Here is a 55,193-nt window from a genome sequence, read left to right as displayed (position 1 = left end):
TTCGCCCTTGTAGAAGCGCTTGAAGCCCGCCAAGGCATCTTTGCCCGCCTGGTAGTTGGGCGCCATGAGATACATGTTCTTGTAGCCCAGCTTGGTGGCGATTTCGCCCGCGCCCTCGTGCAGCTGGTCGTTGTTCCACGAGGTGGAGAAGAAATACGGCGAGCATTCGGCGCCGGTCATGGGGGACGGGCCGGCGTTGGAGCCGATGAGGAAGACCTTGGCGTCGAGGATGGGCTTGCGGGCGGCCATCATCACGTTGGAATAGATGATGCCGGTAACGAAGTCGACCTTGTCGTTATTGACCATCTTGCGAGCGATCTGCACGCCCTGCTCGGGCTTCATCTGGTCGTCTTCGCTGATGACGGTGACGTCCTCCCCGCCCAGCTTGCCTCCATTCTGCTCGACCGCCAGCATGAAGCCGTCGAGCTGGTCCTGGCCCAGCGCCGCGCCGCCGCCGGACAGGGTGGTGATGAGACCGATCTTGATTTCGGCGTGCGCCGCCCCGCCCATGGCGGCCGCCCCCAAGGCAACGATCGACGCACTGATAAGCTTCTTGACGTGTAATGACATGACCCCTCCGTGATATGAGCATGTTGAGGTCATTCTAGTCACCGGAACCCCGCCCACGTATACGGGAAAACGCTTCTTCGGGTCGTTTGAAGGCTCGCTACGCCTCCAAACCGCACACATTTCCGCCTTGCGGAAATAGGCGTGCGGCGGCGCTTGCTCGGCACGCACTGCGCCGCCAGGCGGCTAGGGCGATTCCGCTACAGTTCGCCGTAAGAGTGCAGCCCCGACAGGAACATGTTCACTCCCAGGAAGGCGAAGCTGGTGATCAGCAGGCCCGCCAGCGCCCAGTAGGCCGCCATGGTGCCGCGCAGGCCTTTCATCAGCCGCATGTGCAGCCAGGCCGCGTAATTGAGCCAGACGATCAGGGCCCAGGTTTCTTTCGGATCCCATTGCCAGTAGGTGCCCCAGGCGTCGGCGGCCCACAGGGCCCCCAATATGGTGGCCACGGTGAAAAAGGCGAACCCCACCGCGATGGCGCGGTACATGATGTCGTCGAGGATCTCGAGCGAGGGCAGCTTGCGCGAGATGGGGCCGCGCATGGCCAGGATGGCGCCCACGATGATGGCGCCGATGCCGAAGTAAAGCATCCAGGTGGGCGACAGCTCGCGCGAGCCGAACATCATGGGCTCGGCGCACAGTATCGCCCCCAGCAGGAACAGCGGCATCAGCTTGCCCCACGAGCGGGTCTGCCCATGCTCTTTGACCAGATAGGCGAAACCCACCATCGCCGCCAGCGAGAACGTGCCGTAGCCGATGAAATTGGCCGGCACGTGTATCTTCATCCACCAGCTTTTCAGGGCCGGCACCAGCGGCTGGATCTGGAAGGCCTCGCGCGTGAACGAATACCAGAGCAGGAAGATGACCGACGAACTGACCACCAGCAGTACGAAGCCGCCCAGCGCCCGGGTGGCGTAGCGTCGCTCGTAGTACAGATAGAAAAGAGCCGTGATGAGGGCGAACAGCACGAATACTTCGTACAAGTTGCTGACCGGGATATGGCCGATGTCCGGGCCCAGCAGGTGTCCCTCGCGCCAGCGCACCAGCATGCCCGTGGTGCCGGCGTACACCGCGCCCCATGTCAACGCGGTGCCCAGCCAGGCGGCGGTCTTGCTGGCATAGCCCAGCCAATAACAGATCGTGGCCAGGAAGAACAGCGCGCACATCCACAAGATGGCCGACTGGGACGAAAACAGGTACTTGAGCAGGAATACGCTCTCGGAGCGCGTGATGTCGCCCTGGGACACGCCGCCGCCGTTGCTGTACAGCCAGATGGCGAACAGCGCCGATACGCCGCTGGCGATCATGAGCGCGCGAAGGGGCCGCCACAGCCAGCCCATCCACGAGAAGCCGACCACGGCCCCGCACAGAATGATTTTTTCGTAGTAATCCATATTGCCGCTGTATGCGTACAGGGCATAGGCTGCGCCCGCCGCCAGCAGCAGAAAGAACACGATGTCGGTCCAGTCGGGCTTGCCGCGCTGGCCCCGGGCGTCTCCGCTGGCGGTCATGGTGTCCTGCCACACAGGAGCGTTGTAGGTCGATTCGGACATGGGAAACCTCTTACGTGATCAAACGCCGGAATGCGTCGCGGAAACGTTCGAACTCCTGGTTGAAATCCAGATTGCGGCGCTGTGAAGTCATGGCGGCCTGCATGCGGCTGCCGCCGCCTTCGGGCGTGATCCACACCCAGATGCGGCGGTCGCGAATGTAGAACATCGAGAACACGCCTATGATCAGAAACAGGCAGCCCAGGTAAACCGTGTTCTTGCCGGGGCTGCGGGCGACCTGGAACACGCTGGCCGGTACTTCTTCGAAACTGTCCAGGGACATGAATAGGGGAGCCGGATAATCGGGCAGATTGGCCAGCGCCAGCAAGGAAAGCCTGAGCCAGTCGGCGCCTTCCTGGGTATGGCTGTTGGGCTCGAGCCCGCGGCGTTCACGATCCATATCGTACAACTCGGTGAGCGTAAGCTGGATCATCGGCACCGCAAAGCCCAGCACGCTTTCGCGCTCGCTCTCGGGCACGCGCTCGATGATGGCGTTGAACCCGCCCCGCGCGAATGCGTCGACGGCGCCCTGCGCCGCTCTCTGCAAAAGAGGCCGCTGGGTTTCGCTGCCCGCATTGTCCTGGGCGAAACGGTCGGCCGCCTGCTCGCGCAGCGAAGGATCTTGCAATGCCGCCCGCAAATGCATGAATTCAGCCACCGAACTGTCGGCGTCGGCCGGAATGCGGATGTAACGGTAATTCTCGGCCTCCGACTGCCTGACGCCGGCCAGGAACACGGGATGGCCGTCGAGGACAATGGGCAGCATGTAGTTATTATATTCGTGCGCCTGGCCGTCGCGGCCGATGACGCGGTACTGCACGCTGGGCCCCACGTTGCGCAGATGCTCGTTCGACGCGCCGGCGGCGCTGCCCGTCACGGACGCCACGTGGTCGATCATGGCCTTGGGCTGGGGCTCTGTGCCCGGCGCCATGTTTTCGACGTTGATCACGCGCAGTCCCGACATGTCGACCACTACTTTCCGGGGCGCGCCTTCGCCGCCGCTCAAAGTCAGTTCGCTGCTCTGCCCCACCGTGCCGTCGACGGAGAAGGGCTTGCTGCCGGCGCCCTGCAGCGGATAGGCGGTGAGCTTGAGCTTGCTGCCGCCGTCGTCCAGGCTCGATTGATATACCGTAACGCCCTTGTAGCGCAGCGGCTCGTTCACCTCGATCAGGCGTTCGAAGCTTTCGCCGGTGTCGGGGTCGTTCACTTCGACATAGCTCTTGAACGAACTGGGCATGCCGGTGGAGTAGTAGTCCACCTGGAATTTGTTCAGCTTGATGGAAAACGGCATGGGTTGCACCAGCACGCCGTCGCCCACGGCCACGATGCCGCTGGCGCTGCGGCTGCCTTCGGGCAGCAGCATATTGGCCCGGAAGCTGGGATTGGCCGCCGGCAGCCGCCCCGACTCGGGCACCTCGGAGATCAGCATGTTCTGCGTGATGGGCTGCTTGCCCCCCAGCCAGACCTGAAGGCGCACGGGCAGTTCGCTGTCCAGCAGGCCGCCCACCGCGATCACCACGATGGCCGCGTGCGCGAAAATGTAGCCAAGCCGGTTGGCCGCGCCCTTCTTGGCCGCCAGCATGATGGCGTCGCCGTCCTGGCGCACCTTGTAGCGATAGCCATGGGCCTGCAGCCAGGGGCCGATTTTCTGCAGCGCCTGGGCCGGCGCCTGAGACGTTTCGGCCTCGACGCGGTGATGAAACGCACGCAGGCTGCTGCCGCGCACATACTCGCGAAACGAGCGCATGTCGCGCACCATCTTGGGCGTGTTGCGCAGCAGGCAGATGCTGGTGGATACCACCAGAAAAGCCATGATCAGCAAAAACCACCAGCTGTTGTACACATGCCAGATGGCGAATTTGTCGAACAGTTCGAACCAGAAGGGGCCGAACTGGTCCACATAGCTGTTGGCCACCTGGTTTTGCTGAAGCACCGTGCCGATGATGCTGGCCACGCAGATGAACATCAGCAGGCTGACCGCGAACCGCATCGAGCCAAGCAGTTCGACCAGGTCCGCGCCAAAGCTTCGCAGGGAATAGGTTTGGTTCATAATCGAAAAAAAAAGGGAGCGCCGGCATCGGCTCCCCCTTTGACAGACCGGTCGGCGCGGTTTTGGTTCTGGCGCCGGACTGGTTTTACACTTTAGCGCAGACCCGCCGCGTAGTCAGCCACGGCTGCGATGTCGGAATCGGACATGCGGTCGGCGATGTCGTGCATGATTTCGTTGGCGCGATCGTTGCTGCGGAACAGCTTGAGCTGTGCTTCGATGTAGCTGGGGAACTGGCCGGACAAGCGGGGGAATTCGCCCGGAACACCCGCCCCGTTGGGCGAGTGGCAGCCCGCGCAGGCCGGCACGCGCCGGTCGGGGATGCCGCCGCGCCAGATCTGCTGGCCGCGCTGCATGGTGTCTTCGTTGCTGGCGGTGGCGGCCGTTTCCTGATTAAGCGGCTGCTGGCCCAGGTAATAAGCGATGTTCTGGATGTCTTCGTCGGTAAGGGGCTGAGCCATGGGCGTCATGGGCGAAGCCGCGCCGTCAGGACCATGGCGCTTGGGCGGCTTGTCGCCCTGGGGCTTGAAGTCGTGAAGCTGGCGGGCGATGTACTCGTGCGCCTGGCCGGCAAGGTTGGGGTTGATCGGAAGCGTGCTGTTGCCGCCGGGCCCATGACAGCTGGCACAGGCGATGATGCCGCGGGCCGCGTCGCCATTGGTGTACAGGGTCTCGCCTTTGGCCGCGTCGGGCTTGGCGGCGGTGCCTTGGGCATGACTGACGGAAATCACGGAACAGCCAAGCATCACGCCGCTGATAATTAATATTCTGGAAAGCACACGCTTCATGAAGACCTCGACGGATCGCTTATTCGATCTGGGTGCCGGCCTTTGCCGGCTATGACAATGTCAAATTTACGGGCCCCAAAAGGCCCGCGCATAATGACCGCAACAGTTTCAAATCCGAAATTATACAATAGCGGTTGAATCAAACTGATCAGGCCCTACATTGTCCATCCTGCACCGCGCTTCCTTCACGGTTTCGGCCGCCCGCCTCGACCAGTTGCCGCCCCCCACCACCTCCGAAGTCGCCTTCGTCGGGCGCTCCAATGCCGGCAAATCATCGGCCATCAACGTGCTGGCCAACCAGAAGCGGCTGGCTTTTTCCAGCAAGACGCCGGGGCGCACGCGCCTGATCAATCTGTTCGGCATTCCCGACCCGCTCGATCCCGGTCAGTCCCTGGGCTTCCTGGTGGACCTGCCCGGCTACGGCTACGCCTCGGTGGCTCGCGACGCGCGCGAAGAATGGGCCGAGGTGCTGGGCGGCTACCTGCGCCAGCGCGAATCGCTGGCCGGCGTCGTGCTGCTTCTGGACATCCGCCGCGGGGTCACCGAACTCGACCGCCGGCTCGCGCACTGGATAGCCCCCACGGGCACGCCCGTGCTGGCCCTGCTGACCAAGGCCGACAAGCTGCCCTACGGCCAAAGGCTCAAGGCTGTCGCCAGCGTGCGCAAAGAGCTTGCCGAACTGGGCACGCTGGCGGCGGTACCGTTTTCGGCCACCCACCGCATCGGGCTCGAAGAAGCCGCCGCCCACATCGAAAACTGGATTTCTCCCAAGGTCGTGCCATGACTCAATTTCTACCCTCCGTCGACTTCCCGTCCTCGCGCCCGCGCCGCAACCGGCGCGACGATTTCTCGCGCCGGCTGGTGCGCGAGAACACGCTCTGCGCCGACGACTTCATCTACCCGGTCTTCGTCACCGAAGGCAAGAATGTGCGCCAGCCGGTCCCCTCCATGCCCGACGTGCTGCGCTATTCGCCCGACACGCTGCTGCACGTGGCCGAAGAATGCGCCCAGCTGGGCATCCCCGTGCTGGCCCTGTTTCCGGCCATCGAGGCCGACCTCAAAACCCCCGACGGCATCGAGGCGGCCAACCCCGACGGGCTCATTCCCCGCACCGTGGCGGCGATCAAGCAGCGCTTTCCCGAACTGGGCGTGCTTACGGACGTGGCGCTGGACCCCTACACCAGCCACGGCCAGGACGGCGTCATCGACGACCAAGGCTATGTCCTGAACGAACCCACGGTCGAGATCCTGGTCAAGCAGGCGCTGGTGCAGGCCCAGGCCGGCGTCGACATCGTCGCCCCCAGCGACATGATGGACGGCCGCATCGGCGCAGTCCGCCGCGCCCTCGAAGCGCAGAACCACATCTACACCCGCATCATGGCCTATTCGGCCAAGTACGCCAGCGCCTTTTACGGCCCCTTCCGCGATGCGGTGGGTTCGGCGGCCAACCTGGGCAAGTCGAACAAGGCCACCTACCAGATGGACCCGGCCAATCGCGACGAGGCGCTGCGCGAAGTGGCGGCCGACATCCGCGAAGGCGCGGACATGGTCATGGTCAAGCCCGGCATGCCTTACCTGGACGTGCTGCGCGACGTCAAGCAGGCCTTCGGCATGCCCACTTTCGCCTATCAGGTCAGCGGCGAGTACGCCATGCTCAAGGCCGCCGCCGCCAACGGCTGGCTGGACCACGACAAAGTGGTGCTGGAATCGCTGTTGGCCTTCAAGCGGGCCGGCGGCGACGGCATCCTGACCTACTTCGCTATTCACGCTGCGAAGCTGCTCAAGGCGTAGGCTAAGTTTTTTACTTGCTTGTTTCGGTTTTTTTTTAGCCGGCCTTCTGCATGACTTCGTCCAGCACCGCGCCGAAGCGCGCGGCGTTCTGGAAGCCGACCACCCGCTGGTCCAGCTCGCGGCCCCGCCGGTCGAAGAAGATGATGCCGGGCGGCCCGAACAGGCTGAAGCGGCGCAGCAGCTCACGGTCGTCCGGGGTGTTCGCGGTGACGTCGGCCTGCAACAGCAGGAAGTTCGACATGCGCTCGGCCACCTGCGGCTCGCTGAATGTGAACCGCTCCATCTCGATGCACGAGACGCACCAGTCGGCATAGAAGTCCAGCATGACCGGCCGGTCCGATTCGGCCAAGAGGCGGTCCAGCTCGGCCACGGAGCCTACCCGCGTGAACTCCGGCGCCTCGCCCGCGGGCATGGAAGCGCCCGCACCGCCGCTGGAAGAACCGACGGCCGTTGCCGCAAACGGCGCCAGCGGCCTGAGCAGGTCGCGCGCGCCGCCGGCCAGCCCCACCAGCAGAAGCACCGACCAGACGGCCAGCAGCACGCCCACGGCGCGCAATACGCCGCGCCACAAGGCTCTGGCGCCCGACGGCGTCTCGGTCTTCGCGCCGCCGAAAACGCCCAGCAAAGCGGCTGAACACAGGCCGATGAAGGCCCACCCCAGCATGCCCAGCCAGGCGGGCGCCACGGGTTGCACCATCCACCAGGCCGTCGCCAACAACAGCATGCCGAAGAACTGCTTCACGCCGTCCATCCAGGGGCCGGAGCGGGGCATCAGCGCCCCCGACGTGGCTCCCAGAACCAGCAGCAGCAGGCCCTGGCCCCAAGCCATGGCAAACAAGGCGCTGCCGCCCAGGACCACGTCGCCGGTCTGCGAGATGAACAGCAGGACGCCGGCGAGCGGCGCAGCCACGCAAGGCCCGACGATCAGGGCCGACACCATGCCGATGAGGAAGGCGCCGCCCCAGCGTCCGCCGGGTATGCGGGCGGCACGCTCGCTGAGGCGGGCCTGCAGGCCGGCCGGCGCCTGGAAAGTGTAGACGTCGAACATCGCCAGGGCCAGCAGGGCGAGCAGCACGGCGAAGGTGGCCAGAACCCAGGGCGTCTGCAGCCATGCCGCCAGACTGGCCCCGACCAGCCCCGCCGCCACACCCAGCACCGTATAGACCACGGACATGCCCAGTACGTAGCAGGCCGCCAGGCCGAGGCCCCGCCAGCGGCTGCTGCGTCCGTCCCGGCCGGCATCGCCCGCCACCACCGCCAGCACGATGGGCACCATGGGCAGAACGCAGGGCGTGAAAGTAAGCAACACACCAAACAGCAGCGCAAGGCCCACCAGCTCGATCCAGCCTATGCCCGCCAGATAGGAAGCCAGCCCGGTATCGCCCAGACCCAGCACCCCGTTCAGGCCGCCGTTGCCCGCGGAGGACGCATCTTGCCCGGCTCGCCCCGCCTGACCAGGCACCTCGTCGCGCGGCGGCGGCACGCTTTGCAGCACCCCATCGCCCCGTACGGCGTAGCCTTGTTCCGCGGGTACCAGTTGCAGGGTGAAGGTCATGGGTGGATAGCACAGCCCCGCATCGGCGCAGCCCTGGCCGGTGATGCGCAGGGGCAGCGGCTGCGAAGCACCCGCTTGCAGGGGCAGGCGGATCGTCACTTGATCGTGATAGACCTCCATGTCTTCGTCGAACGTGGGGTCGTACTTGACGGTGCCGCGCGGAAATATCGGCTCGCCCGCCACGGGCGCGTCGGTCTCGAAGCCGAAGCGCTGGCGGTACATGTAGTAATCGGGCGCGATCCGGAAGTGAACGTGCAGCTCGGTGGGGTTTGCCATGGCCGCCGACATCACGAAGGCTTCGGCCGGATCGAGGAAATCCTCTTCCTGCGCCTTCGCGCTCGGCGACACGGCCGCCGACAGCATCGCCATGCCCAGACACGCCGCAAGCGCAAAACGCCCCGCGCCGAAAAGCCCCGCGCACATTGCGGCGCATAGGCGCACCCACACACTGCTGCGCCGGTTTCCAGCGCTCAGCCTAGACAACATTCGTAATTTCCTTATGCCCGGTTGCACCGCGGCTACGGCGCAGACGTTTGCCGACGCACCCAGTCCAGATAGGGTTCGGCCCCACCGGCCACCGGCAGGACCAGGATCTCGGGCACCTCGTAGGGGTGCAATTCGGTCAGTCGCTCGGTGAGGGCCGGCAGGGCCGCCTGGGTCGTCTTGATGACAAGGGGAATCTCTTCGGTGCCTTCGAGTTCGCCCTTCCACATGTACATGGACAGGACCGGACCGCCAAGGTTCACACAGGCCGCCAGGTGCTCTTCGACCAGCATGTGCGCAATGCGCTTGGCCAGCAGCAGATCGGGCGCATTGCTCAGCACCACCACCACGTCTTGCGTCATGGACGTCGCCCCCGAGAAGACTTGAAACCGCCCATTTTACCGGTTTGGCGGTTTGCCGCCGCAGCCGCCACGCGCGGAGCGGGCGCTCAGGCCTGGCGCACCATCTTCAGCACCGCTTCGCACAGCTCGCTTTGCGGATCGGCCAGTTCGCACAGCAGATTGAAGTGGTTGCACTGGGGCACCTGCACCCGGTTCACCTCCAGCCCGCCTGCGCGGCACGCCTCTTCGTAGGCCTCGGTCTGATTCTTGAAGCCGTCGGTTTCGAGCCCGCCCACCGCCAGGACCATGGGCAGGCCGGCGCGAGGCAGGTGGTGCAAGGGGCTGACGCGCGCGGTCTGGTCGGCATGCAGTTGCAGCCATTCATTGGGCGCAATCTCGCACAGCGGCGCCAATTCGTACAGGCCGCTGAGGCCGGCCACGCCCTTGACGACGTCCTCCGGCAAGCCATAGGAAGCGGTCCAGCCCCGCGCCGCCGCCATGGCGGCCAGGTGGGCGCCTGCCGAGCTGCCCCCCACATACAGGCGCTGCGGGTCCAGCCCGTAGGTGGAGCCGTTCCGGTACAGCCACGCCACGGCGCTGCGCACCTGGCGAACCACCTCGGCCAGCGTGGCCTCGGGCAGCAAGGTGTACTCCAGCGTGCACACGGCCACCCCTGCCCGGGTAAAGGCGTGGGCCATGATGGGAGCGTCCTCTTTGGCTTGCGAGCGCCAGTAGCCCCCATGGATGAAAACAAAGGCCGGCGCCGGCTGCGCGCCCAGCACGGTGGGAAAGATGTCGAGCCGCTCGGCCCGTGCCTGGCCGTACTGCAGATCGTAGACGCCCACGCATTCGCGGTTCACCTTGCGAGCCAGGCTCGCGTACTCGGCCACGCAGGCATCGAAATCGGCCACCGACCCGCGCGCATCGTATTGCCGTCCACGCTCTTTCAAATCAGGGAAATACAGGTCCACGCCCTTGGCGGCGCCCGCCCGCTGGACATCCAGCTCCGACACGGGCTTGCCGCTCATTGCATCCGGCATTAAAGCCTCCATTTCATTTCATCTGGCATTCAGCCGCGAAAGCATCGCGCTGCTTGCTCAATACCTTGGAAAGCACCTTGGGCATCAGATTGCCGTCGGCGTCACGCTCGATCTTGGTCAGATAATAATCCTGAATGGGATGATGGTTGGTGTCGAACGCAAAGTTGCCCCGCACGGACTTGAAGTCGGCTTTCTGCAAGGCGGCGCGGAAGTCGTCCGCACGGCTCAGGTCGCCGTCGACGGCCTTGAGCGCCGAAGCAATGAGACGGGCCGTGTCATAGGACAGAGCGGCATAATGGGTAGGAACCCGGCCATAAGCCTTCTTGAAATCTTCGACGAACTGCTTGCTTTCCGGCACGTCGAGCAACGGCGACCACAGCGCGGTGGAATATACGCCCTCGGCTGCGTCTCCCGTGGCCTGGATCATGCGCAGGTCCATCGAAAACACCGGCAGAAACATCGGAATCTGCTTGCTCAGCCCCGAATTGGCATACTGCTTGGCGAAGTTGATGCCGGCACCGCCGGGGTGGAACTGGTAAACGGCGTCGGGCGCCAGGTCGCGCAGCCTGGCCAATTCCACCGAGAAATCAGATTGGTCGAGCTTGGTGTAGATTTCGGCGGCCACCTTGCCCTCGTACAGTCGCTTGAAACCCTCGAGCGCATCTCGGCCCGCCTGGTAGCTGGGAGCCAGCAAGGCCACGTTCTTGAAGCCCTGCTCGGTGGCTGCCCGGCCGGCCGCCGCATGCAGCGACGTGTTTTCGAACGAGGCGACGAAATAATTCTTGTCGCAGCGCTTGCCCGCGAACTGCGAAGGCCCCGCGTTCAGGCTGACGTAGAAAGCGCCCTGCTTCAGTATGGTCGGCGCGGCAGCCATCAATACGTTGGAAAAGTTGATGCCGGTGAAAAGCTGTATGCCTTCCTGCAGCATTTTTTCGGCCGACTGCTTGCCCGTGGCCGGTTTGAGGCCGTCGTCCTCCAGCACCATTTGCACCGGCACCCCGCCGAGCTTGCCGCCTTCCTGGTCGATGGCCAGCTTGAACGCGTCGCGCTGGTCTTCCCCGATATAGCCGGCAGGGGTCGACAAGGTGGTGATGAAGCCGATGCGTACCGGCTCGGCGGCCGCCGCGGACTGCGCCAGGCCCAGGCCTATCGTGCCCAGGCATGCCAAAGCGATCTTGCGAAACATGATTCTCCGTCCTGTGGAAAAAGCGGCCCGAAGCTCACCTTGTTTGTCCAAGTATGCTCCAGCCAGATTTTATAAAAAAATTCTTATCGTCGAAATTCTATTTGCTTTTATAACAATGTACAAGACAAGGAAATGCATCGTGGAGATGCCGAGCTCAGTGACGGCATCATGAAATCCGGAGAAAACGATGAACCGGACAGGCGAAGGCAGAGGCAGGCTTGTATGCTAGATTTCCGCCATGACAACAGGGAAGGCATTCGCATGGACCCGCTGATTTCGTCCGCTGCGCGGGCGCTGTCCTCGGGCGCGCCTCTGGACGCCCTGAATCTCGTGGCTCTGCGCGACGACGCGCCCGCGCTGGCGCTGCGCGGCATCGCCCTGGCGCAACTCGGCGATCTTGCCCGGGCCAGGGCGCTGGTGCACCGCGCCGCGCGCGCCTTCGGGCCCCGCCGTCCCGCGGCGCGGGCGCGATGCATCGTTGCCGAAGCCGAAATTGCGCTCGTCTCGCGCGATGTGAAATGGCCCGGCAGGATGCTGGATGCGGCGCGCGCCACGCTGCAGGCGCAAGGCGACCATGTCAATGCCGAACATGCGCGATACATCTCCGCCCGCCGCCTGCTTCTATTGGGGCGGCTGGACGAAGCGCAGCGCCTGCTCGACGAAGCGCCCGCCGGAAGCCTCCCGGCCGCGCTGAACACCGCCCATGAGCTCACCGTCGCCGGCATCGCTGTGCGGCGCGGACGCGCCAATGCCGCGAGCGCCGCCCTTGGCCGGGCGCAAATAGCGGCTCGAAGGTCCGCCATCCCGGCCTTGATATCGGAGGTGCAGGACGCCGCGGACACCCTGAACGCGCCGGCTGCGCGCCTTTTTCTTCAAGGCCGGGAACGCACGCTTCGGCTGGCGGAGGTCGAGGCGCTGCACGCCTCGAAGATACTCGTCGTGGACGCCTGCCGGAATGTCCTGTGGCGATCGGGCATCGCCGTGCCGCTCGTCACGCGTCCTGTGCTGTTTTCGCTTGCGCGGATACTGGGCGAAGCGTGGCCCGAGGATGTGCCGCGGGACGTCCTCATCGAACGGGTCTTTCGCATGAAGGTCGCGGATGAAACCCATCGCGCCCGCTTGCGGGTCGAGATCGGCCGGCTTCGCGCACTGCTCGAACCTTTGGCCGACGTGCGCGCCACTCCTGAAGGCTTTGTGCTCGTCCCCCGCAACGCCGGCGAAGTCGCCGTGCTTGCACGGCTGGAAGACACACCGCACGGAGCCGTGCTGGCCCTGCTCGCGGACGGAGAATCCTGGCCCAGTTCGGCGCTCGCGCTGGCGCTTGGCACCAGCCAACGCAGCGTGCAGCGGGCTCTCGACTCGCTCGCCGCCTCGGGCCTGGCGCAATCCCAGGGGCGGGGCCGCGCGCGCCGCTGGATGGCTTCGCCCCTGCGCGGATTCACGACAAGCTTGTTACTCCCTCTCGCGCCGGCGGTCGATTAGCATGAAAGCGTGGTGACCACTCCTTCTTTTCTCTCTTTGAATGAACACAGGAGTCAGCATGAAAAAATCGACTGCTCACATCATCCATGAATACGGCCCTTTCCCTGAAACCAGCAGTGTCCATGGCGTTTCGTACGACGGCCGCCATATCTGGTTCGCCAACGGCGACAGGCTTCTCGCGCTCGATCCTTCGAGCGGCAAAACGCTGCGTTCCATAGAGGTACCCGCCAACGCGGGAACCGCCTTCGACGGGCGACACCTGTTCCAGGTCGACTCGGACCGCATCCAGAAGATCGATCCGGATACCGGCCGGGTGCTCGGCACGATTCCCCTGCCCGACAACGGCGGCACTTCGGGCCTTGCCTGGGGCGAAGGCATGCTTTGGGCCGGCGGCTACAAGGACCGCAAGATATATCAAATCGATCCCGACACCGGTGCGGTGCTTCGCGTTCTGGAATCCAATCGCTTCGTGACAGGCGTCAGCTGGACGGGCGACGAACTCTGGCACGGCACCTGGGAGAACGGTACGAGCGAATTGAGGCGCATCGATCCGGACACCGGCGAAGTCCTGGAGACCCTCGAAATGCCCCCGGATACCGGCGTGTCGGGCCTGGAATCGGATGGCGGCAACCTTCTCTTCTGCGGCGGCGGCGACAGCGGCAAGATCCGCGTCGTGCGCCGGGAATAAACGCCCAAAGACAAAGCGCCCCGGGCTTGGACATCGTCCGTGCCTGGGGCGCTTTGTTCGAAGATCCTGAGCCGCGCCGACGGTGAGCCGCCGGCGCGAGCGGTGTTACTCAGCCGCTTCGTCGGCGGTTTCTTCGACCTCGGGGCGATCGACCAGCTCGATGAAAGCCATGGGGGCGTTGTCGCCCTGACGGAAGCCCATCTTCAGCACACGGGTGTAGCCGCCGTTGCGCTCTTTGTAGCGCGGGCCGACCACGTCGAACAGCTTGGCCACCGCGTCGCGGTCGCGCAGGCGGGCGAAAGCCAGACGTTTGTTGGCGACGCTGGGTTCTTTGCCCAGGGTGATGAGGGGCTCGACGACGCGGCGCAGTTCTTTGGCCTTGGGCAGCGTGGTCTTGATGGCTTCGTGGGTAAGCAGCGAAACAGCCATGTTGCGGAACATAGCCAGGCGATGGCTGCTGGTGCGGTTGAGTTTACGCAAACCACTACGGTGACGCATGATGATTTCCTTTGAATCTATTGAAGCGAAATGGTTTTTCGCGGTTGGCCGGCTCTTCTATCAGACACGCTGCGGGCCGGATCAGGGGCAAAACTATACACGAAAAAACAGGGGGGAACTGCTTGCGGACCGGCGACTGCTTACAAACTGCCGGGCCCGCGGCGCAAGGCCGGCACGCAGCCGGCCTTGCTTACTGCTTAGGGGCGCTCCAGGCCCAGCGGAGGCCAGTTCTCGAGCTTCATGCCCAAGGTCAGGCCGCGCGCGGCAAGGACTTCCTTGATTTCGTTGAGCGACTTGCGACCCAGGTTGGGGGTCTTGAGCAGCTCGTTCTCGGTGCGCTGGATCAGGTCGCCGATGTAGTAAATGTTTTCGGCCTTCAGGCAGTTGGCCGAACGCACGGTGAGTTCGAGGTCGTCGACCGGACGCAGCAGCACGGGATCGATCTGCGGGGCGCCGCGCACCGGGGCCTCGTAGGAATCGCCCACGCCTTCAAGCGCGGCAAAGACCGAGATCTGGTCCATCAGGATGCGGGCCGACTGGCGCACGGCCTCTTCGGGCGAGATGACGCCGTTGGTCTCGATGTCGAGAATCAACTTGTCCAGGTCGGTGCGCTGCTCGACGCGGGCGCTTTCCACGGCGTAGCTGACGCGGCGCACAGGGCTGTACGAAGCGTCGAGCACGATGCGGCCGATGGTGTGCGAACGGTCGTCGGCCAGGGCGCGAACGTTGCCGGGCACGTAGCCGCGGCCTTGCTCGACCTTGATGTGCACTTCGAGCTTGCCGGCTTCGGTCAGGTTGGCGATGACGTGGTCGGGATTGATGATCTCGACGTCGTGCGGCAGCTCGATGTCGGCGGCCGTGACGATGCCCTGGCCTTCCTTGCGCAGCACCAGCGTGACGTCATCGCGGTTGTGCAGCTTGAATACCACGCCTTTCAGGTTCAGGAGGATGTCGACGACATCTTCGCGCACTCCGGCAATGGTGGAGTATTCGTGCACGACACCCGTGATCTGCACCTCGGTCGGGGCATAGCCGGTCATGGACGACAGCAGGATGCGGCGCAGCGCATTGCCCAGCGTATGGCCGTAGCCGCGCTCGAACGGCTCCATGATCACGCGCGCGTGATTCTTGCCTACGGGCTCGACTTCGATAGAACGGGGTTTCAGAAAACCTTGAGACGACATGTGTGTTCCTTTTCAATACCCTCGGCTCGTTACACCGATAAGGCTGACGGATAAACCGGTTGTCCGGCGGTAGCTGACACAGCCCAGCTTCCAGCGAATGACTGAAAACCGGGCTGTGGCTTGATGCTGCAGTGCGAATGCCGCTTTAGCGGGAATACAATTCGACGACCATCGATTCGTTCACGTCGCGGGCGACGTCGGAACGATCGGGAACCTGCTTATAGGTGCCGACGAGCTTGCTGGCGTCGACTTCGACCCACTGGGGGAAGCCCTGGCCGGAAGCCAGATCGAGCGACTCGCGGATGCGCAGCTGGCCCTTGGACTTCTCGCGAATGGAGATGATGTCGCCGGGCTTGACGTTGATCGACGCGATGTCGGCCGTTTTGCCGTTGAGTTCGACCGAGCGGTGGTTGACCAGCTGGCGAGCTTCGGCGCGCGTGGAGCCGAAGCCCATGCGGTAGACGACGTTGTCGAGGCGCGATTCCAGAAGCTGGATCAGCGTTTCGCCGGTGTTGCCGCGACGGCGCTCGGCTTCGGCAAAGTACTTGCGGAACTGCTTCTCGAGCACACCGTACATGCGCTTGAGCTTCTGCTTTTCGCGCAGCTGCAGGCCGAAGTCGGACGTGCGGGCGCCCGAGATGCGGCCGTGCTGGCCGGGCTTGGACTCGAGTTTGCACTTCGAGTCGAGCGAACGGCGGGCGCTCTTCAGAAAGAGGTCGGTACCCTCGCGGCGCGAGAGCTTGCATTTAGGTCCAATATAACGTGCCATGGTTTCCCCTTAGATGCGACGGCGCTTGGGCGGACGGCAGCCATTGTGCGGAATGGGCGTGATGTCCGAAATGCTGGAGATCTTGATGCCCAGCGCATTCAGGGCGCGCACCGAAGACTCGCGGCCGGGGCCGGGGCCCTTGATGCGGACTTCGAGCGTCTTGATGCCGTACTCTTGCGCAACGCGGCCGGCCGATTCGGCAGCCACCTGGGCGGCGAACGGCGTGGATTTGCGCGAGCCCTTGAAGCCGGCGCCGCCCGACGTCGCCCAGGACAACGCGTTGCCCTGGCGATCGGTGATCGTGATGATCGTGTTGTTGAAGGACGCGTGGACGTGCGCGATGCCGTCCGAAACGCTCTTCTTGATTTTCTTGCGCACGCGCGATGCGCCGGTATTAGCTTTCGCCATCTTCTAATCCTCGATTATTTCTTCAGGGAAGCCGCTGCACGACGCGGACCCTTGCGGGTGCGCGCATTGGTGCGCGTGCGCTGACCGCGGACAGGCAGGCCACGCTTGTGACGCATGCCGCGGTAGGTTCCCAGGTCGATCAGACGCTTGATCGAAAGTTGCACTTCGCGACGCAGGTCGCCTTCGACGGTGAACACGCCGACGTGTTCACGGATGCGCTCGAGCTCGGCGTCGGTCAGATCTTTCACTTTCTTGGAATACTCGATGCCCGACGCTTCGCAGATTTTGCGTGCGCGCGTGCGACCGATACCAAAAATAGCGGTAAGTCCGATTTCGGCGTGTTTATGCGGCGGAATGTTGATGCCAGCGATACGGGCCATGACTGTTCCTTGTTTAAATCTGTTGCGACGCGGCCATTAGCCTTGACGCTGCTTGTGACGCGGGTCGGTGCAGATGACGCGCACCACGCCGTGACGTTTGATGATCTTGCAGTTGCGGCAGATCCGCTTTACCGATGCCATTACCTTCATGGTTGACTCCTAGTTTCCTTTAGCCCGGCCGCCTATTTAGAGCGGAATACAATTCTGGCGCGCGACAGGTCATAGGGCGTGAGCTCCACTGTGACCTTGTCACCCGGCAGAATCCGGATGTAATGCATGCGCATCTTGCCTGAAATATGGCCCAGCACCACGTGGCCATTCTCCAACTTGACGCGAAAAGTAGCGTTGGGCAGGTTCTCGAGAACCTCTCCTTGCATTTGTATGACGTCGTCTTTTGCCATTGTGTTCTTCTTACCGCATTGGCAATCCCGCGCCCTTGAAGTTCGCCTTCTTGAGCAGCGAGTCGTACTGGTGAGACATCATGTAAGCTTGCGCTTGGGCCATGAAATCCATAGCCACCACTACAATAATTAACAAAGAGGTGCCACCAAAATAGAACGGCACGTTCCAGCGCATCTGCATGAACTCGGGCAACAGGCACACCAGCGTGATGTAGATGGCCCCGGCCAGCGTCAGGCGCATGAGAATCTTGTCGATGTAGCGCGAAGTTTGCTCGCCCGGACGGATGCCCGGAATGAAAGCGCCGCTCTTCTTCAGGTTGTCTGCGGTTTCACGGCTGTTGAACACCAGGGCCGTATAGAAGAAGCAGAAGAAAATGATCAGGGCCGAAAACAGCGTGACGTACAGCGGCTGATGCGGCGCCAGCGCGGCGGCCAGGTCACCCAGCCAGCGCATGTTGGGATTGCTGGAGAACCAGCTGGTCACCGTGGCGGGCAGCAAAATGATGGACGACGCGAAAATGGGCGGAATCACACCGGACATGTTCAGCTTGAGCGGCAGGTGCGAGCTTTGACCGCCATAGATCTTGTTGCCCACCTGGCGCTTGGCGTAGTTGACGGTGATGCGCCGCTGGCCGCGTTCGACGAACACGACGAAGTAGGTTACCGCCACCACCAGCACCAGGATGAACAGCGCCGACAGAATCGACATGGCATCGGTGCGCACCAGATCGAGCATGCCTGTCAATGCACTGGGCAGGCCCGCCACGATACCGGCGAAGATGATGATGGAAATGCCATTTCCGATGCCGCGCTCGGTGATCTGCTCGCCCAGCCACATGACGAACATGGTGCCGGTGACCAGCGAAACGATGGTCGTGAAGCGGAACAGCATGCCAGGGTCGATGACCAGCCCGGGCTGCGATTCGAGCGCAACGGAAATGCCCACCGCCTGGATCAGCGCCAGGAACACCGTGCCGTAGCGCGTGTACTGGGTGATCTTGCGACGGCCCGATTCGCCTTCTTTCTTGATGGCTTCGAGGGTAGGCACCACGACAGCCATGAGCTGCATGATGATGGCTGCCGAAATATACGGCATGATGCCCAGGGCGAACACCGAAAAGCGCGAGAGAGCGCCGCCCGAGAACATGTTGAACAAGCCTAGGATGCCGCCCTGGTTCTGCTGGAACATCTCGGCCAGCGCGTCCGGGTTGATGCCCGGCACGGGAATGTGCGTGCCAAGACGATAAACCACCAGGGCGAGCACCAGGAAGACAAGACGGCGCTTGAGGTCGCCGTACTTTGCCCCCGTCTTACTCTGTGCCTGAGCTTTAGCCACCCGCTACCCCTTAAGCCAGCGAACCGCCGGCAGCTTCGATTGCGGCGCGCGCACCGGCGGTGGCGCCCAGCCCCTTGAGCGAGACCTTGCGGGTCAGCTCGCCGGACTTGATGACCTTGGCGTAGCGCACGCTCTGGCCGATGACGCCGGCCTGCTTCAGGACCTGGACGTCGATTTCGTCGACGGGCAGGGCCTGAAGGTCGGACAGGCGCACTTCGGCACGCAGCTCCTGCGTGCGCGAGGTGAAGCCGCGCTTGGGCAGACGGCGATACAGCGGCATCTGGCCGCCTTCGAAGCCGACCTTGTGGAAGCCGCCGGAACGCGACTTCTGGCCCTTGTGGCCGCGACCCGCGGTCTTGCCGAGGCCGGAACCGATTCCACGGCCGACGCGGCGCTTGGGGTGCTTGCTGCCGGGGGCCGGCTGCAGTGTATTCAGTAGAGTTTCAGACATCCCGATTCCTTTCAGGCTTCCGAGACGGTGACGAGGTAATCCACTTTACGGATCATCCCACGCACCTCGGGCGTATCGACCAGCACGCGGCTGCTGTTCAGACCCCGCAGGCCCAGGCCGCGAACGGTGTCGCGATGGGATTGCTTGGTGCCGATGACAGAGCGCACGAGCGTTACTTTGATTTGCTTCTGTGTCGTCATGACTTACCCCAGAATATCTTCGACCGACTTGCCGCGCTTGGCTGCGACGTCGGCGGGCGTGGAGCAGGCCCGCAGACCGTTCAGCGTGGCGCGGACCATGTTGTACGGGTTGCTGGAACCGAGGCTCTTCGCCACGACGTTGCGCACGCCCATGACTTCGAAGATGGCGCGCATCGGGCCGCCGGCAATGACGCCGGTACCTTCGGCCGCGGGCGAGATCAGGACGGTGGATGCACCGTGCTTGCCCACTACCGTGTGATGCAGCGTGCCGTTCTTCAAAGGCACTTTGTACAGGCCGCGCCGAGCTTGTTCCATGGCTTTCTGGACTGCAACCGGCACTTCGCGGGCCTTGCCCTTGCCCATGCCGATGCGGCCGTCGCCATCACCCACCACGGTCAGCGCAGCAAAGCTCATGGTGCGACCACCCTTGACCACTTTGCTGACGCGGTTGACCGCGATCATTTTTTCACGCATGCCGTCGTCGTTCTCTTTCTCGGCGTGCTTACCTTGTGCTTTAGCCATTTGATAATCCTTCTTAGAACTTCAGACCGGCTTCACGCGCGGCATCGGCCAACGCCTTGACGCGGCCATGGTAACGGAAGCCCGAGCGGTCGAAGGCGACCTGCTCGATACCGGCAGCCTTGGCTTTTTCGGCCACGCGCTTGCCCACCAGGCCCGCCGCAGCGACGTTGCCGCCGTTGCTGTTCTGGCTTGCCAGCTCTTTGCGAACTTCGGGCTCGAGCGTCGAAGCGCTGACGAGCACACGATCGCCTTCCGGCGAGATGATGTTCGCGTAAATGTGCAGGTTCGAGCGGAATACCGACAGGCGATGTACGCGCAACTCGGTGATTTTCCGGCGGGTCGATACCGCACGACGCAAACGGGAGATTTTCTTGTCCATGATTCGTCCTTGCCTGCGCGCTTATTTCTTCTTGGTTTCTTTCATGATCACACGCTCGTCGGCATAGCGCACGCCCTTGCCCTTGTAGGGCTCGGGGCGGCGGTAGGCGCGGATCTCCGCAGCCACCTGACCAACGGCCTGCTTGTCGGAGCCCTTGACCACGACTTCGGTCGGGGTGGGGCATTCGATCTTGATGCCCTCGGGCATCTCGTGCAGGATGTCATGCGAGAAACCGAGTTGCAGTTTCAGCGCGTTGCCTTGCACCTGGGCGCGGAAACCCACGCCGACCAGGGTCAATTTACGCTCGAAGCCCTTGCTGACGCCGGTAACCATATTGTTGACCAGCGCGCGCAGCGTGCCCGACATGGCATGCGCATGGCGGGAATCGTTGGCGACGGCAAACGTCAGTTGATCGTTCTCGAGCTTGATGTCGACGTCGCCCGTGAGCGGCTGGGTCAATGTGCCCAGAGGGCCCTTGACGACGAGCTGATTGGCTTCGATCTTGGTTTCCACCCCTTTGGGCAGCGCGACCGGGTATTTTGCTATACGTGACATATGAATCTCCTTATGCAACGTAGCACAACACTTCGCCGCCCACGCCGGTGGCGCGTGCCTTGCGATCGGTCATCACGCCACGAGGCGTGGAAACGATGGCCACGCCTAGGCCGTTCATGACCTGAGGGATGGCCGTGCGGCCCTTGTAGATACGCAGGCCGGGGCGCGAGACGCGTTCGATGCGCTCGATGACCGGACGGCCGGCGTAGTACTTGAGGGTGATCTCGAGGACCGGCTTGGCCGAGTCGCCGACGACCTGGAAACTATCGATGTAGCCTTCGTCCTTCAGCACGGTAGCAATAGCTACCTTCAGCTTGGAGGAGGGCATGCTGACCGACGTCTTGTTGACTTGCTGCGCGTTGCGCACGCGGGTCAACATGTCGGCGATGGGATCGCTCATGCTCATGTGTATTTCTCCTACCAGCTAGCTTTGGTCATGCCCGGGACTTCGCCGCGCAGCGCCATTTCGCGCAGCTTGTGACGAGTCAAACCGAACTTGCTGTAAACGCCACGCGGACGACCGGTGACCGCGCAGCGGTTGCGCTGGCGGGTCGGATTGGCGTTGCGAGGCAGTTGCTGCAGTTGCAGGCGAGCCTGGTAGCGCTCTTCGTCGGACTTGGACTGATCGTTGATGATTGCTTTCAATGCGGCGCGCTTGGCGGCGTATTTGTCTGCCAGCTTGGCGCGCTTGATGTCGCGATTGATGAGGGAAAGTTTAGCCACGTCATCGCCCCTTAATTGCGGAACGGGAAGCTGAAGGCCGTCAACAGCGCCTTGGCTTCTTCGTCGGTCTTGGCGGTGGTGGTGATGCTGATGTTCAGACCACGAACCGCGTCGATCTTGTCGTATTCGATTTCAGGGAAAATGATTTGCTCTTTAACCCCGACGTTGTAGTTGCCGCGACCATCGAACGCACGACCCGACACACCGCGGAAGTCGCGAACGCGCGGCAGCGCGACGGCGATCAGGCGGTCGAGGAATTCGTACATACGGCGGCCACGCAAGGTGACCATGCAACCGATGGGATAGTCTTCGCGGATCTTGAACCCGGCGATGGACTTGCGCGTCTTGGTGACCACGGGCTTCTGGCCGGCGATCTTGGTCAGGTCGGACACAGCGTGCTCGATGACCTTTTTGTCGGCCACGGCTTCGGACACGCCCATGTTGAGCGTGATCTTGCTGATGCGCGGCACTTCCATGACACTTTTGTAGCCGAACTGCGACTGCAGGTCGGCCATGACCTTGTTACGGTAGAACTCTTGTAAACGAGCCATCTTGTTCGCCCCTTAAGCCTTAGCGCCAACGACTGCGCCGCTGGAACGAAATACACGAACTTTGCGGCCGTCGACTTCTTTGATCCCCACGCGATCGGCCTTGCCGGTCTCGGGATTGAAGATCGCCACATTGGAGATGTGGATAGGCATGGTCTTGTCAACGATGCCGCCCTGCGAGCCGGCCATCGGGTTAGCCTTGACATGCTTCTTGACGACGTTGATGCCTTCGACCAGCACGTGGTCGGCGTCGACGCGCTGCAGCACGGTGCCGCGGCGGGTTTTGTCGCGACCGGTCAGCACGATGACCTCGTCGCCTTTACGGATTTTTTCCATGGTGGCTCCTTACAGCACTTCCGGAGCCAGCGACACGATCTTCATGAACTTTTCCGTACGCAGTTCGCGCGTGACGGGTCCGAAGATGCGGGTACCGATGGGTTCCAGTTTAGCGTTGAGCAAAACGGCGGCATTGCCGCCAAACTTAATCAACGAGCCGTCTTTGCGGCGCACGCCCTTGGCGGTGCGAACCACCACAGCGTTGTAAATTTCGCCTTTCTTGACGCGTCCGCGCGGAGCCGCATCCTTGACGCTAACTTTGATCACGTCGCCGATCGCGGCATAACGGCGCTTCGAGCCGCCCAGCACCTTGATGCACATAACGGAACGTGCACCCGTGTTGTCGGCCACGTCCAGCGTGGTCTGCATTTGTATCATGATTTTTCCTGTTCCAACTTAGCCAAGCTTTTTACCGAGGCCCCGCCCCGGAACAATGCCCAACCAGTTTTGGTCCCGTCAGGCCCAAGGCCAACCGCCTAAAAGTTGCTTTCAATGTGCAATTTCAAGCCTGCCGACCCCAAACCCTGGGTTGAAATCTTGCGTGTGTTTACTGCGTATTTACTGCTTTCGCTGCTTTTTTGCTGCGTACTTACCAGCGGCGGCCATACAGCAATCGGGGGTTGGCGGGTTTACAACTTAACGCCTCCGGCCCAACCTGTATGGCTTACAGCACCCATTAAAGGTCGCTACGCTCTTGCCAGCAAGTCGTCTATCTTAACGTCGATATATAAAGTTTGCAAGTCCTATATCGCAATATGTTGGCAAAAAGTGGATGAAGGGATCTCGTTATGTATTTATATATATAACGCTCGGGCTGGCGGGACAGCGACAGCCCGCCCTGGACCCACCACATTTAGCTAATAATATAAACGTCGAACGTTCTACCAAGGAATCCAATGCTCAAGTCTTCGTGGGTCATCAAAGAAGGCAGAATGGCCTCGCTGCGCAACGACGGACTCAGTCCTATCGATGATGCCGCTTCCCAGCCTCGCGAAAAGCGTCCCGGCCGGCCCACCGTCGATCGCGACATTCGCAGCCAAATCATCGATGTCGCCGAAACTCTGTTCGCCGAGCATGGCTATGCGCTCACCTCCACCCGGGACATCGCAGCCCAGGCCGGCGTTCGCCAATCGATGATCTCATATTACTTTAAGACTAAGCGACGTCTTTTCGAATCGGTGATCAAGCATCGCGCCATGGCGCTGTCCCAGCAGCGCATGCGCAATCTCGAAACGCTGCTGAAGAAGCACGATGGCTTGCCGCCCCTTGCGCAGTTGGTGCGGGCTTTTCTGCTGCCCCAGTTCAGCTTGCTGCATAGCGGCCCGCGCGGCATCGCTTATGTCCGGCTCCAGGCTCGCCTGCACAATGAGCCCGAAGAATTGTCCGGCCAGCTACGCCGTGAAATCTACGATGAGTCGGTCTCCCATTACCTTGAAGTGCTGGAGAAGGTCTTGCCGGATGTCGACCCGGCTGACATTCACTGGCGCATGATGTTCATGGTGGGCGTATGCCTGTACACCTTCTCGGGCCTGGGATATCTCGAACACTTCTCACGTGGCCGCTACCGCGAGGACAGCCTCGACGAAATGATCGCCAGGCTCAGCAATTTCCTGGTGCACGGCCTGCAGGCTCCTTCTACTCCCATGTAGTTCGCTCTAGGGAAAATACCGATCACAAAACCACTTCTTATGTGTCAAAGTGGCTTTTCGGTCAGCTGAACAATTTCTTTCGAAGCGCAAAAAGAACACACCGGAGCGATATAGCGATGAGGTTGCAGTTCGCATTTTTTTTGTGCTTTAAATTGGTCGTTCGACCGTTTTATTGATCGGCGTTCGTCCGATTTCCAAGAGAACGAGGAGACACACATGAAGAACAACAGTTTTCTGTCGCTATGGCTGGGGGCGGCCTTGCTAAGCGCCGCGGGCGTCGCCACAGCCGATGACGCCTCAAGCAGCTGGCAATTTCCCGTAAAAGAAAGAGCCCCCGCTTTCTCGACCGATGGAGTCTGGAAAGAAGCTCTTTATCAGCCGCTGCCCAAGTCGGAAGTCAGCAAAAAGTGGCGCCTGTGCGTGCTGTTTCCGCACACCAAAGACCCTTACTACCTGTCCATGACCTACGGCGCAGTCAAAGAAGCCGAAGCCAAGGGCGCCGCTCTCAACGTATTCGCCGCCGGCGGCTATACCGAGCTGCCCACGCAAATCTCCCAGATGGAAGACTGCATCAGTTCCGGCGCCGACGGCATCGCCATGGTCGCCATTTCTGCCACCGGCCTGAACCGCACGATCGCCAAGGCGGCCGACCAAGGCGTGCCGGTCGCCATCACCGGCGGCGACGTCACCTCGGATCGCGTTGCGGCCAGGGCCCAGGGCAACTGGTTCGACGCGGGCAGGCTGGTGGGCGAGTATCTGAAGCAACAGCATCCGCCAGGCAGCAAAGACATCAAGGTCATATGGCTTGGCGGACCCGAAGCGCCGCGCTGGTCGAAAGACTCGGCCGACGGCTTCGTCGCAACTGTCAAAGACGCCGCCAACATCGAAGTACTGAAGGTGATCTGGGGCGAGCCCAGCAAAGCGGCGCAGATTCCGCTCATCGAAGACGCACTGCTGGCTTATCCCGATGTCGACTACATCGCCGGAATCGCCCCCGGCATTGCTGCCGGCATACAGGTGCTCAAAGAAAAGAACCGCGGCGACATTTCTTTGATTTCCTCATACACCACTCCTGAAACAGAAGCCGGACTGCGCGACGGCACCGTAAAAGCCATCGCTTCGGACTACACCGCCGCCCAGGCTCGCGCCGCCATCGACCAACTCGTCCGCATCCTCGAGAAGAAACCGGTCATGCTCGACGTAGACACCGGCTTCACCATGATCGATCAGGAAACCGTCAAAACCTACGACCGCGACCTTTCGCTGGCGCCCGAGGGCTGGTCCCCCTACTTCGAGGTCAAATGAGGCAGGCAGCTCAATGAACGCGACGCCCAGCATACTCGCAGGCGCCTTGCTACCGGCCGAAGCCGCGTGCTTCGAGCCGGGCGAGAGCGCTCCAGCCACGCATGCGCTGCTTCAGGTACGCAACGTCAGCCGTCAATTCCCGGGGGTGCAAGCCCTGACCGACATGAGCCTGGATGTGCACGCAGGCGAAGTGCATGTTCTGTTCGGCGAAAACGGCGCCGGCAAATCCACCTTGATGAACATCATCTGCGGGGCGCTTGCTCCGTCATCGGGACAGCTTCTCATAGATGGCAAGTCGGCGGTGTTTCGCTCGGTCCAAGAGGCGCGCAAAGCCGGCGTGTCGGTGGTGCACCAAGAATTCAGCCTGGCTCCCGACCTGACCGTCGAAGAAAATCTCTTCCTGGCCAATGAGTTCTGCAGCTGGGCCGGTCTGCTCAAAAAGCAGGCCATGCACGAATTGGCCAAGGCGCACTTCCAGCGCCTCGGCTTCAATATTTCCGTGCGGGCCCGGGTAAGCGGCTTGTCACGCGCCGAATGCCAAATGGTTGAAATCGCCAAGGCGGCGCTGAGCAATCCGCGCATTCTGATACTGGACGAGCCCACCGCCTCGTTAACCGAGGTCGAGACGGGCCAGCTTTTCACACTGATCCGTGCCCTGAAAAGCCAAGGCGTGGGCATCATCTATATTTCTCATCGCATCAGCGAAATCCAGGCGATCGGCGACCGGGTCACCGTCATGCGCGACGGCCGCTTCATCAAGACGGTGCGGGCGGCCAATACCGACAAGACCCAGCTGGTCGAACTCATGACGGGGCGCAGCTTCGGAGGCTTTTATCCGCACATCCGGTTTCAGCCCGGCGAGCCCGTACTCGAGGTATCGGGTCTGGAAACGTCAAAGGGTCTGGTCAAGCACGCCTCGATTACCGTACGAAGCGGCGAAATCGTCGGGCTTGCCGGTCTGGTCGGCTGCGGCAAGTCCGAGATTGGCCGGGCGTGCTTCGGCATCGAGCCCAAAATCGCCGGATCGATACGAGTAGATGGGGTCGAACAACAAAAAAGCGCACCCGGCCGCTTCATCGAATCGGGTGTTGCCTACGTCACAAACGATCGAATCCACGAGGGCATGCTGCTGACGCGCAATGTGCGTGAAAACCTTTCGCTGGCTTCGCTGGCCTTGCCCGCCTTGCGCAAAAAAGGCCTGTTGGCGCGCAAGGCCGAAAAGCGTGAATCCTTCGCCATGGCCCGTCGCATGTCCCTCATGCCGCTCGACATCGAACGAGCGGCGCGCAGCTTTTCGGGCGGCAATATGCAAAAGGCGCTATTGGGCCGTTTCCTGGCCCGGCGCCCACGCCTGCTGATTCTGGATGAGCCCACCGTCGGTATCGACGTCAATGCAAAAGCCGAGATCTATGCTGTCCTTGAACAGCTGGTGGGCGAAGGGATGGCCGTGCTGCTCATCAGCTCCGATCTGCCCGAAGTGCTCAGCCTGTCCAACCGCGTCTATGTCGTGCGCGAGGGTGCAATCGTGGACGAACTCGTAAACGAACGCAAGAACGAAGAAGAGGCCCTCTCGGGCTTTTTTGTGAAGGAATAAAAAATGAACGTCATGTCCGCCGATATCGACGGCACGCCCAAAGCCCGAAGACTCGACTGGCAGCAACTCGGCTCCTCCATCGGAATGATGCCGTTCCTGCTGCTGGGCCTGATCCTGCTTTTCGGCGTCCTCGAACCGCGCTTCGTCTCCGAAGCGAATTTATTCAATCTTACGCGTCAGTCGACCTATCTCGTCATCATCTGCGTCGCGCAGTTTCTGGTGCTGATCACCGGCGGCATCGACCTTTCAGTCGGCAGCAATGTAGCACTGGTAAGCGTGGTCACCGCAACTATCATGAAGTACATGTTGGGCATAGATCCGCATGCCGTCCACACGGCGGTAGCCGTCGCCGTGGGTTGCGGCATTCTTACCGGTGCCCTGGTGGGGTTATTCAATGGAATCGGCGTCTCGGTGCTGCGGGTCACGCCTTTCGTCATGACCCTTGGAACCTTGTCCATGGCCTCGGGACTGGCCCTTTACATTTCGGGCGGCTACAGCATTTCGGGCCTTCCTGAACAATTCGGCAATTCCCTGGCCTATGACTCTCTATTCGGCGTTCCCGTACCGACCTTGTATGCGGCATTGATCGTGGCATTCGCATACTTGCTGCTCAATTGGACCCGCTCCGGACGCTATCTCTACGCCATCGGAAGCAACCAGAAGGCCGCCAGGCTTTCCGGCGTGCGTACGTCCCTGCAGCAAGTGGCGGTGTATGTCATGGCCGGCACCATCGTCGGCATCGGCGGGGTGCTGCTTACCGCCCGCACCGAAAGCGGCGAAGCCACATTGGGCGGAACCGAACTCATCCTGAACTCGATCGCAGCGTGCCTGATCGCCGGCGTATCGTTGACCGGAGGGCGCGGCCTGTTGCGCAACGTCGTGCTGGGCGCCATCTTTATTACCGCGCTTTCGAACGGCATGAACCTGCTCAGGGTCAACAGCTATCTGCAAACCATCATCATCGGCGCCGTGCTCATCATAGCCATTGCCGTCGACCAATTACGCGGCAACGAACGCCGCCACTAGAACCACGAAACCATTAGTGCATCAAACCAAAGGAGTCCATTAATGAGCACTGCGGAAAACAACGCTTCCTTCCCGAGCCCGTTCGAGCTGCCGACCCCTGAGGGGGCCAAAGGCTGGGAAGAGCTGTACCCTTATTACTGCCTGATCAGCCCCGAACGGAAGGAACTGGAAGAATCCAAGTTCTGGTTCTTTGACGGCATGCACAACCCGGAGCCGCTGTACCCCTTCGATACGATCATGACCGAAAACTGGTGGGTCGCGCTCAGCCAGATGACCAATCGCGTCTGGGCCTTCCCCCCTGCCATCGGCGTAGACCAGCGAGTGGTCAATGGCTATCTGTATGTCAGTCCCAACGTCTGTGACGATCCCGTCAAGGTAGCCGAGCGCCAGGAGTATTTCACTCGCCGGGCCGGGCATTACTACGAAAACTGGGACGAAATATTCGAAAACTGGAAGGTCAAGGCAAAAGACTGCATCGACCGACTCAAGCAGATCGAATTCACTCCGCTTCCCGAATACGAAAAAGAAGAATACGTCATGGGCCATCGGGGCCTGTATTCCAGCCACGATCTGCTGTGCAAATACAACCGGCTCATTGAAAACATGCTGGAGATGGGTTCGTACCACTTCGAGATGCTCAACCTGGGTTATGGCGCTTATCTTACTTTCCGCGAATACTGCCAAAGCGTGTTCCCCGGCATCGCCGACCAGACCGTCACCGATATGGTCAGCGGCATCGACATCATGCTGTTCCGCCCCGACGACGAACTACGCCGCCTGGCCAAGCTGGCCGTCGAGCTCAAGGTCGACAAAGCCATCAGCGACAACGCCAGTCCCGAGAAAGCCATCGAGCAGCTTCAGAAAAGCGTCGACGGCCGCAAATGGGTCGAGTCGCTCAATGCCTCGAAAGATCCGTGGTTCTGGTATTCGACCGGCGTGGGATACACGCATTCCGATCCCGTCTGGATGACCGACATGCGCCTGCCCTTTACGGCTATGCGCGGCTACATAGACGCCGTGCGGCGGGGCGAGAACGTCGATCGCCCTCTTGACGAAATCCTGGAAAAGCGGGCGCGCGTCACAGCCGAATACCGCGAGTTGCTGCCCACCGACGAAGATCGCGAAGCTTTCGATGGCCTCGTCAACCTTGCCCGCAAGGTTTTCCCCTTCGTCGAAGACCACAACTTCTATGTAGAGCACTGGCATCACTCCATCTTCTGGGCCAAGGTGCGCGAACTGGGCGACCTCTTCGTTGCCAGCGGCTTCTTCAACGACCGCGAGGACATCTTCTATCTCCACCGCCATGAAGTCAGCGACGCCCTGTACGACCTGCTGATCGGCTGGGCCACAGGTACGCAACCGCGCGGCGAAGTGTACTGGAAACCCATTGTCGAGCGCCGCCGCCGGCTGCGCGACGCGCTCGCCAAGTGGTCGCCCCCTCCGGCCCTGGGCAAACCGCCAACCGCCATCACCGAGCCGCTGACCATCATGCTCTTTGGCATTACGCAGGAAACCGTCGAGGAATGGCTCAGCGTCGGCCAGGACTCGTCCAACATCCTGAAGGGCGTGGCCGCTTCGCCGGGCAAGGTCAAAGGCCGCGCACGGGTCATCAACGATCCGCAACAACTGTACGAGGTTCAAAAAGGAGAAATCCTCATCTGCCGCATTACCGCGCCGAGCTGGGCGCCGGTGTTTCCCATGATCAGCGCCGCGGTCTCAGATGTAGGAGGCATGATGGCCCACACCGCCATCATCTCGCGCGAATACGGCCTGCCCGCGGTGGTGGGCACCGGATTCGCATCCAAAACGTTCAAAACAGGCGATCTGATCGAAGTGGATGGCAACTTCGGCACTGTTACACGCCTAGAGGAGGCAGTTTGATGTCTGATGCAACACCCAACATCTTGTGGCTGGATGACCCCCAGGCCAACAGCAACCCCTGCCTGGGGGGCAAGTTTTCCAGTCTGGCCACATCGATCGCCGCAGGTTACGCCGTGCCGCCCGGGTTCGGCATAACCACTCACGCGTTCCGGTCATTCGTCAAGGCGGCCGGCCTTGACGACGAGATCCGGCGCGTGCGCAAGATCGCCACCGAGATCGAGCCCGCCAAGCTCAAGGGCGAAACCAGCGGGCTCATCGAACGCATCATGAACGCACCCATGCCGGACGAATTGCGCAATGACATCAGCCGCGCATACAGCAAGCTCGAAGAGCGCACCGGCGTCATCGACGTGCCGGTGGCGGTGCGCTCCAGCGGCGAATCCGAAGACCTGGCCGGCGCCAGTTTTGCCGGCCAGTACGAAACCTTTCTATGGATATCCGATATCGAGCATGTCCTGCGCTATACCCGCGAATGCTGGGCGGGCATGTTCAGCGACACCGTCCTGACCTACCGTCACGACGATCAACAGGTCGCCGCCCTGTCGGATTTCGCCATATGCGTGGGCATACAACAGATGGTGCAAGCACGCTCGGCCGGGGTCATGTTTACGCTGGACCCCATTACCGGCGACCGCTCCAAGATCGTCATCGAGTCATGCTGGGGGCTGGGCGAAGGCGTCGTCAAGGGCGACGTAACACCCACCCAGTTCAAAGTGGACAAAGTCACTTTGCAGGTACTCAAACGCTCGCCTCATACCCAGACGCACGAGTATCGCTTCGACGCCGAGACCGGCGAAGTCGGCTTCTGCGAAGTCGAAGCCGATCGCCAGGATGCAATCTGCCTGCCGGATGAAACCGTGATCGAACTCGCCAAGTTTGCCAAGCAGGTCGAAAAAGACCGCGGTGCTCCGCAGGATATCGAGTGGGCGGTAGACGATGCCTTGCGAATGCAGGTACTGCAAGTCAGGCCTGAAACCGTGTGGAGCAGCAAGCCCGTCCAACCCATCACACGCGTCAAGTCGCCGGTCGATTACGTACTCAAGCGCATGACCGGAGGGCAAAGCCTGGTCGAATCCGGCAGGAAATAGTCCCCATGAAGGCTCCCGATTTCATTTATCACCGGCCTTCCTCGGTGGAGGAAGCCATCAGGCTGTTAAGCGAGTATGAAGGCAACGCCCGCATATTGTCGGGTGGCCAAAGCCTGATCCCCATGCTGAACATGCGTTTGTGGCGTCCTTCGGCATTGATCGACATCAACCGCATTCCGGGGCTGGACGATATCGAAAGCCACGGTAAAGACACCGTTCTGGGCGCCAGGGTACGCTACGACACCATCGAGCATTCCGATGTCATCGCTCAACGCCTGCCCTTGCTGGCTGAAATGATTCGCCACGTGGGCGACCGCCAGGTACGGCATCGCGGCACCCTAGGCGGCAGCCTGGTGCAAGGAGATCCTACCGGCGAAATGCCCCTGGCGGCCCTGACATTGGGCGCCACCGTACACGCCGTCAGCGTGCGCGGCGAAAGGCGGATTCCCATGGGGTCCTTTTACGAGGGCTCTTACGCCACGGTGCTCGAGCCCGACGAAATGCTCGTTGGCGTCCATTATCCGCAGCATCCTCCGTTCTATGCGTTCCGCGAGGTAAACCGCCGCCATAACGATTTCGCTGTCGTGTCCGTGGCTGTAGTCGGCTCGGTCGACGACTCGGGCAACTGGGAGGGCGTCCGCATCGGCCTGGGCGGTGTCAACGACACCCCCATGCTGGCAAGCCATGCCGCGGCCCGGCTCAATGGTACCCGCCTTACCGATGACGACATTGCCGACGCGGCGCGGCTGGCAGCCGAGCAGGCCGACCCGCCCACCGATATCCGCGCGTCGGGACCGTATCGCCAGCATCTGCTGCAAGTGTATGTGCGCAAAACACTGGCCGACATCCGGGAAGAATCACTCGGCGCCTTCCTCAGGGCCCCCGTCAACTAAGTTTCGCATGAGAGTCGTACATGAAATACAAACAGGAGTTCACCGTTGATGAAGCCATCCAGCCCGTCTGGGACTTCTTCCAGCGAGCCGACGAAGTCGCCAAGTGCATGCCTGGCATCGACGACATCCAGGTCATCGACCCCGATCAGCTCTCTGTACGCATGACTCAGAAGGTCGGCCCTATTTCGGCCAGCTTCGACACCAGCGTTCGCATCACTAAACGCACTCCGCCAAAAGTCATTCAGTTCACACTGATAGGCAAGGCGGTACGCGGCGCGGTGGGCAACTTTCGCGCTACTAACACCGTTACGCTGAACGATAACGCCGGCTCGACCCACGTCACGGTCGAAGGCGATGCGGCTCTGGCCGGAGCACTGGGCAGCGTAGGCCAGCGCATCATCGCCAAGCAGGCCGAAAAGCTCACCGCGCAGTTTGCCGCCAACCTATCGTCGGTTCTTGTCGGCGGCTCGCCGACCGCACCTGACGGCTCCGAAACGCCGGTCGCCACGCTTGCTCCGAGCCGCGCCGGCAGAGCGGCTTCGGCACGCGCGGCGGCCGAAGCCGCCGCGACAAACCAATCTCTTGTGGCTCGGCAGCAAACGGACGACCCCTGGAATAAAGTCGCCGCCTCTTTCAGCGTGGCCACTTTCATCGTTTCGCTTTTCGTTCTGTACCACGTCATCGCTCAAGGTTAGCCATGATGAAAGAAACCAATGTCATGGAAATTCAGGCAGACATCAACGGCGACGACATTGCCGAGGCCGTGCCTGTACGTATGCATGCCGCCGATTTCCTGCGCAAACGCTGCGGCCTGACCGGTGTTCACATCGGCTGCGAGCAGGGCGTATGCGGCATGTGCACCATTGTGGTCGATGGCGTCGCAGTGAAGTCCTGCCTGATGCTTGCGGTGCAGTTGGACGACTGTACCGTACGTACCGTTGAATCGCTCGAGGAAAACGGCGGATTGAACGCGCTGCAGCAAGCTTTTCGAGAACACCACGGCTTGCAATGCGGCTTCTGTACTCCCGGCTTTCTCATGCTGGCCACCCATCTCAAGAACAGCGGCAAGCGCTACACCCTTTCCGAGCTGCGGGAAGAAATGAGCGGCGTTCTGTGCCGCTGCACCGGCTACGAAGGACCGGTGCGTGCCGTAGCCCAGTACCTGGGCGATCAAATGATTGACGACGGACTGCCATGCTAGACCATGTAATAACCAAACCCGAAGAAGCACCGGCAACGGCTCCCAATGCCGACCGAGACACGCACCGCCACATCGGCCGCGCCATCCTGCGCACCGAGGATCTGAGGCTTTTGCGTGGAGACGGGCATTATGTGGATGACGATCAGCCCAGTCGCGTGCTGGAGATGGCGGTGGCCCGCTGCCCCTTTCCTCATGCGCGCATCGTCTCCATCGATATTTCCGAAGCAATGCAGTTGCCCGGTGTGCGTCATATTCTTTGTCCGGAAGACATCGTCGAAGCGACCCGCCCCATGACAGTGTTGCGCCCTGTGCCGGGTGCCGCCGCCCTGCCCTATTACGCTCTGGCGCAAGGCAGGGCGCTGCACGAAGGCCAACCGGTAGTCAGCATCGCCGCGGCCACGCGCGCTGTCGCTGAAGACGCCATCGAGCTCGTCCATATCGAGTACGAGCCGCTACCCTGTATCACCGATACGGCAAAAACGATCGAATCCGAAGCCCCGATACTGCATCCCGGTATTCTGGCCAGCAACATCCTGGCCGAGAACGTGGATCAAGCCGGTGAAGCCCACCGAAAGCTCGGCGAAGCCGACGTCGTGGTACAGGACCGGTTCCGCGTCAATCGCGTAACGCCGCTTCCCATGGAGACCCGGGGCATTCTGGCGAGCTGGCGGCCGGGCATACGCCTGCTTTCTGTGCGCATGTCCACCCAGACACCGCATCTGGTGCGCAAGCAATTGGCCGAAATCCTGCGCATCGAAGAAAGCTGCATCGAAGTCGCCGCGTCCGACGTGGGCGGCGGCTTCGGCATGAAGCTGGGCGTCTATCCCGAAGACATACTCGCCTCCCTGCACGCCATGGCCCTGCGTCAACCCGTCAAATGGATAGAAGACCGCTTGGAACACTTCCGGTCAGCCACGCATGGCCGTGAATCGCTGCACGACTATCAGATCGGCGCCACACAAGACGGCCTCATCGTCTCCCTCATCGATGATTACGTCACCGACCTCGGAGGTTGGAACTCTTCTTTCGGCTCATCCCAGCTATCCAGCGTCACTTTTGCCGGCCCCTACAAGGTGGGCGACGCCTATGTGCGCCGACGCGTGGCGCTGACCAACAAGACTCCCATAGGCGCTTACCGTGGCTATGGCCAGCCCGAAGTCAACTTCGCCCGCGAAGTCCTGATGGACAGGCTGGCCCGCAAGCTCGGCATGGATCCCCTGGATCTGCGCCGCAAGAACATGTTGCGTCCCGAAGACCTTCCATGGACCACGGCCAGCGGCGCCGTCTACGACAGCGGCGATTACCCCAAGAGCCTGGACATGGCCGCTGACGCCATAGGCTATGAGGCGCATCGCAACGCCAAGTCGAACGAGCTATCCGACGGCCGTAAAGTGGGCATCGGGTTTTCTTCCTTCATCGAGCGAACCGGCTACGCCAGTGCACGCTTTCTCATGAAGCGGGGTTCGCAATTCGGAGCGCACGAAAGCCTTACCTTGCGCGCCAACCGCTCGGGCGGCATCGACATCTACACGGGCGTCTCGTCGATCGGCCAAAGCACCGAAACCGCCATGGCACAGGTATGCGCCGACATACTCGGCGTGGACATGGACATCGTCCGCGTTCATTCCGGCGACACCGCGGCGTCTCCTTTGAACACCGGGTCTTTCGCATCGCGAACCATGATCGCCTCGGCCGGCGCCCTTCAGGAAGCCGGTACGGTACTGCGCGCAAAAATCCTGCGCATCGCGGCCATGGCCCTGGAATGCGCCGAAAGCGAACTCGTCCTGGAGGGACGCCAGGTTCGCCATAGCCAGGACGCTCAACGCGGCATGCCCCTGAGTCAGATCTTTACGCGCGCCATCGTGGGCCAAGGCATTCCCGCCGATGAGCCGCCTGGTCTGGAAGTCACCACCCACTTCGAGCCGCCCGAGGCCGCTTTCGCGTTCGGCACGGCGGCCGCCAAGGTACTGGTCGACCCGCTGACCGGAGAATTCGAAATTGAAAATTTCGTATTGGTGCACGACTGCGGAACCGTCATCAATCCCATGCTGGTAGAAGGTCAGGTACGCGGCGCTCTGATGCAAGGGTTCGGCGCGGCCCTGGGCGAAGAGCTGCTTTACGATGAGCAGACAGGCCAGTTGCTCAATGGCACGATGATGGATTATTTCGCCCCCACCGCCGCCGACGCGCCGCCTATAACGCTTTTGCATACTGAAGTTCCCTCTCCGGTCACCCCGCTGGGCATACGGGGCGTAGGCGAAGTCGGTACCATCGCCCCAGCCGCAGCGGTAACCAATGCGGTCTGCAACGCGCTGGCCGAGTTCCAAGTGGAGATTTCGGCGCTTCCCCTCACCCCCGAGGCTATATGGCACGCTCTGCGCGCACCGCGCTGCGAATGAATACCTCACGAAATCTGTAAGGAAACAAGAATGGACCAATCATTGGAAGCCCGGTTCAGGGGCCGCTTCGCGGATCCCGATTTCAGCGTATTGGAACTGGCGGCGATAAATTGGCTGGATGGGTTCTATCAATTGGAGCATCTTTTATCCACCCGCGCCTGGACCATGCGTCTGGTTCCCACCGCCTCGGCCGAACTGAAATTCGCCGCGCTGGTACATGATGCCGAGCGATTCTTCCCCGGCGGACCATCCGGCACGCCGGATACCTCTTTCGACGATCCAGATTACCTGTTCGCCCATTCCATCCGGTCTGCCGACATCGTTGAGGACTGGCTCAGGAAGCAACCCTCCGTTCCAGAGGCATTCATACGTCGTGTACGGCAGCTCGTCCTACGCCATGAAATCGGCGGCAATACGGAGGAAGACATCCTGCAGGCGGCCGACTCGCTGTCCTGGTTCGATACCCTCGACTGGCTAGCTTACGAATGGGCGTCTTCGGGCAAACTGAGCCATGGCAAAGTATGCGACAAGCTGGACTGGATGCTGACCCGCATCCGTCCCACCGTAGCAATGGAGAACGCTCTGGGCATCTATCGAGAGGCCATCGCCTCACTTGAAGGCCGCAACGACGTGGCGCAAATGAACCTGGCGGAACGGCGCCGCATCGCGGGCAACAAAACCGTATTGCTCGGGCTCTGATGCAAAAAAGCCCGACACGGCAACGCCGTATCGGGCTGGGGAGCTTGCCCCCGCCTTGGCGAGGGCAATGCATGCTGCTTAGTAGCGGCCGGAGAGCAGGCTGCCGGCGTTGGGCACTTCGCGCTGCAGATTCAGGCGCTTGAGCATCTGGTGAACCGTGCTGATGGCCGCGGTGGTAACCGGCAGGCCGAGCCGGTCTTCGACCTGCTGCACCGACTGGAAGGACGGCATCTGCACGCAGGCGGACAGCACCACGGCGTCGACGCCGCTGGTGTTCAGGCGCTTGACGTGCTCGGCGGGAGCCAGGGGATCTTGGCGGCCGACTTCGAGGTTGTCGGGGATTTCGAGCGACACGGCGTCATGCACTTCGATGCCCTCGTTCTCGATGTAGTCGACCACGAGCTGGGTCAGGGGCTTCATGTAGGGAGTCAGGATGGACACTTTCTTGGCGCCCATGGCGTGCAGTCCGTCGACCAGCGCGCCGGCGCTGGACACGACAGGGGCTTCGCCGTTGTTGTCGACGGTGACCTGGTGCAGGCGCTTCTCGGATTCACGGTGGTAGCCCAGGCCCATGCTCATGATGGCGACCAGGCAGGCGTAGCCCAGCACGTCGACGCGCGCGTCGGACAGCTCGAGCGCGCAGCGGTCGGAGTCGGCGTCCATGGCCTTGAGCTCTTCGGCCGTGACTTTCTTCATGCGCATGCGGCTGGAATGGAAGGTGAAGCGCTCGGGGAACGAGGCTTCGCGGCTGCGCAGCATGAGCGGAATTTCGGTTTCCATCGTGGTGTTCGAGCTGGGAACGATTTGACCGATGCGGAAGGAGCGAGCGTTGGTGGTCATGATCTATACCTGAAATAGTGAGGGTCTATATGACGGTTACGTGACTATGATCGTTTATTTAGGGCGCGCGGACCAATATCGATTTCGTCTCATGCGCTATATTTTGCCTATGGAACTGCGCCAGCTACGCTACTTTACGACATTGGCCGAGGAATTGAACTTCACTCGCGCCGCCGAGCGCCTGCATATTTCGCAGCCGCCGCTCAGCGCCCAGATCGCCCAGCTCGAGGACGAGCTGGGCGTGAAGCTGTTCCATCGCAACAGCCGCAAGGTCGAGCTTACCGAGGCGGGCGCATCGTTTCTGCGCGACGTGCGCGTCATTCAAAGCCGGCTGAAGGAAGCGACGCTGCGGGTGCAACATATCGATGCGGGGCTGGCCGGCCGCATCGAGGTGGGGTTGTCGGGCTCGCATTTTCTGGGCCCGCTGCCCGGACTGATCGGCAAACTGGCTGCGTCGCATCCCGACATCCGTGTCATTTTGAACGAAATGGCGCCCAACGACCAGCTCGAAGCGCTGCGCGAGCACCGCATCGACGTCAGCATCTCGCGCCAGTCCATCGAGGACGACCTGCTGTGCAGCCGCCGCCTGTGGCCGGACCCGCTGCTGGTCGCCCTGCCTCCCGAACACCCCCTGTCCCGACGCACGCGCATCCGGCTCGACGAGCTTGCCGGCGAGCGCTTCGTCATGCTTCGCCGCGAAACGTCGACCTTTGCCGAACGCATCTTCAGGGCTTGCGCGGCCCACGGCTTCTCGCCCGACGTGGAACAGACCGTGGCCGAGGTGCCGGCGCAGCTCAGCCTGGTGACGGCCGGACTGGGCATCGCGCTGGTGCCGACCTCTACCAGCGCCTATCAGCCGCACGCCCTGGCATTTCGCCCCCTGGACGAACCCGGCCTGGAAGCCAGCGTGCACGCCGTCATGCGCAAGGACAATCGCAAGGCGGCGCTGGAAACCTTCGTCAGGCAGCTCACGCAGCCTTAGGGCCGGTCGAGCCGCATCGACGCTAGCCCGCTTCCTCCCGCGTGGTGCGCCGCACGCATTCCAAAGCCATTTCGAAGGACTTCGGATACAGTTCGTCGTTGCGCCAGTACATGGAGACCGATCCGAAGCCCTCCAGCTTGAGAGGCAGGATGCGCACCAGATTGAGCCGGGCCAGCATGACGGTGGAGCGGTGCGATGCCGTGCCGATGACGTCGCTATGCGTCAGCAGGGTGACGTTGGCAATGACCGAATTGCTTTCGATATAGTTCCGGGGCAGGGACTGGTTGGCGTTGGCCAGCGCGGCCTCCAGGGCGTTCCTGACGGGCGTCTGGCTGGGCCAGACTATCCAGCGGTATTGCTTGACGTCGTGCCAGTGCAGCTCGGGCAGGTCGAACAGTGGATGGTCGGGGCGGGCGACCAGGTCGATGGGCTCGACGTAAAGCTCTTCGGACTGAATGCTGGATTCCACCGCGATGTCGCTTGCCGTGCGGCCCATGACGATGTCCAGGTCGCCGCGCGCCAGCAGCGTCAGCAGGCGGTCCATGGTGCCCTCCACCAGATCGATGCGCATGTCGGGCATCCGCTCGGCCATCGCCAGTATCGCGCGGGGAGCCGCTTCGGTGGCGGCCGCGCCCGAGGCGCCGATCACCACGCGGCCGGCGCCCCCGTCGCGCAGAACATTCATGTCGTCCGCCGCCCGGTCCAGCTGCGCGTCGATGCGGCGCGCGTGGGCGATCAGGGTTTCGCCATGGGAGGTGGGCGTCAGCCCGCGCGCGTGGCGCTCGAACAAAGGCAGGCCGATGTCGGTCTCCAGGTCCTTGAGCCACTTGGAAAGCCCCGGCTGCGTCGTATGCAGCAGCTTGGCCGAATGGCTGAGGTTGCGCGTCTGGGCAAGGCTGAGCAGGAACTTCAGGTTGCGCAGGCGTATACGGTCGGTCCAGTCTGTAGCCATGGAATTTTCTGCGAATGGGTGGAGGGGCGCGCAGCCCCGGATTGCACGCCCTGCCTTGCAGGCGCGGGCCGCTTGCGCCACGCTGGCATATATAACACCGATACTCTGACGGGCGCGCCTGCCGGCGCTTGTTTTTCTCTTGAATTTTCTCTAATATTATCGAAAAAGCCCACGATTTTATAAAATCAGTTCTTAGTGAGACAGGCCGACATGAAAATTGCACCCCGCACCAATTATCGCGAAGACGTGGTCGGACGCGCCAACGTCGAAGACACGCCCGAGCTGCTCGCCTATTACGAAGAGCTCGATTCCCTCAAGACCGGCGCACTCTGGACGGTCGCCAACAAGATCGAGCCCTGGTTTCCGCAATCGTCGTCCGTGCCCGTGCTGTGGCGCTACAACGACCTGCGCGACCACGTGCTGCGTTCCATCGACCTGGTGTCGCCCGAGAAGGCCGGCCGGCGGGTCGTTTATCTGAACAATCCCGGCCGCCAGGACGTCGCCGCGGCCGTGGGCTGGCTTTATTCGGGCCTGCAGGCCATGAATCCCGGCGAACTGGCCTCGGCGCACAACCATTCGGCCAGCGCCCTGCGCTTCATCATGGAAGGCAGCGGCGCCTATACCGTCGTCGACGGCCACAAGATGACACTGGGCGCCAATGACTTCGTGCTGACCCCCAACGGCACCTGGCACGAGCACGGCGTCAGCGAGGACGGTTCGCCCTGCATCTGGCAGGACGGCCTGGACATCCCGCTGATCAATGCTCTGGAAGCCAACTTTTATACAGTGCACCCCGACCTGAATCAGGCCGTCACCTATGCCGTCGACGACAGCACCGCCACCTGGGCCGGCACCGGCCTGGCGCCGTCCGACGACAAATGGGAACACGGCTATTCGCCGTTGCTCAAGTACGAGTGGGAGCCCACCTACGAAGCGCTGTGCCGGTATGCCCGCGTCACCGACGGTTCGCCCTTCGACGGCGTGCTGATGAACTACATCAACCCCAAGACAGGCGGCCCTGTCATGCAGACCATAGGCGCCAGCATGCAGATGCTGCGTCCGGGCGAGCATACCAAGGCCCACCGCCACACCGGCAGCTTCATCTACCAGGTGGCCAAGGGCAAGGGTTTCTCCATCATCAACGGCCAGCGCTTCGACTGGCAGGAACGCGACATCTTCTGTGTGCCGTCCTGGATGTTCCACGAGCATGCCAACGCCAGCCAAAGCGAGGACGCCTGCCTGTTCTGCTTCAACGATCTGCCCGTGATGAAGTCGCTGGGCCTGTATCGCGAAGAGGCCCTCAAGGAAAACGACGGCCACCAGCCCGTCTAAAGCTTGCGCGTCGGCGTGGGTCTTCCGGCCCGCGCCGGTCCGTTTTCATACTTTCATTTCACCCATCCGCACATCGCAACAGGCGGCCCGGCCGCCTGACAACAAGGAAACAACATGCGCCTAGTCACATACCGCCGCAACGTCCTGGAAAGCGCCCGCCTTGGCGCCATCGTCGACGACATGGTCGTCGATATCGAGTACTTGGGCATGATCGCGGGCATCGACCTGCCCAACGACATGCTCGAATTCATCGACCTGGGCCCCTCGGCGGTGGCCACGGCCACCGAACTGCTCAAAGAGCATCAGGAAAGCTGGCCCGTAGGCGTGGCGCAGCCCCTGCAGAACGTCAAGCTGCTGGCGCCCATTCCGCGCCCCCGCAAGAACATCTTCGGCATCGGCCTGAACTACGTCGAACACGTCGAAGAGTCCAGCCGCTCGCTCGACACCTCGGCCGACCTGCCCAAGCAGCCCATCATCTTCACCAAGCCGCCCACCACCGTCATCGGCCCCGGCGACAGCATCGAGCACAACGCCAAGATCACCCAGCAACTCGACTGGGAAGTGGAGCTGGCCGCCATCATCGGCACCCGCGCCCAGCGCATCGAAGAAAAAGACGCGCTGTCCTACGTCTTCGGCTACAGCCTGATGCTGGATATGAGCGCGCGCGACAACCGCCGCGCCGGACAGTGGGTGTACTCCAAGGGCCTGGATACCTACGCGCCCTTCGGGCCCTGCATCGTCACCGCCGACGAAATCCCCGATCCGCAAAAGCTCGATCTCTGGCTGAAGGTCAACGGCGAGATCAAGCAACAGTCCAACACCCGCTACATGCTGTTCAACGTCGCTCACCTGGTGGCCGACATCAGCGCGGGCATCACGCTCGAGCCGGGCGACATCATCGCCACCGGCACGCCCTCGGGCGTGGGCGCGGGCCGCACTCCGCAAGAATGGCTGTGGCCCGGCGACGTGGTCGAGTCCTACGTCGAAGGCATCGGCACGATGCGCAATCCGGTCGTGGCCGTCTGACCGGCCCGCCCACTCACCGTCTCATCGAGGAAGCCATGCCAAACCTGCCCGTCGTCAAGGTTGCCGCCGTCCAAGCGGCTCCAGTGTTCCTGGACACGAACGCCACCGTCGAAAAAGTGTGCGCGCTGATCGAAGAGGCCGCCGGCCAGGGCGCTCAGCTGATCGCCTTTCCCGAGGTCTTCGTGGCCGGCTATCCCTACTGGAACTGGATCATGAATCCCGTCGAGGGCAGTCCATGGTTCGACAAGCTGTGCCGCAGCGCCATCGAGATTCCCGGCCCTGAAATCCAGCGCATCGCCCAAGCGGCGGGGCGCCATGGCGTGCACGTGGTAGTGGGCGTGAACGAGCGCAGCCCGACGGGCATCAGCACCCTGTACAACACGCTGGTGTTCATCGGCCCCGACGGCAAGCTGCTGGGCCGCCACCGCAAGCTCGTGCCCACCTGGGCCGAGAAGCTTACCTGGGCCAACGGCGACGGCGCCTCGCTGCGCGTCTACGATACCGCCATCGGCCCCCTGGGCGGGCTGGCCTGTGGCGAGAACACCAATACGCTGGCGCGCTTCAGCCTGCTGGCGCAGGGCGAGCTGCTGCACGTGGCCAGCTATATCTCGCTGCCGGTGGCGCCGCCCGACTACGACATGGCCGAGGCCATCAAGGTGCGCGCCATGGCCCACTGCTTCGAAGGCAAGGTGTTCACCGTCGTGGCCTGCTCCACCATTTCCGAAGAAATCATCTCGTCCTTCACCAAGACGCATCCGCAAGCCGAGCAGATGCTACGGCGCAAGAACAGCGCCTTCTCGGGCGTCATCGGGCCGGACGGCCGGCTGGTGGGCGAGCCGCTCATCGACGCCGAGGGCATCGTCTACGCCGACGTCGACCTGTCGCGCTGCATCCAGCCGCGTCAGATGCACGACATCACCGGCCACTACAACCGCTTCGACGTATTCGACCTGCGCGTCAACCGCCAGCCCCAGCAGGCGGCGCAGTTCTCCGACCTGCAGCGCGGCGCCAACCTCGAATTCGACGAAGAGGCCGAACAGGCCGCGGTGGGCGGGGCCGAAGGCGGAGCGCGGCCATGAACGCCCCCCTGCGCGAAGCGCCGCGCGTCGCCAAATCATCGACCTTGGCCGAGCAGGCCTATGCGGGCCTCAAGCGCGATATTCTTTCAGGCGAACTGGCCCCGGGGCTGGCCCTGCGCCTGGAGTTTCTCAAGCAGCGCTACCAGCTCAGCTTCACACCGCTGCGCGAGGCGCTGAACCGGCTGCACAGCGAACGCCTGGTCGACTCGGTCGCGCTCAAGGGCTTCAGGGTGGCGCCGCTTTCGCTGAAAGAGATGCAAGACTCGATGAGCGTTCGCACGCTCATCGATTGCGAAGCCTTGCGGCGTTCCATCGCGCACGCCACCGACGACTGGGAAACCCAGATCGTCGCGGCGCTGCATGCGCTGGACCTGGTCACGCGGCGCAATGGCGCCGAGGCGCTCCAGGCCTCGTACGACGAGGTAGAGCAACGCCACCTGGCGCTGCACCGGGCGCTGATCGCGGCCTGTGACTCGCGCTGGCTGCTGGAGTTGTCGGCAACGCTGTACATACAGACCGAGCGATATCGTCGGCCCATGCTGAAGACCTCAGTGCGGCGCGACAGCAGCCGGGACGTGTCGAAAGAGCACCACGAGATCGTCGATGCCACGCTGCGCCGGGACGCCGAACAGGCGACAGCTCTCCTGGCCGAGCATTACAACCGCACAACCAGGCTTATAGAAACATCGCTGCTCGAGTGGCCTAATACCTCGGCCGCATGAGTCGTCTTCCACCGGCGGCACGCATAACGCTGTGTCGCCGGGCCGAATATAAATAGAAGGAACGGTGGCGCTGATTACCGGACAGTCAGCCTACCCTGCCTTTACATCCACCCGCATCGTGCCCACGCCTTCTATGTGGGCCATTATGACGTCACCCGGCTTCACGGGTCCCACACCCTCGGGCGTACCTGTAAAGAGGACATCGCCCTCGTGCAGGGTATAGAACGCCGACGCGAACTCGATCAGCTCTGGTATGCCGATGACGAGGTCCCGTGTATTGGCTTTCTGCCGAAGCTCTCCATTGACGGTCAGCCAGAAGTCCAGCTGCCCCGGGTTAGCGATTTCATCCGCTGTGACCATCCAGGGCCCCAGCACGCTATAGGTGTCGATCGACTTGCGCATGCTGCGCTCTTCAGGGCCTCGCACGGTCATGTCCAGGCCAATGCAATACCCGGCAATGTGGCCCCAAGCGTCCTTGCGTAAAATCCGGCTGCCCGCCTTGCCTATAACGACGGCCAGCTCGATCTCATGGTCGTTCCTGCGGTCGGCATGGCGAAGCGCCACCGCCTGGCCCGCGCCGATCAGCGAGCTCGCCGCCTTCAAGAACAAGCCCACCCGCTGGATCTCGCCCACTTGATTATCGTGGTGAATCTCGGCGTCGGCGCGGGCTTCGTCCAAATGCTTCCGATAATTTACGGGCGCGGCCACCAGCTTGCCCGGATTGGCGATGGGGCTTAACAAGCGGACCTCTCCCAGCGCATGGGAACTTGCGGCGGGCAACAGCTGCTTGATGCGGACAATGACCCTGTCGAGGTTGGCAATCAGCGGATCGACCCGAGGCAACGGATAGGAGACCGAGGGCAGAATACGAAGGGCCTCGGTCACGTCAAAGACCCGATCGCCTTCGACGACGCCCAAGCGGTCCGAATTGAAACGACACAAACGCATGAGAAATTCCTGAATGAAACGCCCGGCGCAAGGCCGGACGCTGTGAAATCGCTATCTGAAGGAATACGGCCCTCAAAATGTACCGGCCGGCGCCAGGCGATACCTGATGGGCTAAGCCTGCTTAAGCGCCAGCCCTTGCTCCTGTTCTTGCTTGATCCTGCGTTCGAGGATTCGGCGGGCCTGCACGCCCCCCGAATCGATGTTCAGCATCAGCCAGCGCCGATCAGGATGCTTGTCCATATTGTGCTGCTGCGACTCCAGCACGGCAAAATCCTGGCTGAAGATCTTTCTTTGGCGGTTCAATATGGTTTCCGTCAGCTCGGGGTCGTCGGCCTTGAAGTTGCGCGCCAGGCCGCCAAAATACCAATGCGTGTCTTCGGTTTCGGGCGTCATGAAGTCCACGGCGACACCGCTGGCCTTGTACTTGGGATCGGCCTCGAAGCCGCCGTTGCCGGCGTGCGCCACCCCGACCTGTATATGCACATTGGCGGGCAATGAAAAGCACGATATCTGCCAGCGGTCGACCGGCACGTCATCGGCCAGGTCATTATTGCGCAGGGCCGCGGCCCAGAAAGGCGGCGCAGGAATGTCGTACATGAACCGGCTGGTATAGACGGCGTCGCCCTCGACCCGGGTGTTGACGGGCGATAGATCGATTTCGTCCTGTCCGATGCTATCCGAGTGCACGTATGCCTCGTGGGTCAAGTCCATCAGGTTGTCGACCATCAGGCGGTAGTCGCATTTGACGTGAAACACACCCACGTCGTAGGTCCAATCGGGCGAATTGGCCCATTCATAGTGTGGAATGGCGGCTGGGTCGGCCTGGGTGGGGTCACCCGGCCATAACCAGATCAGGCCATTGCGTTCTTCAACGGGATAGCTCTTGACCGACGGAAACCCGCCCACGCGCTGCATGGGCATGGACACCGTCTTGCCATCGCGCCCCATGACCAAGCCATGGTAGCCGCAGACCAGGTTGCCATTGCAGACCCTGCCCAGCGACATGGCGGCGCCACGATGCGGACAGTAGTCGTCCACTGCGGCGATCCGGCCTTCGGCATCGCGAAAGAAGGCGATATTCTCTCCGCATATCTTGCGCCCCAACGGCTTGTCGGCAACTTCGCCGGATTTGGCGGCAACGTACCAAGCGTTCATTAGAAACATGTCATCATCCTCTCGAAGCTATGCTCCGGCCTGCCGGCAAGCTGGAGCCATTCCGCAAAAAATTATTTTTCCTTGCCCGGATCCTTGAACGCGGCCACATGATCGAACTCGATGTTTTGCAGACGACCATCCACCTTTTCCACCTTGCGGATATAGACGTTCTGGATAATGTCTCGCGTTTCAGGGTCTATCGAAATCGGACCCCGCGGGCTTTCCCATGCCATGCCCTTGGCTGCGGCAATGAAGTCATCACCGCTGGCATCGGCGCCGATTTTCTTCAAGACCTCGTAGATCAGGTGCATGCCGTCATAGCCGCCGACAGTCAGGAAGGTGGGGCGCTGATTGGGAAACTTCTTGTAGTAGGCCTCGGTGAATTCCTTGTTGACCTTGGAGTCATGGGCTTCGGAATAAGTAAAAGATGTAATCAGGCCCAAGGCGCGGTCTCCTACCGCCGAGAGCTGGTCTTCGGTGGTAATGTCGCCGGTCGAGATCAGCTGTATGCCCTCTTTATCCAGGCCACGCTCTCGATATCCCTTGATGAACGACACCCCTTGTTCGCCCGCCGGCACAAACAGGAAGACGGCATCGGGCTTTTCGTCCTTGACCCGCTGCAGGAATGGCGAGAAATCGGGGTTCTGAACCGGCATTCTTACGCTGCCGACGATGGTGCCGCCCTCTTGCGCAAAGGTCTTGAGAAACTGCGCCTCGGAGTCGTGCCCCGGGCCATAGTCGGCGACAAGCGTGTACACCTTCTTCATGCCGTTATTGGCCGCCCATATCGCCATTGGTGCCGTGAACTGACCCATGGTCGACGAAGTGCGGACAATGTAGGGAGACCGCTCTGTAATGGAAGATGTGGCCGCGTTCATGACGATCATCGGCTTCTTGGCGGACGTGGCCAGCGGCGCAACCGCGAATGCCGAAGGGGTGAATCCAAAGCCCGCCAGCACATCCACCTTTTCCTGTACGACCAGCTCTTGGGCGGCGCGCTTGCTGATGTCCGGCGCAATGCCGGTATCGTCCCGAATCACCAATTCGACCTTACGGTCGCCGATGGCATCGCCGTAGCGCTCCACATATAGATTCACCCCATCGAGAATCTGCTTGCCCACAGTGGAGAACGGCCCGGAAAGCGGCAGCACCAATCCAATCTTTATATTATCCTCGGCAGCCTGGGCCGCTCCGGCCAAACCCGTCGCCAGCACTGCGGCCAGCAATTTTCTACTTATCGACATTGTTGTCTCCTGTCTTTTATGTAAACCGCAACCGTGACTGGCATTTGCCAGACATAGCCATCAGCCCGAAGACTGCGGGGCCATGATAATGATGGGCTTGATGGTCGTGCCACTGTGCATGTCGGCAATGGCACTGTTGATTTCCGACAAGCCATAGAACTTCACCAGCTTGTCGAAGGGAAACTCTCCACGCATGTACATCTCTATCATTTGTGGAATGAATCTTTCGGGCACGCTGTCTCCTTGGTGTATGCCGCGCACCGAACGCGCTCCCAGCACCATCTGCAGCACATTGGCGCGCATGTCGGCCCCCTTGGCGGTGGCGATCAGCCCGCATATGCCACGCACCGCAAGATTGTCGACCGCTTCGCGGATGACCTCGATATTGCCCGAGGTGTCCAGGGCGTAGTCCATCCCATCGGGAGCAATGGAACGCACCACCGAGAACGTGTCCTGTTCCAACGCATTGATGACGTGGGTTGCGCCCAGTTCCTTAGCCAGATCGAGGCGGGATTGCGTGGTGTCCACGGCAACAATGGCTCCGGCGCCAGACGCCTTCGCAGCCATTACTGCGGCCAGGCCCACCGAGCCGACGCCGAATATCCCGATGGCGCTGCCGGCCGGTACCCTCAATGAGTTGATGACAGCGCCCGCGCCTGTCTGGAATCCGCAACCCAGGGGCCCCGCGAGCTCCAGCGGAAAGTCCTTGCGAATAGGAACGACATTGCGCTCTGAACACAGGGCATACGTGGCAAAGGCGGATTGATTGAAGAAGTGACTATGGATGGCCTCGTCACCCTTCGAGAATGCGGTGGATCCATCTGTGCGCCCGCCCGAGAAATTGCTGTCGTTCAGATTCTGGCAATACGCAACGTCGCCGCGAGAGCAACTGGAGCAATGGCCGCAACTATTGAAGGACATGACCACGTGGTCTCCGGGCTTGACCTTGAGAACCCGCCTACCCACCTTCTCGACCACTCCCGCCCCCTCGTGCCCCAGCACAATAGGCTTGGGTACGCGATTTGGCGCTTCGCACATGCCGATGTCGGTATGACAGATTCCTGTGCCGACCACGCGCACCAGAATCTCGTCGTCACGCGGCTCGCTCAGCTCCAGCGTTTCAAGCGTAAGGGGCCCGCCTGTCGTGCGGCATACTGCTGCGTCAATTTGCATCGTATTTCTCTCTACGCTGAGTACCTTGAACACACCAACGGATTATCGAGTTTCAAAGTAGAAATGCTTGGTCTGCATGAAGTCGTTCAGGCCCTCTACCCCATGCAGCTTGCCGTAGCCGCTGTCCCCATAGCCGCCGGTCTCCACCTCGGCGAAAAGGCGGTTATGGGCATTCATCCATACCGTGCCGAACCTCAGCCTGGACGCAACGCGCCGGGCCTTTATGGCGTCGCTCGTCCAGACGCTCGCGGCGAGGCTGTAGCGGGTGGCATTGCTTCTGGAGATCGCTTCTTCTTCGCTGCAAAAGCGCTCTATGATCAGTACGGGTCCGAAGATTTCTTCCTGGATCAAGGGCGAAGACAGGTCTTGCTCGGCAATCAGGCTGGGCTCGAGAAAGGCGCCGCGGGCAAGATCGCCGCCGGGGATCGAGCCCCGGTGAATCACCTTGCCCTGCTTGCTGGCCCCATCCACGATGGCCGCGACACGATCCCTGCTTGCCATATTGATCAGGCTGCCCATTTGCGAATCGGGGTCGGTGCCCGGCCCGACCTTCAGGCGCCCCAGGGCCCGGGCCAGGCGCGTGCTGAATTCATCGTAGATACTGTCGGCCACGAGGACACGCTCGATGCCCGTGCACTGCTGGCCGGCCATGACCATGCTGCCCGCAACAACCCCGGCAACCGCCTTGTCGATGTCGCAGTCTTCGAAGATGACCGCGGGAACCTTGCCGCCCAGCTCCAGCGACAAGCGCTTCAGGGTGCTTGAACTGGCCTGGGCAATGAGCTTGCCGACTCGCGACGAACCCGTAAAGCTGATGACGTCGACATCGGGGCTTTCACACAGATACTGGGAAACCTGCGCGCCCGACTCCACGACGGAGTTCACCACACCGGCGGGCAGGCGCTTGTCGCCAAGCAGGCATTCAAGCACCAGATTGTTGACCAGGGCGGTCTGGCAGGCAGGCTTGATCACCACCGAGCAGCCCGCCGCCAAGGCGGGCGCCAGCGAACGCACCAGCAGTGTAACGGGAGCATTCCAGGGCAGAATGATGGCGGCAACACCCGCGGGTTCACGATCGAGCGAGGCATGGCACCCAGGCTCTACCTCGAGGATGCGGCCGAACAGGTTACGTGCAAGGCCGGCGTAGTACTTCAGCTCGGATACACCGGCCATGATCTCGCCTATGGCTTCGCGACGCAGCTTGCCATTCAGCGTTACCAGCCAGTCGGCAATTTCATCTTTGCACCGATCCAGCTCGACCGCGAAGGCCCACAGGATCTCGGCCCTGGTGCGCGCATCACGAGACCAGGATGTCTGCCCGAACGCGCGACGGGCGGCGGCGATCGCGAGGGCGGCCTCTGCCTTGCCGCCCGCACAGTACTGGCCCACGACTTCGGAAGTGGCCGGATTGATGTTGTCTTCAAGGACGGCCTTTCCTTCCGCCGCCTCGAGCCAGTGTCCGTCAATATAGTGTTTCGCTATGGTCATGTGTCCCAACCCGTCAGGCCGAGCGCTGCAGATCTTCCACCTTGAAGCCCGCCACGCTTTTGTATCGATTGGATATCTCGAGCAGTTCGTCCCGAGTAATCACGTCTTCAATGCGCTCGAACGGCTTGCCGCCCGTGCGCTCGTGAACCTCTTTGAGTATCGTGTCGGGCGGCGCGACACGATTGAGCAGCACCACGTCGGTCGTCGCCTTGACCCTGATCCGGTCGTATTCGTTCAAGGCCCGCTCCGACACACCGTATTCGATCAGTTTTTCGGTAAGGCAGGCGACATCGAGTATGGCCTGGCCCGCCCCGTTTGAGCCGCGCGGCAGCATCGGATGCGCCGCATCGCCCAGCAACGTAACGCGTCCGAAGGTCCAGCGCGGGATCGGGTCTTGGTCGACCATGGGATATTCGAGGATCGGCTCGGTCTTTTCGATCATGCCGGCCACATCCAACCAGTCGAAGCGCCTGTCGTTAAAGTAAGAAAAGAAGTCCTCAAGTCGACCTGCGCGGCTCCAGTCGCGTTCGACAGGTGTATCGGATTCGGTCTCGGCCACCCAATTGATCAGCTGGTTGCCCTCGGCATCGATATTGTTGCGGATGGGATAGATCACCATCTTGCCAACCGGAATCCATCCTACCCGCACCATGCTGGCGCCGGTCAGGAAGGGCTTCATGGACGTGACGCCGCGCCACATGTTGACGCCCGAGAAGCGGGGAGCCCCCTCGTCGGGATATAGCTGCTTCCGAATCACTGAATGTACGCCGTCGCACCCGATGGCAATCGAGGCGCGTGCCTGGAAACTTGAACCGTCTTCGCTGCGGAAATGCACGGTGGCGCCATCCGTGTCATGGTCGACGCGCACGCAGCGGCTGTCCAGAACAATGGCGTCGTCTCCTAGCCTTTCGATCACGGTGCGGAACAGTATGTCGTGCAGGTCACCCCGATGAATAGAGAATTGCGGCCATCCATAACCGGCGGCCCGGCCAGCCGGCTCGCTAAGCACGAACTTGCCGTATTTGTCGAAGAAAATGGACTCTTGCGTGGTAACGCCCACCGCCGCCAGTTCGTCCAGCAGACCCAGCCCATCAAGCACCCGTACCGCGTGAGGTAGAAGATTGACTCCCGCGCCCAGTGGCTTGATCTCGGTCACTACTTCAAAAATACGGCATGAAATACCCGCGCGATGCAAGCTTAAGGCCAAAGTCAGGCCGCCGATTCCGGCTCCCACGATCAGAACTTCACAATCCTTGCTCATCCATCTTCCCCCATTTAGAGGCATACGCCTTCTCTACAGGCTCTATTTAATAGAAACGTGCAGTATTATGGAAACATGGTTTGCTAGTGAATTGAGAAGTAATTTTCATGAATGTTTCTTATCGCCAACTCAAGGCTTTCGTCACGACGGCTCGGTTATGCAACTTCACTAAAGCTGCCGAAGAGCTTCATCTGACGCAATCGGGCCTCAGCTTCATGATGCGGCAACTGGAAACGCAGCTTGACTGCCGGTTGTTCGAGCGCACTACGAGGCTGGTGGCCCTGACCCCAGCGGGGGAACACTTCCTGCCCGTTGCCCAGAACATCGTCGATTCCATGGACAAGGCCCACGAACAGTTGACTCAGCTTACCCTCGAAGCCCGCAACAAGCTGGTCATCGGGGTGACCCCCCTGGTGTCGACCAATGTGGTGCCCGCGGCGCGCAAGGCCTTCACCCACAAGCATCCCGATGCAAAATTGAATTTCGTGGCCACCAACCACGACCAGATCCAGGCGCTGGTCGCCGCCGGAGAAATAGATTTTGGGCTGGGCGCGCACTTTGACGAAGCTTCCGGCATAGATATTCAGCCCCTGTTCCAGTACAACCTGATGTGGATCACCCCCAGCCGCGCCCAAGACAGCGCGGCGCCCGATCTTGGCGCGGGCGTCGCGCCCTGGTCGGCGCTACGCGACGTCCCCCTGTTCGCCCTGCCCAGCGACAATCACATCCAGAAAGTAATCGAGAGCCACCTTTCGGACATTCGCAGACCTGACAAAGAGCAGGCCACGTTCAACAATCTGGAAATGCTCATCGCCATGGTGTCGGCCGGCGAAGGCACAGCCATTCTGCCCTCTTATTCAATAGCCGCCTGCCGGCGCCACGGCGTACAGACGGCCATCCTGACCGAACCTCGCGTTGCGATGGATTTCTATCGGATCACCCGGCGGGGACGGCATCCCGCCGAACTCATGGACGCTTTCACCGAAGCCTTCGTGGCCTCGATCCCCACGTAGACTACGGGCTTCCTATAGCGTCCCGGACTCGGCGGCCTGCTGCTGCAATGAGCGACCACTCGCTATCCGCAAAACCTCGACGGCATCAGCGCCGGCACCGCCTCGCCAGGACACCATCATGTCCGGCAAACGGGCTGCGGGCTTGGACGCCATAGGCGTCGTCATACATGGCGAGGTATTTGGCCGCTACGGGCTTGATCGGATTGTCGTCAGGCAATTGGGCGGCAAACAAGAAAGGGCCGGTGGGCGCCACGGCGCCCTCGGCGTGGGTGCCCCCAATGCGGATGAAGTCTCCGCTTACCGAACCGTGAGTGTTGTAGACCGTGCCCTTGTATCCCCTTTCGCTCAAGGCGATATGCGGCAACGCGCCCGGTGCTCCAGAGCCGCCCACCACTATCGCGTCGGGTTTGCCCGCAATGATTTTCAGTGCCTGAGTCGTAATGCTTACGTCATTGCGTTGGTAGCGCTCGTTGCTGGTCAGCCGGAGCCCCGGCACCACGTCCTGCTGCTCCAGCGTCTTGTATACGGCCTCCCCCCAGGCATCGGCGAAGCCGATGTAGCCTACGTTCCTGACATCTTCTTGCTTCATGTGCTCAAGCACGGCGCCCATCATGAGAGCCATGGGCTGCGGTATGCCGAATGCCCATGGGTGCTCGGCGCCATCAAGCTGCATCGGGCTAAGCGCAAGCAGCGGCAGCTGTGCTTCGGCCACCGCTTGCATCATGGCGCGAGTAACGGGCACCGAATTGGAGCCCACCAGCACGTCGACCTTGTTTTCGTCGATAAGCTTCTTGGCGTTGCGCACGCCCGTCGTCACGTCCGACGCGTCGTCCAGCACGATGTACTGTACCGGTTCGCCGGCGATCTCTTTAGGAAGAATTTCAAAGACGTTGCGATAAGGAATACCGAGCACCGCTCCCGGGCCTGTTGTGCTGACCACTACACCTACAGTCACCTGTGCCGCGGCCGTACCGCAGGATGCAAACAGGGCCGCGACCACTATCCCGTTCGCCAATTTACTAATGAGTTTCACGCCCGTCTCCTCGCAGTTTTCTTGTGATTCGGTTTGGGCAGTATTGGTCAGCAGCAAACCAACGACAAGTACAGCACGAGTTTCCCGGACATAACCTTCAGTTATAGGACGCAAAGGCTTGCCCTTGCCGCGACGGTATAAAGGCCTGAGTCCGGTGCAATACCGAATCCAGGCCTTCGGGCGTTACTTACGACTGTCCAATTATTGGACTGTTCTAGAGACGCTGCTTTTGTATCCTTCGTTCAGATGCCCAGGTACTGCGTCACCAATTCTGGCTGCTCCTGCAGCTCTTGCGACGTCCCATTCCAGACAATGCGACCCTTTTCGATCAGGTAGTGCCGATCGACTAGGTGGTGCATTTCCTTGAGGTTCTTGTCGATCAGCAAAATGGTCTGGCCCTCGGCCTTCAAGCGATTCAGGCAGCCCCAGATCTCTTGGCGTATGACGGGCGCCAGGCCCTCGGTGGCCTCGTCCAGGATCAGCAGGCGCGGGTTGGTCAGCAGGGCGCGGCCGATGGCCAGCATCTGCTGCTCGCCGCCCGACAGAGTGCGGGCCGACTGGTTGCGGCGCTCTTTCAGGCGCGGAAAAAGCTCATAGACCGCGTCCAGCGTCCAGCTGCCGCCGTAGTCGTTGCGCGAGGTGGCCACCAGATTCTCGTATACCGACAGCGAAGGGAATATCCGCCGGCCCTCGGGTACCAGGCCGAAGCCCAGCTTGGCAATGCGGTGCGGGCGCAGGCCGCTGATGACCTGGCCGTCGAACGAGATGCTGCCGCCCTTGACCGGCAGCATGCCCATCAGGGTGCGCACGGTGGTGGTCTTGCCCATGCCGTTGCGGCCCAGCAAGGAGACGACTTGGTGCGCCTGGATGTCAAGGTTCACCCCGAACAGCACCTGGGCGGCGCCATAGCCCGATTGCAGGTTTTCTGCGTGCAGCATCTCTATTCTTCCCTTCCCAGATAGGCATCGCGCACATCGCTGTCGCCGCGCACTTCGTCCGGGGTGCCGGTGAAGATGGGCTTGCCGTAGACCAGCACGGTAATGCGGTCGGCCAAAGCAAAAACGATGTCCATGTCGTGTTCGACCAGCAAAATGGCGTACTGACCCTTGAGCTCCAGCAGGATGTCCTTCATGCGCTGCGACTCTTCGGCGCCCAGGCCCGCCATGGGCTCGTCCAGCAGCAGCACCGAGGCATTCAGCGACAGGGCGATGGCCAGTTCGAGCTGGCGCTTTTCGCCGTGGGCCAATTCCGAAACGCGCAGATTGCCCCGCTCGGCCAGCCCCACCTGCTCGAGCGCCTTGCGCGCCGGCTCGCGCAGGTCCATCTGCTTGCGCGCGGCGCTGAACATGTCGAAACGCTTGGCCGACTGCGCCTGCACCGCCAGCGCGACGTTGTCCTCGGCGGTAAAGTCGTTGTACAGCTGGCTGATCTGGAAGGACCGCGCCAGCCCCACCGAGGCGCGCTTGTGCGCGGGCAGGCGGGTGATGTCCTGGCCGTCGAGCAGCACCTGGCCCGAATCGGGCATGAGCTCGCCGCTGATCTGCGAGATGAGCGTGGTCTTGCCGGCGCCGTTGGGGCCGATGAGCGCATGGATCTCGCCGGGCCGGACCTGGATGTTGACGTCGTTGGTGGCCACCAGCGCGCCGAAGGCCTTGCGCAGGTGGCGGATCTCGAGCTTGGGCGCCGTGGCGGCTTGAAGTGCTTCAGTCATGGCTGTTCCTCCCTGCCAGCCAGCCGAACAGTCCGCGCTTGCTGAACAACACGACGAGAATCAGGACCGGGCCCAGGAACAGCATCCAGTTCTCGGTCCAGGCGGTCAGGGCTTGCTCCAGGCCCAGGTACACGGCCGCACCCAGGATGGAGCCATAGATGGTGCCCATGCCGCCCAGCACGATCATGGCCATCAAGGTGCCCGACTTGAGCCAGGAAGCCATGTCCGGGCTTACGTACAAGGCGTAGTTGGCCCACAGCGCACCGGCCAGTCCCGCCCCGGCGGCCGAGATGACGAAGGCGGTGAGCTTGTAGCGCATGGGCGCATAGCCCAGGTTCACGTTGCGCCGCTCGTTTTGCTGGAAGCCGCGCAGCACCATGCCGAAGGGCGAATTGACGATGCGACGGCACAGCACCACCCACAGCGTCATCAGCGCCAGGCAGACGTAGTAGAAGATGGACGGATCGTCCATGTTCACGCCCGGGATGAGGTTGCGCGAGGTGACCGACATGCCGTCGTCGCCCCCGTAGGTGACCAGGCCCACCAGCACGAAATACAGCATCTGGGCGAACGCGAGCGTGATCATGATGAACTGCACGCCGCTGGTGCGCAGCGACAGAAAGCCCATGACCAGGCCCGTGAGCGCGGCCGCCAGCATGGCCAGCGGCCACATCACCAGCGCCGATTCGGAGCCCGCCCAGCCGAAGACGGTCTCGCCCATGCCCATGTGATAGGCAACGATGCCCACCACATAGCCGCCCAGGCCGAAGAAGGCCGCATGGCCGAAGCTGACCATGGCGCCGTACCCCAGGACCAGGTCCAGGCTGATGGCCGCCAGTGCGTAGATGACGAACTGGGTGCCCATGTTGATCAGGAAGCTGTTGTTCAGGCCGTTGGCCACCAGCGGCAGCACCAGCAGCACGGCGAAAATCAAAATGATGACGATGTTTTTCCGGGTCATTGCTTTACCTTTGTGCCGGAATCAGACCGCGCGGCTTGACCAGCAGCACCACGGCCATCAGGATGTAGATACTGGCCGACACCAGGCTGGAGCTGACCGAAGAACTGTACTCGGGCGGCAGCAGCTGGGACATCCAGATGGGGATGTAGGCCCGCCCGAACGAGTCGGTCATGCCCACTAGGATGGATCCCAGCAGTGCGCCGCGCACCGAACCCACGCCACCCACCACGATCACCACGAAGGTGGTGATCAGCACCTTCTCGCCCATGCCGATTTCCACCGCCAGCAGCGGCGCGGCCATGACGCCGGCAAAGCCGCACAGCAGCGCGC

General features: G+C 61.8%; 60 protein-coding genes (2 of these 60 running past the window's edge). 21 read left to right on the top strand and 39 right to left on the bottom strand.

Features of this window, described 5'->3' with window-relative positions; genetic code table 11:
* From CSC67_RS04770 to CSC67_RS04755, 4 genes are all read right to left on the bottom strand, one after another.
* Positions 1-570 carry the 5' end (the start) of an ABC transporter substrate-binding protein gene (locus CSC67_RS04770; RefSeq protein ID WP_118993383.1) on the bottom strand. It extends 606 nt beyond the left edge of the window, so only the first 570 of its 1,176 coding nucleotides appear in the window; the start codon lies at positions 568-570; its stop codon lies off the left edge, out of view.
* Positions 571-767: 197 nt separating this feature from the next.
* The gene (ccsB, locus tag CSC67_RS04765; RefSeq protein WP_118993382.1) at positions 768-2,120 is read right to left on the bottom strand and encodes a c-type cytochrome biogenesis protein CcsB; all 1,353 of its coding nucleotides are present in this window, start codon (positions 2,118-2,120) and stop codon (positions 768-770) included.
* Positions 2,121-2,130: 10 nt separating this feature from the next.
* The gene (locus CSC67_RS04760; protein ID WP_118993381.1) at positions 2,131-4,167 is read right to left on the bottom strand and encodes a cytochrome c biogenesis protein ResB; all 2,037 of its coding nucleotides are present in this window, start codon (positions 4,165-4,167) and stop codon (positions 2,131-2,133) included.
* Positions 4,168-4,259: 92 nt separating this feature from the next.
* Complete coding sequence (locus CSC67_RS04755; RefSeq protein WP_118993380.1) at positions 4,260-4,952, bottom strand: c-type cytochrome; 693 nt, start codon at positions 4,950-4,952, stop codon at positions 4,260-4,262.
* Between the two features lie 160 nt (positions 4,953-5,112).
* Between CSC67_RS04755 and yihA the strand changes: the two genes are divergently transcribed.
* Positions 5,113-5,736, top strand: coding sequence for a ribosome biogenesis GTP-binding protein YihA/YsxC (gene yihA / locus CSC67_RS04750; RefSeq protein WP_118993379.1), 624 nt, complete (start codon positions 5,113-5,115; stop codon positions 5,734-5,736).
* Positions 5,733-6,743: a porphobilinogen synthase gene (gene hemB, locus CSC67_RS04745; protein WP_118993378.1), complete on the top strand. Its 1,011-nt coding sequence runs from the start codon at positions 5,733-5,735 to the stop codon at positions 6,741-6,743. The genes yihA and hemB overlap by 4 nt, the downstream gene beginning before the upstream one ends.
* A 34-nt stretch (positions 6,744-6,777) precedes the next feature.
* On the opposite strand, the gene dsbD is transcribed toward hemB, so the two are convergent.
* From dsbD to CSC67_RS04725, 4 genes are all read right to left on the bottom strand, one after another.
* Positions 6,778-8,784, bottom strand: a complete 2,007-nt coding sequence (dsbD, locus tag CSC67_RS04740; RefSeq protein WP_118993377.1) for a protein-disulfide reductase DsbD — start codon at positions 8,782-8,784, stop codon at positions 6,778-6,780.
* A 32-nt stretch (positions 8,785-8,816) separates the two neighbouring features.
* Positions 8,817-9,143, bottom strand: coding sequence for a divalent-cation tolerance protein CutA (gene cutA / locus CSC67_RS04735; protein WP_118993376.1), 327 nt, complete (start codon positions 9,141-9,143; stop codon positions 8,817-8,819).
* 86 nt (positions 9,144-9,229) lie between these two features.
* Positions 9,230-10,150, bottom strand: coding sequence for an alpha/beta hydrolase (locus CSC67_RS04730; protein WP_118993375.1), 921 nt, complete (start codon positions 10,148-10,150; stop codon positions 9,230-9,232).
* Between the two features lie 25 nt (positions 10,151-10,175).
* The gene (locus CSC67_RS04725; RefSeq protein ID WP_118993374.1) at positions 10,176-11,348 is read right to left on the bottom strand and encodes an ABC transporter substrate-binding protein; all 1,173 of its coding nucleotides are present in this window, start codon (positions 11,346-11,348) and stop codon (positions 10,176-10,178) included.
* Between the two features lie 261 nt (positions 11,349-11,609).
* On the opposite strand from CSC67_RS04725, the gene CSC67_RS04720 reads away from it, so the two are divergent.
* Positions 11,610-12,830, top strand: a complete 1,221-nt coding sequence (locus tag CSC67_RS04720; protein ID WP_118993373.1) for a helix-turn-helix domain-containing protein — start codon at positions 11,610-11,612, stop codon at positions 12,828-12,830.
* Positions 12,831-12,888: 58 nt separating this feature from the next.
* Positions 12,889-13,518, top strand: a complete 630-nt coding sequence (locus CSC67_RS04715) for a Vgb family protein (RefSeq protein WP_118993372.1) — start codon at positions 12,889-12,891, stop codon at positions 13,516-13,518.
* A 105-nt stretch (positions 13,519-13,623) separates the two neighbouring features.
* Here the strand turns inward: CSC67_RS04715 and rplQ are convergent, their stop codons facing one another.
* The 18 genes from rplQ to rplN form a co-directional block, all read right to left on the bottom strand.
* Positions 13,624-14,016: a 50S ribosomal protein L17 gene (gene rplQ / locus CSC67_RS04710; RefSeq protein WP_118993371.1), complete on the bottom strand. Its 393-nt coding sequence runs from the start codon at positions 14,014-14,016 to the stop codon at positions 13,624-13,626.
* 197 nt (positions 14,017-14,213) lie between these two features.
* Complete coding sequence (locus tag CSC67_RS04705) at positions 14,214-15,200, bottom strand: DNA-directed RNA polymerase subunit alpha (RefSeq protein WP_118993370.1); 987 nt, start codon at positions 15,198-15,200, stop codon at positions 14,214-14,216.
* A 145-nt stretch (positions 15,201-15,345) separates the two neighbouring features.
* Entirely contained in the window at positions 15,346-15,969 is a 624-nt protein-coding gene (rpsD, locus tag CSC67_RS04700) for a 30S ribosomal protein S4 (RefSeq protein WP_118993369.1), read from the bottom strand.
* 9 nt (positions 15,970-15,978) lie between these two features.
* A complete protein-coding gene (rpsK, locus tag CSC67_RS04695; protein ID WP_118993368.1) occupies positions 15,979-16,377 on the bottom strand; it encodes a 30S ribosomal protein S11 in 399 nt (132 codons plus the stop codon).
* 14 nt (positions 16,378-16,391) lie between these two features.
* Positions 16,392-16,757 (bottom strand): 30S ribosomal protein S13, encoded by a 366-nt coding sequence (gene rpsM / locus CSC67_RS04690; protein ID WP_118993367.1) that lies wholly within the window; start codon positions 16,755-16,757, stop codon positions 16,392-16,394.
* Between the two features lie 36 nt (positions 16,758-16,793).
* Positions 16,794-16,907, bottom strand: coding sequence for a 50S ribosomal protein L36 (rpmJ, locus tag CSC67_RS04685; protein WP_003805360.1), 114 nt, complete (start codon positions 16,905-16,907; stop codon positions 16,794-16,796).
* A 32-nt stretch (positions 16,908-16,939) separates the two neighbouring features.
* Positions 16,940-17,158, bottom strand: a complete 219-nt coding sequence (infA, locus tag CSC67_RS04680) for a translation initiation factor IF-1 (protein WP_009523889.1) — start codon at positions 17,156-17,158, stop codon at positions 16,940-16,942.
* A 10-nt stretch (positions 17,159-17,168) separates the two neighbouring features.
* A complete protein-coding gene (gene secY / locus CSC67_RS04675; RefSeq protein WP_118993366.1) occupies positions 17,169-18,494 on the bottom strand; it encodes a preprotein translocase subunit SecY in 1,326 nt (441 codons plus the stop codon).
* A 10-nt stretch (positions 18,495-18,504) separates the two neighbouring features.
* The gene (gene rplO, locus CSC67_RS04670) at positions 18,505-18,945 is read right to left on the bottom strand and encodes a 50S ribosomal protein L15 (RefSeq protein ID WP_118993365.1); all 441 of its coding nucleotides are present in this window, start codon (positions 18,943-18,945) and stop codon (positions 18,505-18,507) included.
* Positions 18,946-18,956: 11 nt separating this feature from the next.
* Positions 18,957-19,145 (bottom strand): 50S ribosomal protein L30, encoded by a 189-nt coding sequence (gene rpmD / locus CSC67_RS04665; protein WP_017524017.1) that lies wholly within the window; start codon positions 19,143-19,145, stop codon positions 18,957-18,959.
* Between the two features lie 3 nt (positions 19,146-19,148).
* Positions 19,149-19,667, bottom strand: coding sequence for a 30S ribosomal protein S5 (gene rpsE, locus CSC67_RS04660; RefSeq protein ID WP_017524016.1), 519 nt, complete (start codon positions 19,665-19,667; stop codon positions 19,149-19,151).
* Positions 19,668-19,680: 13 nt separating this feature from the next.
* Positions 19,681-20,046, bottom strand: coding sequence for a 50S ribosomal protein L18 (gene rplR, locus CSC67_RS04655; RefSeq protein WP_118993364.1), 366 nt, complete (start codon positions 20,044-20,046; stop codon positions 19,681-19,683).
* Between the two features lie 21 nt (positions 20,047-20,067).
* Positions 20,068-20,601, bottom strand: coding sequence for a 50S ribosomal protein L6 (rplF, locus tag CSC67_RS04650; protein WP_118993363.1), 534 nt, complete (start codon positions 20,599-20,601; stop codon positions 20,068-20,070).
* A 10-nt stretch (positions 20,602-20,611) separates the two neighbouring features.
* Complete coding sequence (gene rpsH, locus CSC67_RS04645; protein WP_118993362.1) at positions 20,612-21,007, bottom strand: 30S ribosomal protein S8; 396 nt, start codon at positions 21,005-21,007, stop codon at positions 20,612-20,614.
* Positions 21,008-21,018: 11 nt separating this feature from the next.
* Complete coding sequence (rpsN, locus tag CSC67_RS04640; RefSeq protein ID WP_118993361.1) at positions 21,019-21,324, bottom strand: 30S ribosomal protein S14; 306 nt, start codon at positions 21,322-21,324, stop codon at positions 21,019-21,021.
* Positions 21,325-21,335: 11 nt separating this feature from the next.
* A complete protein-coding gene (rplE, locus tag CSC67_RS04635; RefSeq protein WP_118993360.1) occupies positions 21,336-21,875 on the bottom strand; it encodes a 50S ribosomal protein L5 in 540 nt (179 codons plus the stop codon).
* Positions 21,876-21,887: 12 nt separating this feature from the next.
* Positions 21,888-22,208: a 50S ribosomal protein L24 gene (gene rplX, locus CSC67_RS04630; protein ID WP_118993359.1), complete on the bottom strand. Its 321-nt coding sequence runs from the start codon at positions 22,206-22,208 to the stop codon at positions 21,888-21,890.
* Between the two features lie 9 nt (positions 22,209-22,217).
* Positions 22,218-22,586, bottom strand: a complete 369-nt coding sequence (rplN, locus tag CSC67_RS04625) for a 50S ribosomal protein L14 (protein ID WP_017524009.1) — start codon at positions 22,584-22,586, stop codon at positions 22,218-22,220.
* A 518-nt stretch (positions 22,587-23,104) separates the two neighbouring features.
* Here rplN and CSC67_RS04620 point away from each other — a divergent pair.
* The 11 genes from CSC67_RS04620 (at position 23,105) to CSC67_RS04570 (ending at position 35,943) form a co-directional block, all read left to right on the top strand.
* Positions 23,105-23,857 carry a TetR/AcrR family transcriptional regulator gene (locus CSC67_RS04620; protein WP_118993358.1) on the top strand — a complete coding sequence of 251 codons (753 nt, stop codon included), beginning with the start codon at positions 23,105-23,107 and terminating at the stop codon, positions 23,855-23,857.
* A 216-nt stretch (positions 23,858-24,073) separates the two neighbouring features.
* Positions 24,074-25,162, top strand: a complete 1,089-nt coding sequence (gene torT, locus CSC67_RS04615) for a TMAO reductase system periplasmic protein TorT (RefSeq protein WP_118993357.1) — start codon at positions 24,074-24,076, stop codon at positions 25,160-25,162.
* A 13-nt stretch (positions 25,163-25,175) separates the two neighbouring features.
* The gene (locus CSC67_RS04610; protein ID WP_245220123.1) at positions 25,176-26,756 is read left to right on the top strand and encodes a sugar ABC transporter ATP-binding protein; all 1,581 of its coding nucleotides are present in this window, start codon (positions 25,176-25,178) and stop codon (positions 26,754-26,756) included.
* A gap of 3 nt (positions 26,757-26,759) precedes the next feature.
* Positions 26,760-27,782, top strand: coding sequence for an ABC transporter permease (locus CSC67_RS04605; protein WP_118993356.1), 1,023 nt, complete (start codon positions 26,760-26,762; stop codon positions 27,780-27,782).
* A gap of 42 nt (positions 27,783-27,824) precedes the next feature.
* On the top strand, positions 27,825-29,663 hold the full coding sequence (locus CSC67_RS04600; RefSeq protein WP_118993355.1) for a PEP-utilizing enzyme: 1,839 nt from the start codon (positions 27,825-27,827) through the stop codon (positions 29,661-29,663).
* Positions 29,663-30,751: a PEP/pyruvate-binding domain-containing protein gene (locus CSC67_RS04595; RefSeq protein WP_118993354.1), complete on the top strand. Its 1,089-nt coding sequence runs from the start codon at positions 29,663-29,665 to the stop codon at positions 30,749-30,751. The genes CSC67_RS04600 and CSC67_RS04595 overlap by 1 nt, the downstream gene beginning before the upstream one ends.
* A gap of 5 nt (positions 30,752-30,756) precedes the next feature.
* Positions 30,757-31,644 carry an FAD binding domain-containing protein gene (locus tag CSC67_RS04590; RefSeq protein ID WP_118993353.1) on the top strand — a complete coding sequence of 296 codons (888 nt, stop codon included), beginning with the start codon at positions 30,757-30,759 and terminating at the stop codon, positions 31,642-31,644.
* 20 nt (positions 31,645-31,664) lie between these two features.
* A complete protein-coding gene (locus CSC67_RS04585) occupies positions 31,665-32,339 on the top strand; it encodes an SRPBCC family protein (RefSeq protein WP_118993352.1) in 675 nt (224 codons plus the stop codon).
* Positions 32,340-32,362: 23 nt separating this feature from the next.
* Positions 32,363-32,845 (top strand): (2Fe-2S)-binding protein, encoded by a 483-nt coding sequence (locus tag CSC67_RS04580; protein ID WP_245220122.1) that lies wholly within the window; start codon positions 32,363-32,365, stop codon positions 32,843-32,845.
* Positions 32,839-35,244, top strand: coding sequence for a xanthine dehydrogenase family protein molybdopterin-binding subunit (locus tag CSC67_RS04575; RefSeq protein WP_118993350.1), 2,406 nt, complete (start codon positions 32,839-32,841; stop codon positions 35,242-35,244). Before CSC67_RS04580 ends, CSC67_RS04575 begins: the two co-directional genes overlap by 7 nt.
* 30 nt (positions 35,245-35,274) lie before the next feature.
* Positions 35,275-35,943 (top strand): HD domain-containing protein, encoded by a 669-nt coding sequence (locus CSC67_RS04570; RefSeq protein ID WP_118993349.1) that lies wholly within the window; start codon positions 35,275-35,277, stop codon positions 35,941-35,943.
* 78 nt (positions 35,944-36,021) lie between these two features.
* Here the strand turns inward: CSC67_RS04570 and CSC67_RS04565 are convergent, their stop codons facing one another.
* Positions 36,022-36,783: a maleate cis-trans isomerase family protein gene (locus tag CSC67_RS04565; RefSeq protein WP_118993348.1), complete on the bottom strand. Its 762-nt coding sequence runs from the start codon at positions 36,781-36,783 to the stop codon at positions 36,022-36,024.
* A 91-nt stretch (positions 36,784-36,874) separates the two neighbouring features.
* Between CSC67_RS04565 and CSC67_RS04560 the strand changes: the two genes are divergently transcribed.
* Positions 36,875-37,765, top strand: coding sequence for a LysR substrate-binding domain-containing protein (locus CSC67_RS04560; protein ID WP_245220121.1), 891 nt, complete (start codon positions 36,875-36,877; stop codon positions 37,763-37,765).
* Positions 37,766-37,787: 22 nt separating this feature from the next.
* On the opposite strand, the gene CSC67_RS04555 is transcribed toward CSC67_RS04560, so the two are convergent.
* Positions 37,788-38,717 carry a LysR family transcriptional regulator gene (locus CSC67_RS04555; RefSeq protein WP_118993346.1) on the bottom strand — a complete coding sequence of 310 codons (930 nt, stop codon included), beginning with the start codon at positions 38,715-38,717 and terminating at the stop codon, positions 37,788-37,790.
* Positions 38,718-38,927: 210 nt separating this feature from the next.
* On the opposite strand from CSC67_RS04555, the gene CSC67_RS04550 reads away from it, so the two are divergent.
* From CSC67_RS04550 to CSC67_RS04535, 4 genes are all read left to right on the top strand, one after another.
* Positions 38,928-40,049, top strand: coding sequence for a cupin domain-containing protein (locus tag CSC67_RS04550; protein ID WP_118993345.1), 1,122 nt, complete (start codon positions 38,928-38,930; stop codon positions 40,047-40,049).
* 114 nt (positions 40,050-40,163) lie between these two features.
* Entirely contained in the window at positions 40,164-41,075 is a 912-nt protein-coding gene (locus tag CSC67_RS04545) for a fumarylacetoacetate hydrolase family protein (RefSeq protein ID WP_118993344.1), read from the top strand.
* A gap of 35 nt (positions 41,076-41,110) precedes the next feature.
* Positions 41,111-42,154 (top strand): carbon-nitrogen hydrolase family protein, encoded by a 1,044-nt coding sequence (locus tag CSC67_RS04540; RefSeq protein ID WP_118993343.1) that lies wholly within the window; start codon positions 41,111-41,113, stop codon positions 42,152-42,154.
* Positions 42,151-42,876 carry a GntR family transcriptional regulator gene (locus tag CSC67_RS04535; protein WP_118993342.1) on the top strand — a complete coding sequence of 242 codons (726 nt, stop codon included), beginning with the start codon at positions 42,151-42,153 and terminating at the stop codon, positions 42,874-42,876. The genes CSC67_RS04540 and CSC67_RS04535 overlap by 4 nt, the downstream gene beginning before the upstream one ends.
* 90 nt (positions 42,877-42,966) lie before the next feature.
* On the opposite strand, the gene CSC67_RS04530 is transcribed toward CSC67_RS04535, so the two are convergent.
* The 6 genes from CSC67_RS04530 to CSC67_RS04505 form a co-directional block, all read right to left on the bottom strand.
* A complete protein-coding gene (locus CSC67_RS04530) occupies positions 42,967-43,824 on the bottom strand; it encodes a fumarylacetoacetate hydrolase family protein (protein ID WP_118993341.1) in 858 nt (285 codons plus the stop codon).
* 111 nt (positions 43,825-43,935) lie between these two features.
* Entirely contained in the window at positions 43,936-44,988 is a 1,053-nt protein-coding gene (locus CSC67_RS04525; RefSeq protein WP_118993340.1) for an aromatic ring-hydroxylating oxygenase subunit alpha, read from the bottom strand.
* Between the two features lie 62 nt (positions 44,989-45,050).
* The gene (locus CSC67_RS04520) at positions 45,051-46,223 is read right to left on the bottom strand and encodes an ABC transporter substrate-binding protein (protein ID WP_118993339.1); all 1,173 of its coding nucleotides are present in this window, start codon (positions 46,221-46,223) and stop codon (positions 45,051-45,053) included.
* Positions 46,224-46,283: 60 nt separating this feature from the next.
* Positions 46,284-47,396: an NAD(P)-dependent alcohol dehydrogenase gene (locus CSC67_RS04515; protein WP_118993338.1), complete on the bottom strand. Its 1,113-nt coding sequence runs from the start codon at positions 47,394-47,396 to the stop codon at positions 46,284-46,286.
* 42 nt (positions 47,397-47,438) lie between these two features.
* Positions 47,439-48,884, bottom strand: coding sequence for an aldehyde dehydrogenase family protein (locus CSC67_RS04510; protein ID WP_118993337.1), 1,446 nt, complete (start codon positions 48,882-48,884; stop codon positions 47,439-47,441).
* A 13-nt stretch (positions 48,885-48,897) separates the two neighbouring features.
* Entirely contained in the window at positions 48,898-50,145 is a 1,248-nt protein-coding gene (locus tag CSC67_RS04505; RefSeq protein WP_118993336.1) for a flavin-dependent oxidoreductase, read from the bottom strand.
* Between the two features lie 107 nt (positions 50,146-50,252).
* Between CSC67_RS04505 and CSC67_RS04500 the strand changes: the two genes are divergently transcribed.
* Positions 50,253-51,158, top strand: coding sequence for a LysR family transcriptional regulator (locus CSC67_RS04500; RefSeq protein WP_118993335.1), 906 nt, complete (start codon positions 50,253-50,255; stop codon positions 51,156-51,158).
* A gap of 85 nt (positions 51,159-51,243) precedes the next feature.
* Here the strand turns inward: CSC67_RS04500 and CSC67_RS04495 are convergent, their stop codons facing one another.
* The 5 genes from CSC67_RS04495 to CSC67_RS04475 all read right to left on the bottom strand — a co-directional run.
* The gene (locus CSC67_RS04495; protein ID WP_167752755.1) at positions 51,244-52,191 is read right to left on the bottom strand and encodes an ABC transporter substrate-binding protein; all 948 of its coding nucleotides are present in this window, start codon (positions 52,189-52,191) and stop codon (positions 51,244-51,246) included.
* 242 nt (positions 52,192-52,433) lie between these two features.
* Complete coding sequence (locus CSC67_RS04490) at positions 52,434-53,129, bottom strand: ABC transporter ATP-binding protein (RefSeq protein ID WP_118993333.1); 696 nt, start codon at positions 53,127-53,129, stop codon at positions 52,434-52,436.
* A 2-nt stretch (positions 53,130-53,131) separates the two neighbouring features.
* Positions 53,132-53,902, bottom strand: coding sequence for an ABC transporter ATP-binding protein (locus tag CSC67_RS04485; RefSeq protein ID WP_118993332.1), 771 nt, complete (start codon positions 53,900-53,902; stop codon positions 53,132-53,134).
* Positions 53,895-54,863 carry a branched-chain amino acid ABC transporter permease gene (locus CSC67_RS04480; RefSeq protein WP_118993331.1) on the bottom strand — a complete coding sequence of 323 codons (969 nt, stop codon included), beginning with the start codon at positions 54,861-54,863 and terminating at the stop codon, positions 53,895-53,897. The genes CSC67_RS04485 and CSC67_RS04480 overlap by 8 nt, the downstream gene beginning before the upstream one ends.
* Before the next feature lie 4 nt (positions 54,864-54,867).
* Positions 54,868-55,193: the 3' end of a branched-chain amino acid ABC transporter permease gene (locus tag CSC67_RS04475; RefSeq protein WP_118993330.1), read on the bottom strand. It continues 589 nt past the right edge of the window; only the last 326 of its 915 coding nucleotides appear in the window; the start codon falls outside the window, past its right edge; the stop codon is at positions 54,868-54,870.

It is taken from the genome of Pusillimonas caeni, assembly GCF_003545815.1.
GTDB classification, from domain to species: Bacteria; Pseudomonadota; Gammaproteobacteria; order Burkholderiales; family Burkholderiaceae_B; genus Pusillimonas; species Pusillimonas caeni.
Note: the sequence above shows the minus strand (reverse complement) of the source record. Positions and strands in the feature narration are given on the sequence as shown.

What these genes read in the sequence shown, in the direction of transcription:
- CSC67_RS04515 (WP_118993338.1), bottom strand. Translation starts at nt 47,396, where the DNA reads ATGCAAATTGACGCAGCAGTATGCCGCACGACAGGCGGGCCCCTTACG.
- CSC67_RS04595 (WP_118993354.1), top strand. Translation starts at nt 29,663, where the DNA reads ATGTCTGATGCAACACCCAACATCTTGTGGCTGGATGACCCCCAGGCC.
- CSC67_RS04535 (WP_118993342.1), top strand. Translation starts at nt 42,151, where the DNA reads ATGAACGCCCCCCTGCGCGAAGCGCCGCGCGTCGCCAAATCATCGACC.
- CSC67_RS04525 (WP_118993340.1), bottom strand. Translation starts at nt 44,988, where the DNA reads ATGTTTCTAATGAACGCTTGGTACGTTGCCGCCAAATCCGGCGAAGTT.
- rpsE (WP_017524016.1), bottom strand. Translation starts at nt 19,667, where the DNA reads ATGGCTAAAGCACAAGGTAAGCACGCCGAGAAAGAGAACGACGACGGC.
- rplX (WP_118993359.1), bottom strand. Translation starts at nt 22,208, where the DNA reads ATGGAAAAAATCCGTAAAGGCGACGAGGTCATCGTGCTGACCGGTCGC.
- rpmJ (WP_003805360.1), bottom strand. Translation starts at nt 16,907, where the DNA reads ATGAAGGTAATGGCATCGGTAAAGCGGATCTGCCGCAACTGCAAGATC.
- CSC67_RS04540 (WP_118993343.1), top strand. Translation starts at nt 41,111, where the DNA reads ATGCCAAACCTGCCCGTCGTCAAGGTTGCCGCCGTCCAAGCGGCTCCA.
- rpsD (WP_118993369.1), bottom strand. Translation starts at nt 15,969, where the DNA reads ATGGCACGTTATATTGGACCTAAATGCAAGCTCTCGCGCCGCGAGGGT.
- CSC67_RS04520 (WP_118993339.1), bottom strand. Translation starts at nt 46,223, where the DNA reads ATGTCGATAAGTAGAAAATTGCTGGCCGCAGTGCTGGCGACGGGTTTG.
- CSC67_RS04600 (WP_118993355.1), top strand. Translation starts at nt 27,825, where the DNA reads ATGAGCACTGCGGAAAACAACGCTTCCTTCCCGAGCCCGTTCGAGCTG.
- hemB (WP_118993378.1), top strand. Translation starts at nt 5,733, where the DNA reads ATGACTCAATTTCTACCCTCCGTCGACTTCCCGTCCTCGCGCCCGCGC.
- rpmD (WP_017524017.1), bottom strand. Translation starts at nt 19,145, where the DNA reads ATGACGACACAGAAGCAAATCAAAGTAACGCTCGTGCGCTCTGTCATC.
- CSC67_RS04590 (WP_118993353.1), top strand. Translation starts at nt 30,757, where the DNA reads ATGAAGGCTCCCGATTTCATTTATCACCGGCCTTCCTCGGTGGAGGAA.
- CSC67_RS04555 (WP_118993346.1), bottom strand. Translation starts at nt 38,717, where the DNA reads ATGGCTACAGACTGGACCGACCGTATACGCCTGCGCAACCTGAAGTTC.
- CSC67_RS04480 (WP_118993331.1), bottom strand. Translation starts at nt 54,863, where the DNA reads ATGACCCGGAAAAACATCGTCATCATTTTGATTTTCGCCGTGCTGCTG.
- rplR (WP_118993364.1), bottom strand. Translation starts at nt 20,046, where the DNA reads ATGGACAAGAAAATCTCCCGTTTGCGTCGTGCGGTATCGACCCGCCGG.
- rpsK (WP_118993368.1), bottom strand. Translation starts at nt 16,377, where the DNA reads ATGGCGAAAGCTAATACCGGCGCATCGCGCGTGCGCAAGAAAATCAAG.
- CSC67_RS04530 (WP_118993341.1), bottom strand. Translation starts at nt 43,824, where the DNA reads ATGCGTTTGTGTCGTTTCAATTCGGACCGCTTGGGCGTCGTCGAAGGC.
- rpsM (WP_118993367.1), bottom strand. Translation starts at nt 16,757, where the DNA reads ATGGCCCGTATCGCTGGCATCAACATTCCGCCGCATAAACACGCCGAA.
- CSC67_RS04565 (WP_118993348.1), bottom strand. Translation starts at nt 36,783, where the DNA reads ATGACCACCAACGCTCGCTCCTTCCGCATCGGTCAAATCGTTCCCAGC.
- CSC67_RS04755 (WP_118993380.1), bottom strand. Translation starts at nt 4,952, where the DNA reads ATGAAGCGTGTGCTTTCCAGAATATTAATTATCAGCGGCGTGATGCTT.
- CSC67_RS04760 (WP_118993381.1), bottom strand. Translation starts at nt 4,167, where the DNA reads ATGAACCAAACCTATTCCCTGCGAAGCTTTGGCGCGGACCTGGTCGAA.
- CSC67_RS04570 (WP_118993349.1), top strand. Translation starts at nt 35,275, where the DNA reads ATGGACCAATCATTGGAAGCCCGGTTCAGGGGCCGCTTCGCGGATCCC.
- CSC67_RS04505 (WP_118993336.1), bottom strand. Translation starts at nt 50,145, where the DNA reads ATGAGCAAGGATTGTGAAGTTCTGATCGTGGGAGCCGGAATCGGCGGC.
- rplE (WP_118993360.1), bottom strand. Translation starts at nt 21,875, where the DNA reads ATGGCTCGTTTACAAGAGTTCTACCGTAACAAGGTCATGGCCGACCTG.
- CSC67_RS04490 (WP_118993333.1), bottom strand. Translation starts at nt 53,129, where the DNA reads ATGCTGCACGCAGAAAACCTGCAATCGGGCTATGGCGCCGCCCAGGTG.
- rplQ (WP_118993371.1), bottom strand. Translation starts at nt 14,016, where the DNA reads ATGCGTCACCGTAGTGGTTTGCGTAAACTCAACCGCACCAGCAGCCAT.
- rplO (WP_118993365.1), bottom strand. Translation starts at nt 18,945, where the DNA reads ATGTCTGAAACTCTACTGAATACACTGCAGCCGGCCCCCGGCAGCAAG.
- CSC67_RS04720 (WP_118993373.1), top strand. Translation starts at nt 11,610, where the DNA reads ATGGACCCGCTGATTTCGTCCGCTGCGCGGGCGCTGTCCTCGGGCGCG.
- rplF (WP_118993363.1), bottom strand. Translation starts at nt 20,601, where the DNA reads ATGTCACGTATAGCAAAATACCCGGTCGCGCTGCCCAAAGGGGTGGAA.
- CSC67_RS04620 (WP_118993358.1), top strand. Translation starts at nt 23,105, where the DNA reads ATGCTCAAGTCTTCGTGGGTCATCAAAGAAGGCAGAATGGCCTCGCTG.
- CSC67_RS04730 (WP_118993375.1), bottom strand. Translation starts at nt 10,150, where the DNA reads ATGAGCGGCAAGCCCGTGTCGGAGCTGGATGTCCAGCGGGCGGGCGCC.
- cutA (WP_118993376.1), bottom strand. Translation starts at nt 9,143, where the DNA reads ATGACGCAAGACGTGGTGGTGGTGCTGAGCAATGCGCCCGATCTGCTG.
- CSC67_RS04725 (WP_118993374.1), bottom strand. Translation starts at nt 11,348, where the DNA reads ATGTTTCGCAAGATCGCTTTGGCATGCCTGGGCACGATAGGCCTGGGC.
- CSC67_RS04585 (WP_118993352.1), top strand. Translation starts at nt 31,665, where the DNA reads ATGAAATACAAACAGGAGTTCACCGTTGATGAAGCCATCCAGCCCGTC.
- CSC67_RS04575 (WP_118993350.1), top strand. Translation starts at nt 32,839, where the DNA reads ATGCTAGACCATGTAATAACCAAACCCGAAGAAGCACCGGCAACGGCT.
- CSC67_RS04550 (WP_118993345.1), top strand. Translation starts at nt 38,928, where the DNA reads ATGAAAATTGCACCCCGCACCAATTATCGCGAAGACGTGGTCGGACGC.
- infA (WP_009523889.1), bottom strand. Translation starts at nt 17,158, where the DNA reads ATGGCAAAAGACGACGTCATACAAATGCAAGGAGAGGTTCTCGAGAAC.
- CSC67_RS04715 (WP_118993372.1), top strand. Translation starts at nt 12,889, where the DNA reads ATGAAAAAATCGACTGCTCACATCATCCATGAATACGGCCCTTTCCCT.
- ccsB (WP_118993382.1), bottom strand. Translation starts at nt 2,120, where the DNA reads ATGTCCGAATCGACCTACAACGCTCCTGTGTGGCAGGACACCATGACC.
- CSC67_RS04610 (WP_245220123.1), top strand. Translation starts at nt 25,176, where the DNA reads ATGAACGCGACGCCCAGCATACTCGCAGGCGCCTTGCTACCGGCCGAA.
- CSC67_RS04580 (WP_245220122.1), top strand. Translation starts at nt 32,363, where the DNA reads ATGGAAATTCAGGCAGACATCAACGGCGACGACATTGCCGAGGCCGTG.
- CSC67_RS04510 (WP_118993337.1), bottom strand. Translation starts at nt 48,884, where the DNA reads ATGACCATAGCGAAACACTATATTGACGGACACTGGCTCGAGGCGGCG.
- dsbD (WP_118993377.1), bottom strand. Translation starts at nt 8,784, where the DNA reads ATGTTGTCTAGGCTGAGCGCTGGAAACCGGCGCAGCAGTGTGTGGGTG.
- CSC67_RS04485 (WP_118993332.1), bottom strand. Translation starts at nt 53,902, where the DNA reads ATGACTGAAGCACTTCAAGCCGCCACGGCGCCCAAGCTCGAGATCCGC.
- CSC67_RS04500 (WP_118993335.1), top strand. Translation starts at nt 50,253, where the DNA reads ATGAATGTTTCTTATCGCCAACTCAAGGCTTTCGTCACGACGGCTCGG.
- torT (WP_118993357.1), top strand. Translation starts at nt 24,074, where the DNA reads ATGAAGAACAACAGTTTTCTGTCGCTATGGCTGGGGGCGGCCTTGCTA.
- rpsH (WP_118993362.1), bottom strand. Translation starts at nt 21,007, where the DNA reads ATGAGCATGAGCGATCCCATCGCCGACATGTTGACCCGCGTGCGCAAC.
- CSC67_RS04605 (WP_118993356.1), top strand. Translation starts at nt 26,760, where the DNA reads ATGAACGTCATGTCCGCCGATATCGACGGCACGCCCAAAGCCCGAAGA.
- CSC67_RS04560 (WP_245220121.1), top strand. Translation starts at nt 36,875, where the DNA reads ATGCGCTATATTTTGCCTATGGAACTGCGCCAGCTACGCTACTTTACG.
- CSC67_RS04545 (WP_118993344.1), top strand. Translation starts at nt 40,164, where the DNA reads ATGCGCCTAGTCACATACCGCCGCAACGTCCTGGAAAGCGCCCGCCTT.
- rplN (WP_017524009.1), bottom strand. Translation starts at nt 22,586, where the DNA reads ATGATACAAATGCAGACCACGCTGGACGTGGCCGACAACACGGGTGCA.
- CSC67_RS04705 (WP_118993370.1), bottom strand. Translation starts at nt 15,200, where the DNA reads ATGTCGTCTCAAGGTTTTCTGAAACCCCGTTCTATCGAAGTCGAGCCC.